Origin of the sequence: Companilactobacillus heilongjiangensis (assembly GCF_000831645.3) — a bacterium.
GTDB classification, from domain to species: Bacteria; Bacillota; Bacilli; order Lactobacillales; family Lactobacillaceae; genus Companilactobacillus; species Companilactobacillus heilongjiangensis.
The window spans coordinates 1845489-1903159 of record NZ_CP012559.1 but is presented as its reverse complement, the minus strand read 5'-3'; the positions used below and the strand labels follow the sequence as shown (position 1 = coordinate 1903159).

Genomic DNA, 57671 nt, shown 5'->3' with positions numbered 1-57671 from the left:
CCTTGGTCGATCATTGACATGTCAGTTTGGAAATCAGCAGCAGGAACTACTTTAGCACCAAATTTTTCAGCATGGTTGTAGTTGTCAGTACCAGTACCGGCAGAAATTTTCTTACCTTTAATATCGTTAACTGAGTTGATGCCTGTACCATCTTTTGTGATGATAACTGATTTTGAGTAAATGTAAGGTGTTGAGAAGATGTAGTGTTTCTCACGTGATGGGTTGATAGCCACGTTGTTCAAAACAACATCAAATGTACTTGAGTTCAAACCAGCAATTAATGAATCCCACTTTGTAGGAACAAATTTAGCTTTTAAGTCAAGCTTCTTAGCAACAGCTTTACCGAGATCAACTTCGAATCCTTTAAGTTGACCATCGTCACGGTATGAGTATGGAGCGTAAGTTCCTTCTAGTCCAATAGTTAATGTGCCGTCTGTTTTAGTGTCACTGGCAGCCTTGTTACTTGAGCAACCTGTTAGTACCAATACTAAGGCCACAATTGTAGTTAAAATTAAAGCGAGTCGCTTTTTCATTATAATAAATCCCCCTATTAAAAAATCATCACTGTCTATTTTCGCATAAAATAAGTTTGGTTAAAAAGAATATGTCTCCTAAAACTTAAATAAATCGGTTGAAAGATATCTTTCACCATTATCTGGTGCAACGGTTACGACAGATTTGCCTTTTCCAAGTTGCTTAGCAATCTCAATCGCACCAAAGATGTTAGCGCCAGCAGAAATACCTGGTAAGAAGCCTTCCTTGTGACTAACTTCTTGTGCCATATTGATGGCTTGATCACTCGTAACTTCTATAATATCTGAATAAGCTTGTTTGTCTAGCGTATCTGGAATGAAACCGGCACTAATTCCTTGAATTTTGTGAGCTCCAGTTTTTCCTTCCTTTAATAAAGGAGACTCAGCAGCTTCCAAAGCATAAACTTTCACATCTGGATAAGCTTTAGTCAACGCGTGACTGACACCAGAAAGAGTACCACCAGTACCAACGCCGGCTACGAAAGCATCAACATTTTCATCGCCAAAGGCATCGACAATTTCTTTACCAGTAGTAGCTTCGTGGATCGCTGGATTAGCTGGATTTTGGAATTGCATTGGCATGAAGTAACCATTTTCTTTGGCTAAATCAGTTGCCTTTTGAATGGCAGCTTTCATACCGCCTTTAGCAGGTGTCAAAATTAATTCTGTGCCATAGCCCTGCATCAGCTTACGACGTTCAATACTCATTGTCTCAGGCATAGTGATAATTAAATGATAACCTTTAGCAGCAGCAACGAGTGAAAGTCCGATACCTGTGTTACCAGATGTTGGTTCAACTAGTGTATCGCCAGGCTTAATCTTGCCAGCTTTTTCAGCAGCTTCAATCATTGAAAGGGCGATACGATCCTTGATGGAACTGCCGGGATTGAAGAATTCAAGTTTAACGTAAACGTCCGCAGCATCTTCTGGAACAACGTTGTTCAACTTAACGATAGGTGTGTTGCCAATCAATTCTGTAATATTTTGTGCAATTTTTGTCATAATAAATCTCTCCTTAACATGTAGTTAATTTATGTGCGGTAACGGTTTTTAACCAGTTATTGTAAAATTGTGATTGTGTTTCTTGCCAAGCAAAAGTTGGCTGATGGTCGAGTAGGGAATAATAGTTGATAGCGGGCAATGGTTTAATCACCTTTTTACTATTGAGCTCACGGTGATACTCTTTGTCCAAACTGTCGCGTTGATATTCCAAATGCGAAAAGAGAAATGTTTGATGCTTCTCAGTTGATTCAACTAATGTCAACAGACCATTTTCACTGACGGCTGAGATTTGTAAACTTGGTTCATCGTTCAACTGTTCGTGATTCATCTCGGCATAACGAGCGTGAGGTGATGGGAAGTTGTCAGAAACATTTTCTAATAGTGGCGTATCGGCCAAGATTTGATTTTGAAAAATACCGAAAGCCTTGTGTGGCAGAATTTTTTTGTCGATGTCATATAAACGATTAAGGGCAGCCATGGCGCCCCAACAGACGTAGAGCTGGGGGATGTTTAATTGGTCGAGTAGATCAATTAACTCATTGATTTCATCAAAGTATGAAACTTGAGGAAAATCTAACTTTTCAACGGGACTGCCCGTAATGATAAAGCCATCCAGGTCAGGTACATCATGTAAATCTAATGGTGACATGTTTGAAACGATTTCTTGATCAAGCGTCCGATTGGTGTAACGTGTTGCGGAGTAGTAAAACTTTAATTCCACTTGGTCACCTAAAGCTGTTTGAAAATTGTTCATCGTTTCGATTTTGTTCTGCATTAAATTAAGAATTCCAATTTTGATATGTTCCACAAGTAACTCCCTTCTAAGTAGTGTCTTCTTTGCCGTCTCCAGAGCTGAGAAGTATTTCGCCTGCGTTGTGCGGACCGGTCCGAGCCGAAGTGCGGTCTCGAACCTCGGTTTGAAGCCTTACCAAAGTTCGGTAAGGCTCCAAACTCGCCCGGTGGTGTAATGGTAAAGTCCTAACGCCACTTCCACTGCTGGTGAATACTTCTCAGCTCTTCCGACTAATTTATTTGTTTTATGAATAATCAAATTGATTAGTCGAAATACTTGAACAAATTAAGCTAAGTGGCTTTTGCCACGCGTTATCTAATTAAATTCATCCTCGTTTATGTAAAGAATTATAGTTTGTGAACGTTGAAAGAAAAATTACTACTTGAGCAAGGTAGTATACGTTACAAGCAAGGTGAACGTTATTAGGTCTGAATCGCATTTAATTAGCGCGTGTGCTGAATAATTTGTTTTGGAAACTGGCATATTAAGTAGCTAAGAACACAAAAAAGCGGGGCTGACTAATGTCAACTCCGCTTGATAGTTTTTAGTTTTCACTACTTGATTATCAATTGAGTGGTATTAGGCATGTTGAAAAAGTATAGTAATGTTCATTCATTACTACACAACAACATGATTCAACTGATGATGTTTGGTTAAATTTCAACATGTCCGATTCCTCCTGCAATTAAGTTGTTTCAAACTTACAATGATTAATTAAATAAGTCAAGTTTTATTTTTTCTTCTCTGTGTAAATCGAGAGTGATTCGAATTCGAGGTATGATGCCAAAGTCAGTGATATTACTAGAATTAACACTAACCAACCCAAAGTTCTACCAAGGATAATTGTTAGTGGCATAAATTTAGCGACTAAGTAAATGCTGGCAATCGAAAAGAAGAAATCAACAACCAAATTAGCGCCGATGACGAATTTACTTCTTTCCAAAATAAAGAAATTAAGCAATTCTTTTAGCAATTTACGTGTTGAGCTACGATACATAATCAACACTGGACGTTGGGCAATAACCTTTACCGCAAACATACCAAAGGCTCCAACGATACCACCAACCACGATTCTCCATGTTAAAGCGTGCAAAACCAAAGAGTTGTATGAAACTCCGATGATTGAGAGGCAGAGAACGTAAGGGATGATGAAGAAAAACAGGTAGATCACAGCAATTTTTTTGTTAGACATTTTAAGATACTCCCTATATACTGATAGGTCTATTCTATCATTAATGGGTCCTAGATTCGATATTGTTGTGCCGCCTCCGGGTGACAGAGATTGAGTCTGCTGTGAGACCGGTGCGAGTCAAGGTCTCGCACCTCGATTTTGAACTTCGAGAAGACCGCTCGAATTTCAAAATACGTCTGTGGAGTAAGAGCTAAAGCTCTAACTCCACTGTCACTGCGGTCTCAATCTCTGTCACCCGAAGGCTAGTGTTTTGAAGGAGTTAATTTGTTAGTTTCTGAATATGAAATTTTATATTGTGTCGTAATTTAGTATTAGTGGGGATGAATGGATGGAATCTGAGAAGTAAATCTATTAAGACAGATTGTTAACAGAATGAAAATAAAATAGTTAAATAACTTTTTCATAGAAAAAACTGAAAATTATTTATTTACATTTTTTTATCCATTGTAACCAGGTATCTTCTATATAAAGTATTGAAGAAAATTACTACAGCATATTAAAGAGTCGGAAGAGATGAGAGTATTCACCAGCTGTGGGTGTGGCGTTATGGCTTTAGCCATTACACCACCGGGCGAGTTTGGAGACTTACCGAACTTTGGTAAGACTTCGAACCGTTCCGCATAGCAGGTGAATACTCTCATCTCTGGAGATGGCAAATAAAAATCCAACCTTTATTGTTGAATGTTTGAACACCTGTTATAATTGTTTTGTTTATACTTAACTCAAGAACTGTTAGTTTTGAAGTTATTGTGGTAAAGATAACTGAATCTGAGGTAACGAGTATTTCCACGTGCAATGAATTAATTTCAGTGTAGGTGGAAATACTTGTTTCTGGAGGCAACAAAGGTGAAGTATTTAAGTTTACATATGAAAGAGAGTGCGAGTTAAATGAGTGGTGACTCTTCTGGAGCGTCGCTTTCCGGGCAGCTGATTTTAATAATTGTTTTGACATTATTAAATGCTTTTTTTGCAGCAGGCGAGATGGCGATTGTTTCTGTTAATAAGACGTCCGTTGAGGAAAAGGCTAAGAATAGCCGTGGAGCTAAGAAAATTCTCCAAATGATCAATGAACCCAACAAATTTCTGTCGACGATTCAAGTGGCAATTACTTTAGCAGGATTTTTATCATCTGCCAGCGCCGCTACGACATTGAGTGTTTGGATGGAAGGATTGATTGGAGATTTTCCTGGTAGCCGGGAAGTTTCAATAGTAATCATAACGGTGATTTTATCGTTTATTACTTTAGTTTTAGGGGAATTGTATCCGAAAAGGATAGCGTTACAACGCCCGTATGAAGTGGCAAGTTTCACGCAACCAATAATTAGTTTATTCGGTTGGATCTTGAAACCATTTGTCTGGTTGTTAGATTCAACTATTAATTTTTTAATGAAAATCACACCGATTGATTTCAGTAAAAAAGATGAACCGATTACTAGAAATGAAATGATTGCAACGCTGAAAAAGTCTCGTAATACCGGGACTATCAATTCTGATGAGTATCAGATGTTACAAGGAATTATCCGTTTTGGCGACAAGACTGCTCGAGAGATTATGGTTCCAAGAACCGATACATTCATGGTGGATATCAATGATTCAGTCGATGAAAATATTGATGCCATTTTGAATCAGCCATATTCAAGAATTCCTGTTTATGGTGGCGACAAAGATAACGTTATCGGCATTATCCATATAAAGGATTTGTTGAAACGTTCCCGTGAAGTCGGTTTTGACAACATTAATTTGAAGTCAATTATGAAAGATCCATTGTTTGTACCTGAAGCCACGAACATTGATAGCTTGCTCTTGAAAATGCGTAGCACCCAGACACAGATTGCCATGGTCGTTGATGAGTATGGTGGTATCGTTGGTCTAGCAACAATTGAAGATATCCTAGAAGAAATTGTTGGTGAAATCGATGATGAATATGATCCAGTAACCAAGAATTTCCAAAGACTAGGAGCTAACAAATTTTCAGTTGTCGGATTAATGACAATTGAAGATTTCGATGAACTCTTTGAAGAAGATATTCACGTTGAAGATGTGGATACAATTGCTGGATATTTAATTATGAATCTTGGAGAAATTCCAGATGCTAAACATCCTCAATCATTTGAATTAAGCGATGGAACAGTAATTACATCAGGCGAGTTGAATGGTTCGAGAATTGAAAATGTTATCGTGACAGTTCCTGATGCTAAACTCAAGAACGTTACAACTAACATGTATAAGGAGAAATACTAACAGTATTTCTTTTTTTTATGAGGCGGAGCCGCCGGAGGTGGCAAGTGATGGAGCCCACTATGTGACCGGTTCGAGCCAAGGTACGGTCTCGAACCTCGAATTTGAGCTTTGCAAAGACCGCAAATCTCGAATTCGTCGGTGGAGTAAGGGATAAATCCCTAACTCCACTTGCACAGCAGGTCTCTATCACTCACCACCTCCGGCTAATGTATTTATCCGCTGCAGCGGATTATAAATATTAGTAACCTCTAAAAATGATTTCTATAATATAATAGTTAAATGAATTATGTATTAAGATTAATTTGTAGTTATCTATTTAATTAATGAATTTAAAAAATGGATATGTCCAAAACATGGGTTAAATTAGTTATGTCAGTCGCATACAAGAAGTCTTCGACTGACGTGTATAATTAGAAAGAAACAAAAAACCTAGCCGGAGGGAGCCAGAAATTAAGCCAGCAGTGCAGGTGGCGTTATGGCTTTAGCCATTACACCACAGGACGAGTTTTGAGACGTGGTTTTCGGCTCAAAATCGAGGTTCGAGACCGCACTATGGCTCGAACCGGTCCGCACAGCAGGCTTAATTTTCTGGCTCCCGTAGGCGGCATATATCCCAATAATCCTTAAAATTTTAATTATTCAAAATAAAGGAAGGAACTCCAATAAATTAATATGGATCAAAAACAATTAGAACAAGAAGTTAACAAACGAAGAACCTTTGCCATCATCTCTCATCCGGATGCCGGTAAAACAACAATCACAGAACAAATGCTCTACTTCGGTGGGGTAATTCGTTCTGCTGGTACTGTTAAAGCTAAGAAGTCTGGTCAATTTGCTACCAGTGACTGGATGGAAATCGAAAAGAAACGTGGTATTTCTGTTACCAGTTCTGTAATGCAATTCCACTATCGTGATAAGGATATCAACATTTTGGATACCCCTGGACACGAAGATTTCTCTGAAGATACCTACCGTACTTTGATGGCTGTTGATGCGGCTGTCATGGTTATTGATTCTGCTAAAGGTATCGAGCCACAAACTAAGAAATTATTTAAAGTTGTTAAAAAACGTGGTATTCCTATTTTTACATTCATGAATAAGTTGGACCGTGATGGTCGTGATCCTTTGGACTTGATTGCTGAACTTGAAGACTTACTTAACATCGAAGGTTGTGCAATGAACTGGCCTATCGGTATGGGTAAGGAATTGAAGGGTCTCTATGACATCAGCAACAACCGTTTGGAACTTTATCGTAAAGATGGCGACGACCGTTTCTTGCCATTAAATGATGAAGGCCAATTAGCTGAACACAATCCAATCGAAGAAGAGGGTGTTTACGAACAAGCTCTTGGTGAAGTTGATTTGATCAAAGAAGCTGGTAATAAATTTGACTTGGCAAAAGTTCAAGCTGGTAACCAAACTCCAGTTTTCTTCGGTTCAGCTTTGACAAACTTCGGTGTGGAAACATTCTTGAACACATTCTTGGATATGGCTCCAGCACCTGCTGAACATACTGAAAAAGACAGTGATGAAGTTGTTAAACCAGATGACCCTGAATTTTCAGCATTCGTCTTCAAGATTCAAGCTAATATGAACCCTAATCACCGTGATAGAATTGCTTTCGTCAGAATTTGTTCTGGTGAATTCGTTCGAGGCATGGACGTTACCTTGCAAAGAACTGGTAAAGTTATGCGTTTGAACAATGCGACTGAATTCATGTCTGACCAAAGAGAAACAGTTAAAACTGCCGTTGCCGGTGATATTGTTGGTTTGTACGATACAGGTAATTTCCAAATTGGCGATACGATTTATGAAGGTAAAAAGTCAGTTCAATTTGAAGATTTGCCACAATTTACACCTGAAATGTTTATGGAAGTTCAAGCTAAGAACGTTATGAAGCAAAAATCATTCCATAAAGGTATGCAACAACTTGTTCAAGAAGGTGCTGTGCAACTATACAAGAAGTACACAACTAACGACTATATCTTAGGTGCCGTTGGTCAACTTCAATTTGAAGTTTTCCAATTTAGAATGAAGAACGAATATAACTGTGATGTTGTTATGAAGCCAATCGGTTCCAGAATTGCCCGTTGGGTCGACCCTGAACAATTGGATCAATCAATGTCTTCAACTAGAAATATGTTAGTGAAAGATTTGGATGACAAACCATTATTCTTATTTGAAAACAGATTTGCGGAAAACTGGTTTGCTAACAAATATCCAGATGTTAAGTTAACTTCAAAATTATAGGAAATCGCTGAATGGCGGTTTTTTTTATTGTAAAATTTTAGTGGTAGTGTAAAAACTCACAAAATAAAAGGAGGCGACAAATACGTTCAATAAGGCCTAGATGGCGTGCTATAAGGGGAGTTTTCTCAAATAATATAACAATATAATTCCAACTACCGATTATTTTATTTGTAAGCATTAAAAAATTTTTGTGATTATTGCTGGAAAATTGGCTAAATCTCGCTAAATTTTCGTAACTCACTATAAGAAATCTTTAGATTCTTAAGGAATTCTTAAAGTCAAGTGGCAAAAAATTACAATTTATTTTCGAATGTTTAATTCTTGTTACAAAATCCAGGTTTTGTTGAAACTACTTTTTTTAAATAGTAGTCTATAACTAGATTATTTATTAAGGGGAAACCATTCTATGTCTAAAAAAAATCTACTAACTAGTGCATTAGTACTTGGCACATTAGCTGCAACTGCGACACCTTCAATCGTGTCAGCTGCAACAACAGATACTGCAGACTCTTCTGCAGCACAAACAAGTACCGAACAAGTAAATAATAAATCACAAGATAATAGTTCAAATGTCATTGCCGGTTCAGAAAAGAAAGCAGATACAACAGTCGCTACTTCTGCTACTGTTCAAGCTGCCAGTGAATCACTTAATAACGCACTAAATACCACAGCAGTTATCCAAGCTGCTACAGGTGCAACAACTGCACAACAACAAGCATTCTTGAGCTCAGCTGTTCCTATGGCTCAAAAGGCTGCCTCACAATACGGCCTTTATACTTCAGTAATGTTGGCACAAGCTATCCTTGAAAGTGGCTGGGGTACTTCAACTTTAGCTACACAAGGTCATAACTTATTTGGTATCAAGGGTGACTATAACGGCGCCTTTGTAACAATGCCAACTTCTGAATGGAGCGCATCACAAGGTTGGTATACAATTAACGCCAACTTTAGAAAGTACCCAAGTTACTATGAATCATTCGCTGACAACGGAAACAAGTTGCGCAACGGTGTTGCATGGAACTCAAGTTATTACAGTGGTACATGGAAAGAAAATACTAAGTCATATAAGGATGCTACTGCCTGGTTACAAGGTAGATATGCTACAGCACCTAACTATGCTTCATCATTGAACAACTTGATTCAAACATACAACTTGACTCAATATGATGGCAACGCTGAAACAAACGGTAGTGCTCAAAGTAGTGTTATCACTGTTAACAATCCAAACGGCAATTTCGTAAAGCTTTTTGCATTTGATAGCAATGGCACACCAACAACTGTTACAAACCGTGGTTTAGCAAACAGAACACCTTGGTATACTGATCAAACAAAGACATATAACGGTCACACATATTACCGTGTTGCTACAAATGAATGGGTTGAAGATACATACAAAGCCTAAATATATTTTGGCAATACTAGGGCATTCTCTTCTTGAGGATGTCTTTTTTGTTTGCCGCCGGAGGGGACGAGTGATGAAGCCCGCTATGCGACCGGTTCGAGCCAAGGTCTCGCGCCTCGATTCTGAACTTCGAGAAAACCACTCGAATTTCAGAATACGTCGGTGTTGTAATGGCTAAAGCCATAACAACACTTGCACAGCAGGTCTTCATCACTCGTCCCCTCCGGCTAAGTTTTTAGTTGATTGGTTGGTATTGGATATATTTAGCAGATTGAATCTGTGTTCGTGGCTTGGCTGATATTGTGGATACTTCAGCAGTCAGAAAATCCAATGAAGAATCAAATATATTAAAAATAAGTGAACAATTGTGTATTAAAATAACCTAGCCTCAGGTCGTCAGTAATGCAGACCGCTGTGAAAGTGGAGTTAGCGCTTCAGCGCTTACTCCACAGGACGACTTTTGAGACTTGCCGAACTTGCAAGGCTCAAAAGCGAGGCTCGAGACCGCACTATGGCTCGAACCGGTCCTCATAGCGGGACTGCATTACTGACGGCCTGAGGCGGCATTAAAGGTTATATTTTGATAAAACAGTTGTCCTAACGGCCAGACTCGATTATTATATTTAGATGGACTTTTATGTAAGAGAGTGAAATTAATGAATGAAAAATTAACTTGGAGAAATCTATTTTTTATCGGATCTATGTTATTCGGCTTGTTTTTTGGCGCAGGGAACTTAATTTTCCCGGTCTTTCTAGGACAACAGGCTGGTAGCAATGTTATTTATGCCATTATTGGGTTGTTGATAACTGGTGTCGGATTGCCTTTGCTTGGAGTTGCAAGTATGGGTATGACTGGCAGTAACAGTGTCTTTGATCTCGCGGGTAAAGTGAATCGGCCGTTTGCTTACATTTTTACAATTCTGCTGTATTTGACCATGGGACCATTATTTGCGATTCCACGGTTGGCAACAATATCTTTTCAACTGGGATTAGCACCGTTTGTGGATAAGTCTAAACAAGGTGTCAGTTTGCTGATATTCTCGGCTGTCTTTTTCATCGTTACACTGTGGTTGGCGAGAAAGCCAAGTAAATTGATGGTCTATGTTGGTAAATGGCTGACACCGATATTTCTAGTTTTATTGGGGATATTGGTTGTGACTGCCGTTATTAAACCTATGGGTGGCTTGAACGCTATCCCTCAAGGGCAATATGCCAAGAGTCCGGTTTTAGCTGGATTTACTGAAGGTTATAATACGATGGATGCGTTGGCATCATTGGCATTTGGGGTGGTCGTCATTGATACGATTAAGTCATTGGGTGTAACGCATCCGGGTCAGATTGCCAAAGATACCATTCGTTCTGGGTTTATTTGCGTAATTTTAATGGGAATCATTTATGCTTTCTTGGCTTTGATTGGAACGATGAGTGTTAATAAACTTCCACTGGCAACTAATGGTGGGGTGACTTTAGCACAGGTTTTCAACTATTACTTCGGATCATTTGGAAGTATTCTGTTGGCGTTGATTGCAATTATCGCTTGCTTGAAAACTTCCATCGGTTTGACGTCGTCTGTCGGTGAAACTGCTAAAGAAATGTTTCCTAAGTTTAACTACCAAGTTGTTTTGATAGTGGCCGGGACAGTGTCATTTTTAGTGGCAAATATTGGTTTGACGCGTCTGATCAACTATTCAACACCAGTTTTGATGTTCCTTTATCCACTGGCCATGGTTTTGATTATCGTTGCTGTTTTGACACCATTATTAGGTGATTCAAAGTGGATTTTCGGGATTACAACGTTGTTCACAATTATTCCAGCATTGTTTGCCGGAATCGAAGCATTGCCAAAAGCTTTAAGAGCCAATGGATTTGTCCATCAAATTTTAGTTTGGAATAGTTACTTGCCGTTGGCTGAAATGAGTCTCGGTTGGGTGGTTCCTGCTTTAATTGGCTTAGTTGTTGGTTATATAGTTAGTCGAGTTTATCGAAATAGAAATTTAGAGACTGAATAAAATAAAGAGAGTCAGTAATCTTGGATAGATTATTGACTCTCTTTTTGGTTTATAATTCAGCTAATAATTTATTGGCAGTTGGTTCATTCAAGATAACGTCAGTGAAATAATTACCTCTCAACGTTGCGCATAATGCCGATGATTTGAATTTGTCATTGACGATTGTTACACGCACAGGAACTTTCAAAATCTGCTTGAGACTGAGACCAAAGACTTTATCATCTTTCTCGTTAACTAATAATTTGCCCGATTTGTCGATTGGGCGGCCATATATCATTGCAGCGACTTTCTCAGGATTAACGTTTGGAAAGAGAATCTCGCGGCTCTTCTTCCATGATCCGATACTATTGACGGAATCCAAGGTACCAACACTGGTGAAAATCAGATTTAACCCTTCGGCGGTGGTCAGCGTTGGTTGAATGGCAGGTTCTTGAGCTAACAAGTTTCTGACGTTTGGATTGAGGATGTAGAGTGGGGCATCGATAGTGTAGTACTTGCCGTTGTAACTTGTGGCAGCTTTTTGAACCATTGGCATTGCTCCAGCTAAGGAGTTTTGTTTGCCATTTTCGCCAATGAATTGTGTGAAAACAGCATTATCCCGCGCAGTAGTTTGAAACGAATCAATCACGTGATAAATTGTGTCGCCCCAAGTCAAACCGATAGTTTTTTTGCCATCAATCAAATCTTGTAGATACTTAGCAGCGAAGGAATAAAATCGATCATTTTGGTGTGCAATATCTTCAGTATTCTTCAAGATGTAGAAATTATGATGTGGAAAATTCATCCGGAGTTTACTTTCTAAGTCAGAACTTCGGGAAAAGGGCGAACTAATATTTATAGTAACTATTTTTTTGTCGATTGCTTCGGACAAATATTTTGATATTTTATAACGACTAATGTCGTATTTTTTCGAAATGTCACCCAAGTTTAAATGGTTTAAATAATAGTCTTGAGCCAAATCTACTAGTAATGAAGTGCTTTCTTCTTGAGACATTATGAATCTCCTTTGGTATATAAGTTACCCTATTTAGTAACCGATTTCAATTTCAAAAGCCGATAGATATAAATAGTCATTTATTATTAAATTAATTTAAATATTTAGTGTTGGTTAAGTATGCCGTCTCCAGAGCTGGGAAATATTCTCAAGCTGTGCGGAACGGTCCGAGCCAGAGTGCGGTCTCGAACCTCGGTTTGAAGCCTTGACATAGTTCGTCAAGTCTCCAAACACGCCCGGTGGTATAAGTACGGGAGGTTCCTCCCGTACTTATACCACTACCACGGCACACAAATATTTCCCAGCTCTTCCGACTAATTAATTGGTGTTAATTGAATGTGGAAGTATACAAAAGTATTAACATTCGGATTATTTAAACGATGTAATGTTTGCATCAGATTCTCAACTGGTACCTTGTGTTCAATATGGTTATTGGATTAGATGTCCTTAGGTATTTTAAAATATTAAAAAATACTTGGGTATGACTATTGCCATAATTCATTAGATTACTTATTAAAGAAATAAATTAATTGGAAGAGCTGAGAGTATTCATCAGCAGCGAAAGTGGCGTTATGGCTTTAGCCATTACACCACCGGGCGTGTTGGAGACTCGCCGGTTTTGCGAGGCTTCAACCGAGGTTCGAGACCGTACTTTGGCTCGGACCGTTCCCCGCAGCAGATGAATACTCTCAGCTCTGGAAACGGCAGCATACATAATGGCTACACAACATACACGACTTTAGAATTCTAATAAGTTATGATATTTTTTGATAACAGGATATTAATAAATTCTAGTTATCAGAAAATAAAATCATTTACTGACACAGACATCTAAGGAGATAATACACACATGAAATTACTTCAAAAGAGTCTTTTGTTCGCATCATTAGTAGCATTAGGTTCGGGTGTCGCAAGTATTCCTGCTCTTACCACCGGTAATGGTATTGCTCAAGCAGCCACGACCACAACGACAAAGAATCTAAAAGCCGATGGATTCTATTATCGTGTATCTAAAGATCGATTAGTTAAAGCTAGCGATGTTCAAATTTTGAACAAAGATGATCAAACTGATTCAAGCATGATTGAGACAGACACTCCCAACGATTTTCGCCTAGAAGTTACAGTTAAAAAGGCAGATTTATACAATCTCAAAGGTGAAAAAGTTTCCGAACATTTAACACAAGGAACGGTCTGCACAATCGGCAATGAAGACGCATTTACTCAAAGCACGTATTATAAAGCATCTTCAAAAGCTAAGTTGGTTCAGTTAAACGATAGCAGCTGGCTTTAAAACAGTATGGTAATCCGCAAATGGTTACCATGCTTTTTTATTTGTCCATTTTTTGGTTAAATATGCCGTCGGAAGAGCTGGAAAATATTCTCAAGCTGTGCGGACCGGTCCGAGCCAAAGTTCGGTCTCGAACCTCGGTTTGAAGCCTTACCATAGACCGGTAAGGCTCCAAACTCGCCCGGTGATATAAGTACGAGAGTACCTCTCGTACTTATATCACTACCACGGCACACAAATATTTTCCAGCTCTTCCGACTAGATAAGCGTTATTAATTGAATATAAAAGTATTCAGATTGGCTTGAGATAAGTCATCTTGAATGAAGAAAGAATATTTGTAATAGATTTTTGCTTAGGAGGACCTTGCGTGATATATAGCTAGTTACCTATGCTGCTTTTCCCGATATAGTTATTCAATATAAAATGAATGGAACTGGTATTGTCGATTTGAGCGATATTTTATTCAAATAATCAGGATACCCAAACGTCAGAAAAAAAATTAGTCGGAAGAGCTGAGCATTATTCATCTGCAATGAAAGTGGCGTTACGGCTTTAGCCGTTACACCACCGGGCGAGTTGAAGCCTTTCCGAACTTTGGAAAGGCTTCAACCGAGGTTCGAGACCGCACTTTGGCTCGGGCCGTTCCGCATTGCAGTATGAATAATGCTCAGCTCTGGAGACGGCAAGAAACAAAAAATCCCCTGATAATTAAAATTTATCAGAGGATTTTCCTAATTCAATTTCTTAATCAGATGCTTTAGTAGAACAAACAAAGCGATAAAGAAGCCAGCCATAATCATTAATAGACTATTTTCATTACCAGTCTGTGGGAACTTGTTCTTGCCATAGCCTGATCCGGTATTGCTACCGGTTGAAGGATAGGTGACGCTTGGACTTGGTGCAGGAGTTGTACCTGGTGTACCAGGAAGAGTTACCTGACCTTCGTCATTTTCGTTGCCGGGAACTTCAGGTGTAACAGGTACTTCTGGATAAACAGGAGGTGTTGTTACGCCAGGGATTTCTGGAACTTCTGGTTTACCGGGCTCTTCGGGAGTGGTAACAGGAGGTTTAGGTTCTCCAGGTTTACCAGGTTCTTCAGGGTTGGTAATAGGAGGCTTTGGTTCTCCAGGCTTACCGGGCTCTTCAGGGTTAGTAACAGGAGGCTTTGGTTCTCCAGGTTTACCAGGCTCTTCAGGGTTGGTAGTAGGAGGTTCAGGTTCACTAGGATTGCCAGGTTCTTCGGGGTTAACGACAGGGGGTTCAGGTTCTTCAGGATTCTCGGGTTCTCCTGGATGATCGATATCAGGACTTTCGATTTCCTTATCTTTAGCTTCCAAAGTATTGGTCATGTCTTTTGTAACGGTGAATGCAATAGGTGTCTCATTGAGTTCATAACCATCTGGAGCAGCGGTTTCAACGAATGAATAGTCGCCGGCTTCAAGGTTAGAAATAACAATTTGACCTTCAGCGTTAGTAGTTAGACCGCTTTGGAGAACTTGACCATTGCTATCTAATAGATCGAAGACTGCACCGGGCAAGAGTTTGTCTAATGTAGCGTCAACTTTTGTTAAAACAACGGTACCTGTGTTAGAAACGACGGTTGTTGAAACATTGAATTTCTCCAATTCGACTGGAGTTGTTTGACCGGCAACAACAGTAAATTCGATTGGAGTTGTGTTTAGTTCATATCCAGCCGCAGGTTGAGTTTCAACGAATGAATATTCACCAGCGGGTAGGTCATCGACGGCAATTTCACCATTACCATCAGTTACCATACCTTGTTTGATTATATTGCCATTCTTGTCGAGCAAATCAAAAACTGCTCCGGCAATCGTGTCTTTGGAATCAGGGTCGAGTTTCTTTAAAATTACGCCACCGGGTAAAGCATCATCTTTGTCATTAGCCATCAAATTGATGGAGTCGTTGGTTGGAATGGTAAAGGTATGTGTTTTAGCATTCAACTTGTAACCATCAGGAGCTTTGACTTCTAGCAAAGTGTAAGTACCGTAAGGTAAATTACTGATAACAACTTTACCATCTGGGCCAGTTGTCGCATCAGAAACGATAACTCGACCACGGGCATCTTTTAACTCATATGATGCGCCGGCTAGAGCTTGGTTAGTTTGGGCATCGGTTTTAGTGATTGTGATAGAACCATCTTTTTGTTCACCACCACCGGTACCAGAACCACCCCAAGAAGTTGATGAGTCAACGGAGTAATTGCCTTCGCTGGAACCCATGGTAGCGTGGTTAGTCCAAGTTGTTGGACCATTAGGATTGGTGTTAGTTACTTTTGTACGATAGTAAATATCGACGGCAGAACTTACTTCACCAGGGAATGTAATAATAACTTGATTCCCTTCGACTTTTACATCTGGGTAAAGTTGGAATCCACCACTGACGAAGCCGTTAGGACCAAATGATCCACCGACAGCTGATAGTGAACCGGGGATATATTCTTGTCCGGGACCAAGTGTGTCGGTAATGACGACGTTTGTCAGTTTGTGTTCGTTTGGATTGAAAGCAATGTTCCAAGTCAATTCGTTAGGATTTGTTTTGGCACCATAACCTGCAATCCAACCGTTTTTGTTAAACATCCAGTTAGTACCTTCATTATCATCACCAGTATTAGTACCTTTGGCGACTAGTGATAAAGTACCGTTACGGTTAGCAGTAGTTTCTTCAAGAGCACTGTTGAAAGTTATCGTACCAGATGTGGCGCCAGCCTTGAGTGTGGCAGTACCAATTTCAACGCCATTAGAGTCGTAAATAGGAAATGTCAGATCACCAGGTGTAGCGATGCCATCAGGTAATTCAAATGTAACTGTATCACCAGCATCAATTGGAACACCGTCTGGAATACTCCAATTATATTTAATGTTGAAATTTGACCAGGCGTATAAATGATCGTTTGGTTTAATAGGATTGCCTGCCATATCAGTAATCACTGCATCCGCACTGGTTAGCCCATTTACGGTTAATTCAGCTTTGGGAGTGGGTGTAATAGTTGCTGCTTGGGTTACTGTCTTTGGCGGCGAAGAAGTTGTTGTAGTTGTAGTTGGCGGTGAGGTCGTAGCAGCTTGAACAGTTTGCGTACCGGGGGATAGTAGAAGCATTAGGGCAATGAATAAACCAAGAATAGAGATAGCTACTAATGTCACAGCTAAAAATTCTCTCTTAATTAATTTCATCTTTCAGACCTCCAGTTAATAATGGAGTAAATTTACTAAATGTTGAAAGCCGCCTCCAAGTGGCAATGATGTAGTCAACTATATTATTGCCAGTCAGAGGTTATTGTATTTGTCGCCTAATAATTGGTTGAAATTTAACCTCCAACATTTAGGGTGTAATATGTTTATTCATTATTACGATTAGAGTATATGACTCCATATTAAGGTAAGTAAAATAAATAGCCCAATTAAATTTTAATACTGACTTAATAGTATTTTTAATATGTACCAATTTTAATTATGCAATCAAAAAGGCTCAAAATCAGCAGACAAATCATCTGTTAATCTTGAGCCTTTTGGGTTAACCGGTTCCGTTGCCAGAGAGAATTTCATACACTTTGTAGGTTATACGAGTGAGTGTTCAGCTGCTTCTTGGGTAAAGTCGATTTCATTGATGCTGGACTTTCTGCGAATAAAGAACGCAATGCTTAATAGTGAGAAGACGACTGTGATTGCAAGCAATACCAATATATCGCTTTTAGCTGAATCGCCAATCATCAACGTTTGTCTCAAGGCGTTGACGCTGTAACTCATTGGCAAGTAGGGATGAATTTCTTGGAAAAAGCCGTTGGATAGCTGGATTGGATATGTACCTGCAGAGCCACCGAGCTGGAATACTAGTAGGATCATGCTGAGAAATGAACCAACTTTTCCTAAAACTAAGTTTAGCCAGTAGACGATGGACATGAACATTAAGCCAGTTAAAAGTAGGACGATGAACGTTGCACCCGCTTGGACTGGTCTCAAGTCGTCGATTAAATTCAAGAGGATGAAGACTGCTGCAGCTTCGCCAAGAACGAATATGCCGGTAACAGTTGATTTGCTGGCCCACCATGCGACCCCAGTTCTGGGGAATTTTCTTGGTGTATAAATATCAAACATTAAGTTGAAAGCTAAAGCACCGACGAAAAGCGAGACAGACAACATGTAGGGTGCCATGCCGGTTCCGTTGTTAGGTGCTTTGTCGCGTTCTTTGTGCTTAGTTGTGACAGGCTGGGCTAGTTGATTGTAAGTTAGATTAGTTGGCTTGAAATTGGATTTTTTAGCCCCAGTGGCAAGTTGCTTAGCAATAGTTTGATTACCAGTGGTTATTTGGGTGATACCTGAGCCCATCTGTGCAGAACCAGTGGATAAAGTTTTTGAACCGTTAGATATTTGGTTAGCACCATTAGCAAGTTGACTAGAACCACTCGTCAGTTGATTTCCATTAGCGGTGAGTTTAGTGATACCTGTGGTTAAAGTGTTGGCGCCGTTGTCGAGCTGATTGATTCCAGAAGTTAAGGTTGGTGTCTGTGAGCTGATTTCATTCAGACCGTTATTTAGAGTGTTGGTTCCAGTTAGTAAAGCTGAGTTTTTTACCGCAAGTTGGTTAGTGCCAGTGTTTAAGGCTGTGGTCCCTTGGACTAATTTAGTCGTGTTATTGTCAATATGACCGATGCCACTGCTTAGTTGTGCCATACCATTTGTCGTGTCGCCTAGTTTATTTGTCAGTTCATTTGAGCTGGCAGCTAACTGTGCAATAACGGTGGATAAGTTATCTTGTGTGGATGTTAAGGAATTTTGTGTGTCGTTGAGTTGCTCGGTAGCGGCTGCTTGCGTTGTCATTAACTGGTTGACATCAGAAGTCAAATTGACAGCGGCTTTGTTTAAATTATCAGTATTGGAGTCAGTAACGGCAGCTAAAATAGCATTCTTTTGTGCGGTGGTTAAACCTTGTTGATCTGCCACTTGAGAAATTTTAGTTGTGACGTCTGTGCTAGATTGGTTGTTGATAGCTTGTTGTAAACTGGTTAAATCACTTTTTAATTTGTTTGCTTGATCGAAGTTAGTTGTCGTCAGCTGATTTTTCATAGTATCAATCGAGCTGTTGAGTTGTGAGGTGTTATCAGTTAAACCAGAGCTGACTTTTTGAAGATTAGCCGTTAAGTTTTGGCTGGCAGAATGTAATTGTGATAATCCAGAATTCAAATCATTGGAACTGTTTGATAATTTATCAGTACCGAAACTGAGCGCTTTAGCACCCGAATTTAAAGTTCCAACTGACGAATTAATCGAACTGACGCCGTTGGTGTAGTTTTGCAAACCAGCTGATAGAGCATTACTACCAGTTGACAATTGTCCAAGACCATTTACAAGAGTGACTGATTTATTATCAAGTTGATTCAGACCATTACTCAAAGTCTTGGAACCAGATTCAGCTTGATTAACACCGGTGATATATTGGTTCAAACCTTGATTCAGAGTATCAGCGCCATTAGAGAAGGTCAGAGAGCTCTTTGCCAGAGTATTCAAGCCAGTAGTTATCTGTTGATCGGCACTTTCAACTTTTACGCCACCAGTAGTTAACTTTTGACTACCAATTGCGGCGTTCTTCATACCGGCAGATAGTTGCTTGATGGAGTTAAACATAGTTTTCGAATACGTCTTCGTCACTTGTTCAGAGACTGATTGAGCGGTTTTTTGAGCAGCGGAAGCAGTCATTTTAGAAGCGGTGAAGTTGTGACCGGCGCTCGTTTCATAATGCAAAATCATTTTCTGAGGGTGCTTATTAAGTAGTGTTGTCGCATTTTTGGAAAAATCTTTGGGGATGGTAATGACCATGTAATACTTACCGCTGGCTAATCCTTTGTCAGCCGTGGAACTGGAATTTAGAATGTGAAAATCCATAGCCTTGGATTGTTCGAGATTCTTGGTCAAATCTTTACCAACTGCCAAATTTTTACCTTGATAAGTAGTACTTTGGTCGTCGTTAACTACTGCGACAGGCAGGTCCTGCAGCTCTCCATAGGGGTCCCACATTGATTTCAGGAACGTGACCGAATAGATGGATGGGATAAAAATCATAACGGCAAAAACGATAATCATAAATTTATGTTTTATCAAATATTTCCATTCTGCTTTAATCATATTAATCTCCTTTATAAAATTAGATATGTTATAGTTGTCTCGAAAATTAATACTCAACTGTGGCTTAAATAATAAACTGAAAAAATTCCAAGTCCACAACAAAAATACCCAATGTGTGTAATAAAGTTTAAAGGAGAAAAGATGAATAAAGTTGATCTTCGTGTTCAAAAAACAAATGATTCCTTGCAGACGGCTTTCCGACAACTGGCAAGCACGACAAGTTACCGCAATATTACGGTGAAGGCACTGACTGAAAAAGCTCATATTAATCGCAAGACATTTTATCTACATTACGATTCGATTGAGGATTTCTCGAATACAGTGGTCGATGAAATTGCCGGAAAACTCTTAGGAATAATGATTGAAAAGCCGTTGAATCAAGGTTTATCCGAACCTGGTTATCTTTTTGATCAAGTTCTCGATTTCTTCAAGGAGTCACGAGAGTTTTACACTTTGATGATGACATCGGATGAGTACAGCTCTTTGGCTAGAAAAGTTGAAAAGAAAGTTGCCCAAGGTTTATCTGCCGCAATTTTTAAAACATTCGATATTTCGAAATTAGACGCAACAGTTTGTGCCAATTTCTTGATTCGTAATACTTTGATGCTGTTTCGGATTTATAAGGAAGATAAGATGAATTTGGATCGAAGCGAATTTCGAGACCGCTTGATTAGACTGGATTCGAGTGGTTTGAGTTCATTTATCGATGTTAAAAGAAATATTCGAAAATAAAATTTTTTTGAGAGTAAACACAAATCAATAAAAAAGCGCTATCATTATAGTAGTTACAAAATGGAAACGCTTTTAGGTATCACCTCCGGCTAGAATATTACTTTATAGATTTTAGTAGTTTGGTCGTTGCGCGTGATGTGATGATTTTAAATTATATGCTTTGGATTATAGAAAAAAGTGGTTTTTATCAATATAGAGGCTTTGTTGATAAAGATGAACTAGCTGGAGGTTTTGAGGGAAAAAGTTAACCTTTCTCCCTCAAAACCGGAAGTGGAATTTAAAAATTATGATTCTTATTTATTAATTAATAGAGGGGAGGGAACCTGATGGAACTTAAACAGAATGTGAATCAAAAACAAGTTCAAGGGTTGTCTTTAACGCAAGGAATGCGACAATCAATTTTAATTTTGCAATCAGATGCCATTGATTTGGCCGATTATTTGAGTGAACAGAGTCTGGAAAATCCACTCTTCGATGTTCACGTTAATTTGGATATGCCATTTGTTGATAATGAAGGTGGCAATGGCTATCAAATAAAGGATGAGCAGCAGTCATTATTTGAATATTTATTGGATCAAGTCCAGTTGACTATGAGAAAGACTCCGTTACGAGACTTAGTTGTTTATTTGATTGAACAGCTTGATCCCAACGGTTATCTAACTTTATCGGACGATGAGATTTTTGAGGAAGTCGACGATATTACACCAATTATGTTGCTTGATGCGAAAACACTTTTGCATCAGCTTGATCCTCCCGGGATTGGGGCCCGTGATTTACAAGAATGCTTGTATCTTCAAGCAGAAGCTGATAACGCTAATAAAGCTGTCATGTCTATGTTGAGTGATAATTTTGAATTGTTCACCAAACATGAATGGAAGAAATTAAAACGTGCTTTGAAACTTTCTAACGCTGACTTGCAGGATGACGTTAACTTTATCCAGTCCTTGTCAGCAAATCCTGGCCAACGTTATACTTCACAAAACGAGCAATATGTTGTGCCAGAACTAGCCGTTAAGAAGAATGGTGACAAATTGAGCTTAGCTGTTACAAAATATGGTCAACCACAATTGATTTTCGCCGAGGAAACATACGATCGACTAGCCAAGTCAACCGACGAAGATGTAAAGAAGTACATTCATGATAAATACAATCAATACAAGACTTTGGAATATAATTTGCAAAGACGGATTGAGACTGTATCAATTATCGGTAAATGTATCGTCAAGGCACAGTATAAATTCTTCATGCAAGAGACTGATTCGTTGGCACCACTGTTGATTCGTGATGTTGCCCAGAAACTACAAATGAGCGAGTCAACTGTAAGTCGAACAATTAATGGAAAATATATCCAAACTGATTTTGGTATCTTTGAATTGAAACAGTTCTTCTCACGTAGAAGTAAAGTTACTGTCGGTGAGGAACAATCAGTTGATCAAGTTAAGAACAAGATTAAAGGTATCTTAGATGACGAAGATAAAACTAAGCCATTGAGCGACCAAAAGATTTCTGAAATGTTAAAAGATGATGGATTGAAGATTGCTAGAAGAACCGTTGCTAAGTATCGTGAGCAATTAGGATATCCTGCAACCAGCCGTCGTCGAGTATAAAAAAGTTCTGAGTTTTTTACTCAGGGCTTTTTTAATGCCGCCGGATGGGACGAATGATGGGGACCGCTATGCGACCGGTTCGAGCCAAGGTCTCGAACCTCGATTTTGAACTTCGAGAAAAACGTTCGAATTTCAAAATACGTCGGTGGAGTAAGGGATAAATCCCTAACTCCACTTGCACAGCAGGTCCTCATCATTCGTCCTATCCGGCTAAGTTAACTGTTGATTTGGTTGGTATTAATTTATGAAAAAGTTTATATTCAATTGAACTTAGAATAAAAATCTATCCATTACATTTCTTCACATTTCTTCGTAATTTATTCTGAATGTCCAAAATGATTTTGATTCCTGAATTATTTTAGTGAGTTATCAATTATATGCTGAAGTTAAAGAATAACTCAAAACAAAGTAATAACTTAGACGGAGGTTGGCAGAGATTTCACGTGCAGTGAAAGTGGCGTTACGGCTTTAGCCGTTACACCACAGGGCGACTTTGAAGACTTACCGGGTTTTGGTAAGGCTTCAAAGCGAGACTTGAGACCTTAGCTCAAGTCGTACCTCACAGCAGGCGAAAATCTCTGCCAACCGGAGTCGGCATCCTTTAATTAATTTCAAAGAAGCTGTCTTTTTGGCATGAAATATTTGTATAATGGATTAACTAAGGGGAGTACATATATGAATATTGGACAATTGATAAATCAAATCGTCTTGATGTTTTGCTTAATGCTGGTGGGGGTTCTAATCAACAAATTGGAATTCATGCATTCGCAGACTTCAAGTGATTTGACCAACGTTTTACTCTATATTGTTTCGCCATGTTTGATTATTAATGCATTTGAACAGCCGTATTCTGGCAGTCGAATCAAGCAATTCTTGTTGGCGATTGCTGGCGTATTTTTACTTTATATTATTGAAATTATTGTGGCTAAATTAGTCTTCGGTCGCTTGAAAAATCAGAATTTGCGACGGATTGCACAGTATGGCAGTATTTATTCCAATGCTGGTTTCATGGGGATTCCATTGATTAGTGCGTTGTTTGGTTCCGAGGGTGTATTCTTTGCGGTTGTGTCTTTGGCAGCGTTCAATATTTTCAGTTGGACTCAAGGGGTGTCACTATTTAATGATAATGAGCATGGATCGGTTGAGAAAACTGATTGGCGACAGGTGTTGCTGAATCCGAATATTATCGCAATTTTTCTAGGAATTTTAATATTCATCTTTTCATTCAAAATGCCAAGTATCACTAATCAAGTTATCAAATATGTCGGTTCCATTAATACGCCACTATCGATGATTGTGATTGGTAATAGTTTGGCCAATATTAAGTTCAGCCGTGATATGTTGAATAAAGAAATTGGTTTGACGATTTTATTACGTAATTTACTGTTTCCAATTATTGGCATAGTGCTGTTGAAAGTTATCGGTGTAACTGGCATTGCGTTTTATACAACTATTGTGATGGCGGCCTGTCCGGCAGCTGGATTGGTTGTGTTATTCACGTTGCAAGCTGATGGTGATACCGCACCTGCTATTTCGTTGATGAGTTTGTCGACTATTTTAAGTTTAATTACGATTCCAGTAGTTTTTGCATTGGGAAGTTTGTAAAAAAATCCTCTACTATTAGATTCAAAATCTAAATAGTAGAGGATTTTTAATATTTTAAGAAAATATGTTTTAGAGCAGTCATTTTTGGAAAGCAAATAAATCTTCTGGTTGCCAGATGAAGTCGTCGTCACAAATGTAACCTCTTAACCATAAACGATTGTTAACGTGTCGTAGATAAAATCCTTTAGGCTGGTTAACATCAGTTGAAGTTATGGGTGAAGCAATGGTAACGGCCGAGTCAGGAGCTTTGTGTCGGTGCATGGCGTGATCATCGCTGACAGGTTGATTTTGCCAGAATAAACGGCAGTAAATAGCTGTTTCTAACGGACAAAGTTTGTAGCCTTGCTCTTTAGCAGCCAGAAGAATGTTTGGCAAAGTAGCAGTAGTTGTTAATTTTAGTTCAGCAATCGTCAAAATGTTTAAAGTTACTAAATGTGGCTCTTGAGAAAGAACCAGCCGAGGATCAGTGAACAGTTTTTCAGCACTTGGATTGAGACCAATCTGGCTTTTTTGAAGTTGGTCTTTTATTTGATTAAGAGAAAAGCCACCAACATTGAAAGTTAATGAGAACATATTTTTAGCTCCTTTGAAAAAACACTATCAAATTAATTAAAGCATTAATATAACTTTAATTGTACTGCACTGCAGAATTGAGTTTACGACGATTAAATAAATAGATAATTGCCGTTAATGGAACAATAAGTAACATCACTGGGTAAAAGAACTTTAGTGGAAAAATAGTCGGCAGGATTCCACCAATGATTGGTCCAAGGGACATACCAATATCGCTTCCCAAATAATAAGTGGCGTTAGCAAGTCCTTGTTCTTCTAAGGGCGCCAGTAAAAGGGAGGTTGATTGGGAGACAGAAACCATAACCCCAAAACCAATTGCCATTAAGATAGCTGCCAAGATCATTTCAAAGTTATTTTGCATTATTGTTAATAGGATGATATAACCAATGGTCGCAATTATGCAGATAGAAAACCAAATTCCAAATGGGATAGTATCAAAATAATTTTTCAATAGAATCCGAATAATAATCAGAGCGATTGAGTAACATAAAAAGAATAGGCTTACGGTGATGCTCAAATGACGTTCTTGAACGTACATGACGATATCAGCTTGAGTTACAAAGTAGGGGATAGATAATAGTGAAAAGATTATTGCCACTGGTAATGCATCTCGCTGAATAAGCTTAAAGTGTTGGCCTTCTAACTTAACCGAAGGTTTGGCGTGGTTATCGATTAGTTGTATGACGACCACCATGGCTACAGCACTCAAGGCTGCCAGAATAATGATGAATTTATAACCTAGACGCTGGTAGATACTGATTGCTAGGGCAGGGGCAATTGCCATTGCAAGAGCGTTCAATAATCCGTAATATCCCATTGCTGCTCCAAGATGTTGTCGTGGGACTAGAAATGCCATCCAGGTTGCTAAACAAACAGTACATAGGACGAAACCTACACCGTTGATAATTCTAAAAAATAGTAGCCAAGTTACATTGGAAGCAAAAAGGTATCCAAAGTCACTGATAGCACATAAGCTTCCACCGATTAATGCTAAACGATATTTAGAAATTCGATCAGTCAAATTTCCAGCAAAAGGTCTTAATAACATTGAGGTAATACTCATAACTCCCACAATGATGCCGGCAAAAGCACTATTAATCCCTAAATTACGAGCATACCCATTCATCAGTGGGTTAATTGCCTGAATACTAAATTGATAAAAGAATGTTGCTAACATGACGTAAACAATATCTTTTGAAAAAAATGAGGATTTATTTGTCAAAATTTATTCTTCTCCTTTGAAACCTAATTTGGCCAAATAAAAAAAGGTGTTTATGAACACCTTTCTTATTAGTTATAAAGATGAAAGCTCAATATGTACTGTAAAAAATATTAATTATGGACGAGCAATGCCTTTAAATAGCTGTAGCACAGTTTTAGCATGTTCGGTTCCTTTATAGGGTCTTTGACCAATATCCTTAATATTTAATTGATCTGCCTTCACAGGTGACCATAACTTTTCATATTTATTAGTAGCAAAATTAAGTAATGTTTGACTAATAAATTTATCACGATTGATTTGCTCTTTACTAGCATTAGGCGCAGTTTGACCAACAATACCGTACATATCGGTACCGTGATAAGCAGGGGAACCTTCCACTGGTCCAACACTTAGTTGATAAACGCGTCCGCCAGCTTGAGCGTGATCGCGTGCTTCTCTAATAGCAGGTAAGGTGAAATTATAGTCTGTGAAGAATTTAGTTCTGACATTGAGAGGTGAATCTTTGCCAGCTCCACAATGTAAAGCAATAGCCTCAGCTTGTTTGCGTGGAATATGGCAATCATAAACCATTTCATCGATTACATTTTCGATTGTTTTTGGATCAACATTGTCTGGAATATTAGCAGCGTACCAGCTTGCTTCGGCCGTTGTTGAAGTTATTATTAGGTCGACATTTTTGTGTGTTCCACTTTTAATAACGTCTGCGGGATGAGCCTTTAAAATTCCGTTTGGTAAAAACTCATCGTCGACGATACCAATGGAAATTGTATTTAGATTACCGCGTTTCAAAACGTCAGTTGGTAAAACTTTGTTGACTGCATCGATTAGTGATTTGTTGTCAACCGTTAATAATTGCTCTGGTGAAGTTAGCTCGAGTGTTTTTAAAACTTTGTCTGCTAATTCTTCTGCCCACCAAGCTGGGATGTAACGTGCAGCATATCCTGAGAATGGTGCCAATCTTTTATATAATCCGTCAGCTTCAGGTATAGCTAAAAGTGTTAGTAATGAAAATGAACCAGCACTATGGCCTGTAATAGTAACTTGGCTGGGGTCGCCACCAAATGATCCAATGTATTGTTGAATCCACTTTAGGGCTAGGATGATGTCTTGTAGACCTAGGTTACTGGCATCTTTAAATTTTCCACCATATTGAGATAATTCGAGCCAACCAAGTGGTCCTAAGCGGTAGTTAAGGGAAACGCCAATAACTTTGCCACTAGCGACTAAGCCAGATAAATCTGACGTATCTTGAGAATTAGCGCCATAAGTCCAACCACCACCGTGGATATAAACAACGACTGGTAGTTTTTCTGTAACATTATCTGGAGCCCAGATATTAAGATTTAAGCAATCCTCACTTTCACCTTTGTCAGAATTTAAAAAGGCAGGATCTGTTAGTTGCACCGATGCCGGGCCACTTTGACTATATTCGTGGTTAGATTCGAATGGAACGATTTTAGCCTTTTGAAACCGATTGGAAGTGCCGTAAGGTACCCCGAGCCATTCTTGAACGTTATTAAATTTTTTATTTGGATGTGACATTTTAAATTTTTTCCTCTACATTTTTTGTATTGTCTAAGTTTCGTATTTCTTTATTCTAAACTGTACCCAAACGTTACAGTCAAGTAGAATGTTAATTTAAATTAAATATGTAAGAAAAAGACGTTGATTCTCTTTTGATTAGTAAACAAGAGGATCAACGCCTTTTTGGCTATCTTTTAATAAAAATTTCAAATGAGTTAATATCGCCACGATATTTAGCGATTGAATATTCAGCGGGTACGTCATTCTTGGTTGTACCGGTTGTGTGGAAGTAGAAGATTGGATCATTTTCGTCAATGTTCAATAAATCGGCAGTCGTTTCATCAGCGGATAATACTTCCAATTTACGGCGAACTTGTAGGATTGGGCAGTCGTGAGAATCCAAAGTGGCATACAACGAAACATCGTTAAAGTCGAATTTATCCAAATCAGGGAAGACTTTGTATGGAATGTAACTCGTTACCAAAACGACTGGTTGATCGTCAGCGTAACGTAATCTGACCAGTTTAAAAACATAATCATTTTTGCCAATTTCCAGATGTTCGCAGACTTCGTTATTAGGCAATTCCTTCTGCAATAAAATTACGTGAGTTTTGGGAGTTAAGCCTTTATTTTTCACGTCATCATCGTAACTTTCAATCGTGTGAGTGAATTCTTGAGAAATCTTATTTTGCTTAACGATAGTGCCACGTTTTTTTCGTTTGGCTAATAATCCCTTATCGACCAGTGCCTGAATTGCTTGACGAACGGTGGGACGACTAACGCCATAGATTTCCATTAGTTCAGTTTCCTTGGGAATCAAAGTATTAGGCTTGTATGTACTGTCTTTGATTTTTGAAAGCAAATCATTTTCGATTAATGTATGTTTTGGTAAATTCCCACCATTCATAAGGTAAATCTCCTGTTATTTCATATTTTTTTGATATTTTCTATCAATTTTAATTGAATCCACGTGATCAAATTCCATCCGTTGCTTGATGGCATCGATGATTTTGATACCGCTACTTGTACCGATTCTGTCAGCTCCAGCCGCAATCATAGCCAAGAAATCGTCAGAATTTCTGATACCGCCAGCAGCTTTAACAGAAACGTCGTCACCAACAACTTCCTTCATCAATTTAACATCTTCAATTTTAGCACCGCTAGGTCCGAAACCAGTTGAAGTCTTAATAAAGTCAGGCTTAACTTCTTTAGCAATTTCCGCAACGTGCTTGATTTCATCTTTAGTTAGGTAAGTATTTTCAAAGATAACTTTAATCAAGACTGAATTGTCGTGGCAAAGTTTGACGATACGTTCCATCTCATCCTTGATATATGCGAAGTTTCCATTCTTAACTTCCGTAATGTTAATTACATAATCAATTTCATTAGCACCATTTTCAAGAGCATTCTTAATATCGAATAACTTAGATTCAATAGTCGTTTGACCGAGTGGGAAGCTGATTGCAGCACCGATATCAATGTCAGTATCTTTCAATTCATTATAACAAACCTTGGATTGTACTTGATTAATAGCAACCATTCTAAAGTGATATTCCTTTGCCTCATCACAAAGTTTTACCATATCTGCATCCGAAGCGTAAGCGTGCAAGTTAGTGTGATCAACCAATCTCTCAAGTTCGTTTAAAGTATATTCAAGCATAATTAAGTCCTCCAAATAATTTAATAAGTAATTACATATTGAATGATATGCTTGCGCTTACAAAAAGTCAACAAGTGACTTACTAATCAGTGATGTATCAGTGCGCTTACGAATAATACATGATTGATATCATAATGCTACTATGCATTTTACTTTTTAATATGTAATTACCTAAAAGAAAAAGCCGTCAATTCATTTAAGAATTGATAGCTTTCATTTTTATTCACCGTGCTTTTTGCCACGCACAACGTGGTCAGCGTGTTCCAACATTTCATTAATAATATCCAAGATATGTGGATCATCTAAGCGGTAGTAGTTGAATTTACCTTCTTTTTCGGAACTAACCAGTTGGTGCTTTTTTAAAATTGCTAATTGATGGGAAACAACGGACTGTTCAATATCCAAAGTTTGACCAATTTCATTGACGTTTAATTCGTTATCTTCCAAAAGTTTTAGCATCTGTAATCGATTGGGATTGCTTAATAATTTAAAAATTCGTTCGGATTCAATTAAATCTTTAGAATTAATCAATTTCACTTGCTCTTTTTTAGCCATTATTGTAAGTCCTTTGCCAGTAGTTAATTCTAGTATACAGCATTAGAACAGAGCAATTAAGTGACTGATTAAACCGCTGTCCCAAAAGACATATAGCCCAATCAGCACGTAACATATTTTCATCAATTTCTCGCCATGGGCCTCCATGATGTTGGAAACTGCCGGAATATTGGCTATGAGTTTAATCAGTAAAACAACTAGGACAGTCAGGCTACCGATAAATAATAACGTGATGACAAAGTTAGGTATCGTTTCACCGACTAAAACGGGGAGAAAAATTGAGAGATTACAACCGGCGCAAACTGATAAGTAGGTAACTAAAGTACTCCAAGTTTCTGATTTATGACTTGTCTGTTGATTGTCATCGTCGTCATCATCATGGAAGGCTAAGTAAATCGGCAGAATACCCAAAACTCCTAAAATCCACTCCGGTAGAAAAGCTGCTAGAGTTTTGCCAATAATAAAACTGGCTGCCAACAAAATAATATTTCCCAAAAGGTAACCGAATAGGACATGCGATAATTTATATTTCTTTAATAAAAAGATAAGCATGAAGAAGAAATCTAAATTTACACTTAAAAAAGTTAAAGCTAAAATCCAATAGTTCATTTTAATCCTCCAGTACATATGTACTTAATAACATATGTTAATGATAACATATATGAACTGAAAAAATACCAGACAATTCTGATGTTGTAAGAATTGTCTGGTACCATCATTAAATATATTTTAGTTTTTCATCATATCTCTAAAGAAATCAACTGTAATATCAAAAAGAGGCTTGAGAATTGCCAAGATCATCAAGGCCAAGTCAACGAACAGCAGCTTAACCATCCAAGCAACAGACATAGTTGTTGTAAAGTGGAAGTAGAGGGCAAACAAGCCCAAGAATACCGCGACGAACGCGAAAATATAAATAATAACAAGTCCAATCAATTCTTCTGTTCTGTTTTCTGTGTGATCCATAATAATCTCTCCTTTGAAGCCGAGCGCAAATCCTTTCATTAACACCCCACGTTTTGTATACGCTTACATTATATCATTTTTGATACTAAAGAACTCATTAAAATTGGTCTAAACGTTGATAAATAGCGAATATTGGGTTATTTGTTAGCACCTTTGATCATATGCGAGTTGAGGTTCTTTAAAATTGCTTGAATAGTTTAAATGAGGCAGAAATAATCTGATAAGTAAGCTAACTATTGAGTTTATAGATACATTAGTTGGCGGCATTAAAAGGGTACAAAAAATGTGACTGTGATAAAACAATTTTTGCCTTAAACATTTCAGCGTAAACGTGCAACAAAACATAGCTTTTTCCGCTTAAAACAAACAAAAGAGACTAGCAATCCAAAATCGGATTACTAGTCTCTTTGCCCTAATGCTCGAAAGCTGACCATGTTTTGTCACACTTTCTTTTTTCTATAGATTTAAATATTTACTTTCGATATAGTAGCCGTCACTCAACTCAGCCCAAACGCTGTAGTTATCGAGTTGAACGATTTTCTTAACGAAAACATCCTGACCGCCACGGAAACGCTTGTTATCCATGTCGCCATAAGGTGTCTTCCAAGCGGTAATATATTGGTCTTTGTAATACATAACTCTAACCGAACGCTTGATTTCCATCGAATCAATGATTGAATAAGTGTAGCTGATATTGCTTGCAGTCTCGGATAAGGGACTGTTCAACATTTCTTGACGAGGCGTTGTCTGCTTGATGATTCGTGTCTTGATGCTTTCAGTACTAGGAATCCAAGTGTTACCGCCAAGGTTATACCAGACAGTTTTATTGTAAGTTTCTTGAACAGCACGATAAGCTTTCCAAGTTGTTCCGTAAGGCAATGTCTTTTCTAGTGGAACTTTGTTAAGAGGTTCGCTGAAGACACGAACATTATTAGTTGTTTCGATGAAAAGATTCTTGTTGATCTTGATGTCTTTCACTGGCAAAACATTGTAGACATATTCTTGTTCTTGAACGCGTGAAGTAAATTGGCCGCTAGCACTTCTAGGTGAGTGAACTAAGAAATGATTAGCTTCTTCAAGCGGTTGTGTGTCGAATTTACGATTCAAGTCGCCTTCAAGATATTGTGGATCAGAGATTAATTTTCCGTCAGTATTGCGGTGATAAACGATGACCGGAGCTGACAATTGGTTAGCGTAAACTAAATAGATTCCGTCAGAATTAGGGATAAATGTTTGTTGAAAGTTTGTGACTGATGACAGAACAAATCCAGGTATCTCTTTCCAAGGAATATCTAATTTATCTAGATAATGGCCCTTGATCGTAGTAGAGTCGGAGATTTCTTTGCCAAGAGAATCAACATAGTGAACTTCAATTTCAACATCATCGCGAGCTAATTTTTTAACTTTAGGTGAGAGTACATTATTTTCCATAGTTCTTTCCCCGTTATGGGAAAAGTCTTGTGTATTTTTCTTTCCCATAATAATTCCCTTCTAACATTAAATTAGTGTAATTCTAACATGAAAAATTTCCCCTAATTGCCTTTATATAGGTATCTTAAGGATATTTAAAGGAAACCTAATAAAGAGTAAAGAAAATTTTAAACTTTGGTGGGTTGCTTTGAAATATGCCGCCTCCGGGTGCCAGTTTTTTTTCACCTGCTGTGAGGACCGGTGCGAGCCAGAGTGCGGTCTCGCACCTCGCTTTTGAGCCGAAAATCGCGTCTCAAAAGTCGTCCGGTGGCGTAATGGCTTTAGCCATTACGCCACCTTCACTGCTGGTGAAAAAACTGGCACCCAGAGGCTGGAATATTTTAAAGATTTAGTTTGTTGGAATGTGACCGATGTTTTAGCATCCACAGCAATAATTTATATAAGATATCAGAGATATTGCCCATATATCTACTCATAAAAAATTAGTTGGAATACTCTCAGCTCTGGAAATGATAGACAAACCAAGGTCCAAATTCAATTAAAAGTCAAATAATCTTTCTTATAATTTGAATCATTTTAGCTAAAATTAAATTATCTAAACTGATTATATAGACAATTTGTAAGATGATATACTTTTTATACATAAATAATGTAAGGGGTTTAATGATGCGGAAATCACAAAAACGTTGGTTAATAATATTAATATTTATTTCCATACTTTCTGCCTCTTCGTTTAATCGTAGATATAAAAAAGTGAGTGCTGAAGAAGCGGAAGTCACTGAAGTAACGCCATATAAAAAGCCCAGTGGTAATGCAAGGTCCTTTCTAGGTTTGCGTACTAGAAGCGGATATATTTTACAACCGGCTGAAGAAACTTATATTCAAGTTGATCAGACAAAGACAGTTTATGCAGATGCCAGACGTTCAATGGCAGCACAAATAATTGGTGTCGCTTTTTTGGTGCGTCATTATCAGTGGTATCAGTCGACTGATGGGAAAAATTGGTCAAAAGTATCACCAAAAAAAGACGGAACTGATAAGAAATTAAAACTTACTCCAACAACGACGGGAACCACCTATTATCAACTTGAAACTTACTGGTCAACGGTATTAGGTATAGTTAAATCAAAGCAACTTTATTCTAATGTAGCAACGGTACATGCCGTGCCAGAACCAGTGGATGCGACAAGCGTGAAAGTAACAACGGATGATGATTATTTATACAATTCAGTTAATGATATTGTTAATATTGAAACTTATGCTCATGCTACTCCGACACCTGCAAACTTTACTGGTACTGTTTCATGGAGTATTGATAATCCTAATTTAGCAACAATCGATGAAGAAGATGGACTGATTACAGCTAATACGAATCGTCTCGGTGGTGTCGTTACAGTTACTGCAACGATGCATAATCCAAGTGGTAAAGATATTACTGGATCGACCGAAGTATTGATTGGTGGAGGACTGGAAGATCAGACGGTTCATGCTGGAAGCACTGCTACTTTTGATCTCCGAGGAAATATTGGAGATTTAGATGATGAAGATGAAGATGACAGTGATGGGGACAATGACTACACAGTTAAATGGTACAAAGAAGACCCAATCACGCACTCAAGAACGCAGATTTTGAAAGATGATCCGCAAGCACTTTCTTACACAACACCGGCGACTACTTTGGATGACGATGGAACGATTTTCCTAGCTATTATTCAAGTTAAATATAATGGGAAAATGTATTCCTACACGACAGAAGATGCATACCTACACGTGCTGCCAGAGGGTGGTCCTGATTTGGAATTGCATGATACATTGAGTAATGAAACTTTCCACGACAACAACGATACTGACACGGTGATTTTTGGTGTTAATAACGGTGATTTAGTCAGATACAAGGATACAGTTACCAATGAGAGTACCTCAGGAACGTTGAAGGAGGCAGATTACACATTGCCTTTGCGTAAGGGAACTCAAGTTGCCAGTGTTAAGCTGGATGGCAAAGATACGACAAATTATAAATTAGTTGATAATGATGATACTAACAGTACGGATTTAATTATTTCTGGGTTAAATTTCAAAATCAATGAAAGTCATGCCATCGAAGTCGATACAACTGTTGCTGGGATTGATTCGAAGACAAGCTACACATCTGTACCATATATTACTGGTAAAAATGACGACAATAATACTTATCAAAAATTTGGTAATGACGAGACGTTGAATTATACAACTAATTCAGTAGTTGTTAATAAGGTAAATGATATTGACTATGGAACCATCAATTCCATTAGTGCCTCAAAAACACTAGCACGGCCAGATGAGTTAAATTTACCGAATAATATGATGGAAGTTGAAGATATGCGCCGTTATAAGAACCCTTTGGTAGTGTCAGTCTCACAGGATTCACCATTACAAACTGATGCAGGCGATATTTTCGCAGGTCAATTACGTTTCTACAACAATGGTAAATATACTAATCTTCTGGAAGAACCCGCAGTAGTTGCGAATACAGTCAAAGATGAAGAATTAGTTTCACTAGGATGGGATAAGGACAACGGGATCTTGCTATATCTCGAGTCTAAATGGAACGTCGCAGGAGTTTATAAAACTCGAGTTAATTGGACGATTTCAGACAGTGTTTAATTTGATTGCCGCCTCCGGTCGATAATGACGATGCTAGCCTGCTATGCGACCGGTGAAAGCCTTGCGTCTCGCGCCTCGATTTTGAACTTCGCAGAGTACACGAATTTCAAAATACGTCGGTGGAGTAAGGGATAAATCCCTAACTCCACTTGCACAGCTGGCTACATCATCATTATCGACCTCCGGCTAAGTTGAGTGTTAGCTTTATCTATTTCGGGTCGTCAGTCAAGTAGACTAGTTTTATTGGTACGGGCAGTGGATTAGTTTTACTGATTTTGAATTGTTTATTTAAAAGAAACAAAAAAGCGAGTTATCTATAAAAATATGTAGATAGCTCACTTTTTCAATAGTCTTTTAGAAAATTAAGTGTTATTTGTAAAACACGATTGACGAAGGTCAAACCTTTATTTGCTATAATACGTTTGTACAAAAAAAGAGGGATATTGAACATCCTTCCTGTAGCTCGGTGGTCTTGTTAAAGACAAATGGCTACGTTAATTTAAAAAACAGCCGTTAACTCGCCAAAGTTAGAGCGGTTATTTTTTTTGATGAAAATCGAGTATTAGAACCACCAAACTTAAATGATCAATTATCTATCAAGTATGTAGATAATTGGTCATTTTTTTTCGTAATGTAATTAAAGAAGAGGATGAAAGTAATAAGTTGAACAATGGCAATTTAAAACTGAATCATAAAATCCAATAAATAAGTCGGAAGAGATGTGAGCATTCACCAGCTGTGGGTGTGGCGTTATGGCTTTAGCCATTACACCACCGGGCGAGTTTGGAGACTTACCGGTCTTTGGTAAGGCTTCAAACCGAGATTCGAGACCGTACTGTGGCTCGAATCGGTCCGCATAGCAGGTGAATGCTCGCATCTCTGGAGACGGCAAAACAACAAAAAAGCTCGACCAGAAATCCCTCAGGACTTGATCGAGCTTTTATCTTCAGCACCACTAAATTTGGTAGATTAACTACTCTTCAGTATCAGGTGCACTATACTTAGAAATTTTAATTTCATCTTTATCAAGATGTGCTTCTAGTTGCTTATCCTTGGCATGATCCAAGTAATAGTCAGCAACTTTATCTTCAATTTGTTCTTCAATCACACGACGGAGTGGACGAGCACCCATCTTGGGATTGTAGCCCAAATCTACTAATTTATTCTTAGCATCCTTTGTTACATGAATGCTTAGACCTTGATCGGCAATCATCTTGTTAGTATCAGCCAACATGAGATCGACAATCTTTAATAGGTTATCTTTTGTTAGTGAATTGAATTCAACGATACCATCGAATCTGTTCAAGAACTCTGGTTTAAAGAATTCTGACAAACGGTTCATAACTGAGTTAGTTGTACCAGCTGATTCAGCGCCGAATCCGACATTTGCTTCTTGCATGCCTTGTCCGGCGTTAGAAGTCATGATGATGATAGTATCTTTGAAACTAACAGTTCTACCTTGAGAGTCCGTCAAACGGCCATCATCGAGAATCTGCAAGAACATATGCATAACATCTGGGTGAGCCTTTTCGATTTCGTCTAGCAAAATCAAACTATATGGATTACGACGAACTTTTTCAGTCAATTGACCGGCTTCTTCGTAACCAACATACCCTGGAGGCGAACCGATTAACTTAGAAACTGAATGTTTCTCCATGTACTCAGACATGTCGAAACGAATCATTGAATCTTCGGAACCGAATAGTTCACGGGCAAGTTGTTTAGCAAGCTCAGTTTTACCAACACCAGTAGGTCCTACGAATAGGAAGGAACCGATTGGACGACCTGACTTGTTAAAGCCGACTCTGTTACGACGAATAGCTTTGGCAACGTCAGCAACGGCCTTGTCTTGACCAATAATGTGACTCTTCAAATCTGGTTCCAAATTCTTCAATTGAGATTGTTCATTAGATTGAAGTTCACCAACTGGAATGTTAGTTTTTTCTTCAATAATATTTTCGATTTCTTTATCAGTTACGATATTTTGACCAGCAGGTTCATCTTTGTTGCTGTTCTTCATATCTTGGAACTTAGAAACTTGATCACGATAGTAGGCAGCTTTTTCGTAATCTTCATTACGAAGGGCAGCTTGCTTTTGGACTTCAGCGTCTGAAATCTTGTTATCTAAGTCTTCCATATCGACGTGGTTGATTTGCAAGTTCTTCTTTGAACCAGCTTCATCAATCAAATCAATGGCCTTATCAGGCAAGAATCTGTCTTGAATGTAACGAGCTGATAATTCAGCTGCTGCTGTGATAGCTTCATTAGAATATTTTACATGGTGATAATCTTCATATTTAGGTTGAAGACCCTTTAGGATTTGAACAGTTTCGTCAACCGTAGGCTCGTTAACTTGAACGGGTTGGAGACGACGCTCCAAAGCTGAATCCTTTTCAATTGTACGATATTCATTTAAAGTAGTTGCACCGACAAGTTGAAGTTCGCCACGGGCTAGGGCAGGTTTCAAAACGTTACCCGCATCCATGCCGCCTTCAGCATTACCAGCACCAACAATTTCATGAATTTCATCAATAAATAGGATGATATCAGTTTGTTTTTGTAATTCGTTGATCAATTGTTGCATTCTTTGTTCGAATTGACCACGGACACCAGTGCCTTGAACAAGTGAGACAACATCAAGTCTTACGACTCGTTTGTGTTGCAACTTTTCAGGGACATCGCCGTCGACAATCTTTTGTGCAAGACCTTCGACAACGGCTGTTTTACCAACACCTGCTTCACCAATTAAGACAGGGTTGTTTTTAGTTCTTCTATTTAAAATTTCAATTACTCGACTGATTTCCTTGTCACGACCAATTACAGGGTCGATTTGTCCTTTTTTAGCAAGGGCAGTAAGATCGACACCATATTGATCTAAGACTCCATTCCCACGAGGTTTACGGCCATTATTACCGCCGCCATTGCCTGTTTGAGTTTGAGGACCTTGTTGCTCGAAAGCATCAGGTTGTTGTGCGCCATTCAAAGCGTTGAACAAGTCTTCGAAACTAGAAAATCCACCGTTTGGATTTTGTGCCATATTATTCATACCTTCGTTAGCTTGATTTCTTAACTTTTGATAACAGTCTTGGCAGAGATTGATTTCCGTCCGTTGACCATTAACACTCGTATATAGATGAATTGTTGCTTCATTTTTATGACAATTCTGACATAACATTCGCACCCCACCTTTCCTTTATCAAAGGATACAACGGTAGTATATAATTAGCACTCGAGTAATGCAAGTGCTAAGTCTTGGATTTTTTTAAAAATTATTAAGTTAATAGTAGAAAATAAATTTTTTTCAAATTTATGTGAAAAAGGATGATAATATAAACGCTTTCAGGCTCTAGTGTTGTAAGCGTTAAACGTCTTATCACACTTGACTTATCTCAAGGTTTTTTATGCAAAGCCCTTGTGAAAATTTGAAGATAATGGTAAATTAATTAGTGAATATTTGTAGTACAGCTACAGAATTTTATAATTATATGGTGAGGTATTTATTATGGAAAAGAAAGAATTTCACATTATTGCAGAAACAGGAATCCACGCACGTCCAGCTACTATGTTGGTACAAGCCGCAAGTAAATTTAGCTCAGATATCAATATCGAATTCTCAGGTAAATCAGTAAACTTGAAGTCAATCATGGGTGTTATGTCACTCGGTGTTGGCCAAGGTGCTGACGTTACAATTACAGCTGATGGTGACGATGCTGCTGATGCAGTTGCTGCTATTGCTGATACTATGACAAAAGAAGGTTTGGCAGAATAATGGTTAAAACTATTAAGGGAATTGCAGCCAGTGATGGTATCGCTACTGCTGAAGCATACCTTTTAGTTCAACCAGATTTGTCTTTCACAAAGAAAAGTATTTCAGATGCTGATGCAGAAGTCAGTCGTCTTAAGGATGCTATTTCAACATCAGATGATGAACTAACTAAGATCAGAGATATCGCTAAGGAATCTCTAGGTGAAGAAGAAGCTCAAGTCTTTGATGCTCACAAGATGATTTTGGCTGATCCAGAATTTACAGGTGCAGTTGAACAAGAAGTTAAAGATAAGAATGTTAATGCTGAACAAGCATTGCACGACATCTCAGAAAACTTCATTGCCATTTTTGAAGGAATGACAGACAACCCATACATGCAAGAGAGAGCAGCCGATGTACGTGATGTTACAAAACGTGTTATGGCCCACTTGCTTGGCGTATCACTTCCAAACCCAGCATTAATCGACCACGATGTCGTTATTGTTGCGCACGATTTGACACCAAGTGACACAGCTCAATTGAACAGTTATGTTAAGGGATTTGTTACTGATATCGGTGGTCGTACAGCCCACTCAGCTATTATGGCACGTTCTCTAGAACTACCAGCTGTTGTTGGTACTGATACAATTACAACCGATGTTAAAGAAGGACAAAAGGTTATCGTTGATGGTTTAAACGGTGCTGCTATTGTTGATCCTTCTGAAGATGACATCAAACATTACAGCGAATTAGCTAAGAATTTTGCTGACGAAAAAGCAGAATGGGAAAAATTAAAGAACGAACCTTCAGTTACTGCTGATGGCAAGCACTTTGATATTGCAGCTAATATCGGTACACCTGATGATCTCCAAGGTGTTCTTGATAATGGTGCCGAAGGTGTTGGTTTGTACCGTACAGAATTCTTGTACATGCAATCAGAAAGCCTTCCAACCGAAGAAGATCAATTCAAGGCCTACAAGAAGGTTCTTGAAGGCATGAAAGGTAAGTCAGTCGTTGTCCGTACTATGGATATCGGTGGTGACAAGCATTTGCCATACTTACCACTTCCTGAAGAAATGAACCCATTCTTGGGCTACCGTGCTATCCGTATCAGTTTGGATAGACAAGAAATCTTCAGAACTCAACTAAGAGCTTTGCTACGTGCATCAGCTTTTGGTAACTTACGTATCATGTTCCCAATGATCGGTACTTTGCAAGAATTTAGAGATGCTAAGAAGGTCTTTGAAGAAGAAAAGGCTAAGTTAGTTAAAGACGGTGTTAAGGTTTCTGACGACATTCAATTAGGAATGATGATGGAAGTTCCAGCCGCTGCTGTTCTTGCAGACCAATTCGCTAAAGAAGTTGACTTCTTCAGTATTGGTACTAACGATTTGATTCAATACACTATGGCTGCTGACCGTGGTAATGAACACGTTTCATACCTATACCAACCATATAACCCTTCAATCTTGAGATTGATCAAGCACGTTATTGAATCAGCTCATAAAGAAGGCAAATGGGCCGGCATGTGTGGTGAAGCCGCAGGTGACAACACTATGCTTCCATTGCTATTGAGCATGGGTCTAGATGAATACTCAATGAGTGCTACATCAGTACTTCGTGTAAGAAGTTTGATGAAGAAGTTGAGTACTAAGGATCTAGCTACATTGGCTGATCGTGCTGTTAACGAATCAATTACTAATGAAGATAACAAGAAGCTTGTTGAAGAATACTTGAACAAGTAATCTTTTTTAAAGAGACTTTGCAGAGATGTAGGTCTCTTTTTTTTATTCCGCCAGAGAGTTCAAGTGTCAATTGGGTATAATGTATACTTCTGATTGTTTAGTCTGTGTTATATTTAAAATTCGGAAAAGACCCGCAACTTTTTTGCAGGCCTTTTTGAGACGTTTAATTTTAAAATGATTATTTAATTGCTTTTAATGCCAACTAAAATTTTTAGTTTGCTGTACAGTAAATTAAGAGCAACTTTGATATAGATTGAGGACTGAATTTTGAAAAAAATGACACTTATTATGGCAATTATGAGCTTATCATTTCTATTTATCATTACTCCCACGAGGACATTTGCTCGAGCTGGCGGAAGTATGGGTGGCAGCTCTACAGGAAGCAGCAGTACTAGTAGCAATTCAAGTGACAACTATGATAATTATCGCGGATACCGTGGTTACGGCGGCTTTGGGAGAAATCGTTTCTCATTAGTGGATGCTGCTTTAATTGGATTTTCAGGACTTTCTTTTTTTCATTTTTACAGGCGTAATCGTCGAGAAAATTATAAAATCCCTGAAACATATGATGCACTTACTCCAGAATTGAATACTCACTTTGAACCTTTTTTCTATAAGGTGGAGGATGCTTGGACTAAAAATGATTTGGAAACTTTGAAAACACTGATGTCACCGTACTATTACGCGAAACAAAAGAGAATTATCAATGGGTATATTCGTGGTCATAAAATAGATCACCTTGATGGATTGGTAATAATTGATTTGGAGCAAGTCGTTACATCATCGGATGAAAAAGTTCAGGTTATTGTGACAGCCCAAGCGCGGGACTATTTTCAGTATGATAATAAGCCCGAGAGTTATAATCAGCAGATTCAGGAAGATACAAATATCGAACGTTTTAAAGAAATTTGGACGTTAGTGTGGAAAGATGAAACTAACTTACAACTTTGCAATATTAAGACAATAGGTTGATTAAATAAGAAGTTAAGTGGGGGAAAATATGACTCTTTTTAAGATTATCCTTGGCAGTTTATTAGTGATTATTGCTATTCCGATGTATATTATCGGATTTAGGAGTAATCGTAAGTCTAACAAGTTGCGTAAAAATATTGGTGATATTGAAATTTGGAAAATGTCGATTATTTTAGCTCAGGAATATCCTAAAGAGTATAAACGAAATAAGCAGAACAGTCGGGTATTTTTGTTCGGATATATTATTTTAATTATCAGTCTGACAGGTTTGCTCGTTAGTCTATATACTCTTATTTCCTATATGGATAGTACAATTACGGTTATTGCCGCGCTTGTTGGAATAGTGGCAGATATCTTGATAATGATTTTTTATCGTCGTGTTTTGGAAACAAAGTTAGAAACTCAAAATTCTTTGAAGAAGGTTTCTGATCCAGAAGTTCAGGAAAAGCTTTCAAAGTTTATAAATGCTAATCAACTTGCATTGAAAGGCGGTAAATATTTATTACCATCATTTTTATTTTTGTTTATAGCTTTACTGGTATTTTTGACGTTGTAGCAATTAATTATTGTTCACGAAATAAAGAGACTTGCAATTTTGCAAGTCTCTTTTTAAATCCCAAATTATAATCCACCATGCAACAGCGTAGTTAAGTACTGGTCAGCCTCAACTTTACTAATATCAGGCTGTTCGAACAAGCACCATTCCAACATCACAACAATCAAATCACTATAAAATCGAGCTAACAATTTAGCAGGCACACGTTCAGATGTACTGGGCAAGGCGTTTTCCACAATAATTCTATTAGCCTCATGTTTCAAATAATGCGAGGTATTATGCCAAAGATGCGAATCAACGCCATTGTTTAGTTTGATTTTTTCCAATAGTGGAATATGTTCATGGAAGAAATCCAGTAACAAATTAAATGTTTCAATCAAACCATCTTCATTTTTAGCGACACTTGGAAGTTGTTTCAAGATATCACGACCGATGTATGACCAGAGATATTCCAATAGATCCAGTTTATCATCGAAATAATTATAGAAAGTGGCCCGAGGGTATTCACTCTTTTGGCAAATATCGTTAACAGTTATCTTATCAAATTCTTGTTCTGCCAAGGATTCAAACATAGCAACTCGAAAGGCTTTGAGCGTACGTTTAGCACCAAGTGTCAGGTGGTTAGTGACATCAATCTTCATTTTATAATTCTCCCCAAAAACATATATATAGTTAGAAAATACTTTCTGACTACCGGAAACCTTAACAATATTCTAGCATAGTGTAACCGCTTTACTTAAAATATTATGTGTCCAATATTTTGCATATTCAAATATATGTCTAAATATAGGCTGATATACAGAAATTGTCTCTTGTATAAATAATTCATTAAATTTATGATTGTCACAGTATTTTCAGAAAGTAATTATGTGATATTCATGTAAGGAGATAGAGTTATGCAAAAGAAGCTGAGCAGATATATTGCAGCTTTGATTGGTTGGATCATTGTGGTCGTCGTTGCACTTGTGGCTATGCCTAATGTATCGCAGCTGGTCAGAAATAAGGGAAATTTCACTTTACCTAGTTATGCCGAAAGTCAGAAGGCTTCCAATATTGAAAAGAAAGCCAATGGTAATAAGGCAGTTCGAACTTATACAGTCGTTTTCAAGAATGACAGTGGTGGCAAACTTTCGTCATCGCAGTCAGACAGAATAGATGACAAATTAAATGAATTGGATAATAAGAAATTACTCAAGATTAAGAATGTCATGGGTCCCAGCGATAATGCTGAAACTAAAAAGCAGCTGATTGCTAAGGATAAGACGACGCAACTAGCTCAGGTAACTGTTAAGAAGAACAATTACGTTGGGCAGCAGGTCAAAGAATTGCAGAAACAATTGGATGTTTCTGGGATTCATACTTATGTGACTGGTGTCGATGCGTTAAATGATGCCTTTTCAACTGTAACTGAAAAGGGGATTCAAAAGACTGAAGTTATTGCGGTGATTTTCATTTTCATCGTTTTGATCATTGTCTTCCGTTCGCCAATCGTGCCACTGATTTCCTTACTTAACGTTGGGGTAGCGTTTGTTACTTCATTGAGTATCGTTATGAATCTTGCACAAAAAGTTAACTTTCCAATTTCCAACTTTACTCAAGTTTTCTTGGTCGTAGTGTTGTTTGGTATTGGTACGGATTACAATATTTTACTTTATAACTACTTCAAAGGAGCGTTGGCGCGGGGACTTTCGGCTAAAGAGGCTTCACATGATGCCCAAATTCACGGTGGACGGACGATTCTTTACAGTGGCTTGTCAGTCTTCATCGGATTCTCAGTCCTTGCTTTAGCTAAGTTTTCGTTCTATCAAAGTGCCGTTGGTGTCGCCATTGGTATTTTGGTGCTACTCGCAGTTTTGTTGACGCTCAACATGTTCTTTATGCAAACGTTAGGTGAGAAAATGTTTTGGCCTAGCAAAGTCAGTGCTGGTGGTGGCAAGAGTCGGATTTGGTATGGCTTATCAAGATCAGCCTTAGCATATCCGGTTGTCATGCTTGGTATCATTGCTGTCTGTGCAGTGCCATTTTTCATCAACCAGAATTCAACTTTGAATTTTAATAACGCTGACGAAGTGCCAGATAGTTATCAAGCAAAAGCCGGTTATCAGATTATTCAAAAGCACTTCAGTAAAGGTATGTCAGCTCCAGCAACGGTCGAAATTGAGGATAATTCCAAGATGACTTCCCAAGCTAAATTGGCTGCCATTGATGACTTGACAACTTATTTACAAAAAGAACCAGGTGTTAAGACGGTCACTTCCGCGACTGAACCTGGTGGCAATAAAATTAAGAGTATGTATCTCAAGAATCAATTACTAACTATTACCAACGGTTTGACGACTTCGACTAAGGGACTAGGGAAAATCAAATCAGGTTTGAGTTCTGCTAGTTCCCAATTGCAGAGTGCCAATATTAGTGGCAGTACTGCTCAAGTTCAACAGTTAGCCAATGGTACGAGTGAGTTACAAAGTGGTGCTCAACAATTATCCAGCGGTATTAATGAATATACTTCTGGTGTCTCGAGTATCAACAGTGGCGTTCAGAGTGCCAATAGCCAATTGCCAACTTTGACAAGTGGTGTTTCCACATTGAATAGCAGTTCCACACAACTTGCATCTGGTATGTCACAGTTGCAGTCGCAAGTTAGTGCTTTGTCAGGTCAAGCTACACAATTATTAACTTTGATGCAGGCTTCTGGACAAAATACGACAGCAGCAGCTGGTGAGATTTCTCAATTACAAAGTTCAATCAGTCAATTGAGTGCTGGATCAACGGCGCTTTCATCAGGTATTTCTCAATTATCAGGTTCTATGCCTAGTTTGACTTCAGGCATGTCAACATTAGCCAGTGGAACTAATAGATTAGCTTCAACCAGTTCAACCTTAACTTCTGGTGGTCAAAGTGTTGCCAGTGGAACAGCGACAGTCAATAGTGGCGTTCAACAAATGAATACACAATTGAAACAAATGTCAGCTCAAGTTACTGAACTCGAATCTGGCTTAACTTCAGCTAATGATGGTTTAGATACTTTGGCAAAAGGTAACACGACAATGAAGACTTACTTGGATGGATTGCGGACATCATACGTTGGCGATACGTTCTATCTACCAAAAGATACGATTAAGAGTAAAGCCTTTAAGCCAGCACTTGATGCATACATGAATGATAATCGAAAGATTGCTTCATTAACTATTGTGTTCAAGGGTGATCCTAATAGTGATACCACTTCGAAAGAATTGAAGACGATTCAATCTGATATGAAAGCCAAATTAAAGCATGGTCCACTCAAGCATGCAAAGGTAGCAGTCGGTGGACAAACTTCTCAGAATAATGATTTGAGAACACTTGCTAACGGTGACTTTGGTCGGACAGCTACAATTATGACTATTGGTATCGGAATTGCATTAATAGTTGTAACTGAATCAATTTTGCAACCATTGACGATTATCGGGACTTTGTTGTTAGCATATGAAGTTTCACTCGGTATCACCAGAATCTTCTCAAGACTAGTGCTTGGCGACAATATGTTGAGTTGGAATACGCCGTTCTTTACATTTATCATGTTGATGGCGTTAGGTGTTGATTACAGTATCTTCTTGATGATCAGGTTTAAAGATGAACCAATGCCGGATTTGAAAGACAAGATGCTAAATGCGGCAACATCAATCGGAACAGTTGTCATTTCGGCGGCAATCATTTTGAGTGGTACGTTCGCAGCTTTGATGCCATCAGGCGTTACAACTTTGATTCAAGTTGCATTAGGCGTTATCTTTGGTTTAATAATCTTGGTTATTATCTTGCCATTGACCTTGTCAGCTTTGATAAGTTTGACGACTTGGCATAATAAACGGATGGTTAAAGTTAAAAAACCTAAAGAAAATAAAGAAGCAGCTGAGGCTGATTCTAAAGAATAAAAAAATAATAGCTTGTTTCATCTTTTGAGGGATGAAGCAAGCTATTTTTGCTTTTGGGTTTGCCGCCTCCGGTTGCCGGGGAAAAACAGTTCTGCTATGGGGACCGGTCCGAGCCAGAGAGCGGTCTCGAACCTCGATTTTGAACTTCGCAAAGTACGCGAATTTCAAAACTCGTCCCGTGGTGTAATGGCTAAAGCCATAACGCCACCTTCATTGCAGACTGTTTTTCCCCGTCAGCCGGAGGCTAGTTTTTGTGATGGACTGTTTTATTTTAAAGTTTAGGTATTTATTATGGGAAGATACTTAAAAAGACGCAAAAAAATAAGCCATCTTAGACTTACCCGGTCAATTGGCTTACTTTTTGGTTGACTAACTTGCTACCACTTTCGTGGAGTTGTGGCGGCAGGCCCTCTGTATGGGTCTGTCGTCCTTTTAATACAAAGATATTGTATCAGGTGAGTTTGAGAACAGCAATAAAATAGGAACATATTTTGGCAGTAAATTTATGATTAAAAGTACTGCATAATAATGAAATATATCAGCCATATTTTGTTGCTAGGAAATGTAATAACCAGCATACTGTGGTTGCAACTTGTCGAAGGTGGTAGCTAATTCCAAGTAAAGCGAGGTGAAAGCTATGGAAACATAGTTAATAACTTATGGAAGAAAGGATTAGCTGTTGTATTATTTGATAGCGCTCATCGTTTTGCTAGGTGTTCTGAGAACAGTCGTTAAACAGTCCAATGGACTGCTGTCTGATCTCACGCACTTAGTCAGGGCATGGAAAAGATTTAAAAAGACGCTAAAAAAATAAGCCATCTTAGACTTACCAGGGTCGTTGGCTTATTTTTTAGTTGACTAACTTGCTACCACTTTCGTGGAGTTGTGGCGGCAGGCCCCCTGTATGGGTCTGTCGTCTTTTTTAATACAAAGATATTGTATCAGGTTAGTCTGGTAACGGCAATAAAATAGAAAGGTTATTTTATACTAACCAATCGAGATTATTGTCTGATCTTATGCACTTAGTCAGGGCATGGAAAAGATTCAAAAAGACGCTAAAAAAATAAGCCATCATAGACTTAGCAGGTCGTTGGCTTACTTTTTTGGTTGACTAACTTGCTACCACTTTCGTGGAGCTGTGGCGACAGGCCCTCTGTATGGGTCTGTCGTCTTTTTTAATACAAAGATATTGTATCAGGTTAGTTTTAGAACAGCAATAAAATAGAAGTGAAATTTGAAGTAAATTGTGGTTAATGGCACTGCTGTCTGATCTCGCACACTTAGTCAGGGTATAGAAAAGATTCAAAAAGACGCTAAAAAAATAAGCCATCCTAGACTTAGCGGTCGATTGGCTTATCCTTTTGGTTGATTAACTTGCTACCACTTTCGTGGAGTTGTGACGGCAGGCCTTCTGCAGTGGTCTGTCGTCTTTTTTAATACAAAGATATTGTATCAGGTTAGTTTGGTAACAGCAATAAAATAGATAACAAATTTTCAACGTTTAAAGAAGCACGAAAACATCTAGTCAAAGTAACCAATCTTGACCCCAATCATGGCAGTGATTTCATAATTTATGTTAACCTAGAATAAGAAATTTTCTTGAGAGGGGATTTATGAAAAACAAAGTTGTCCGTAATTTCTTAATATTCGTCGTTTTTTGGTTGGCAATCATGATGGGAATGAACGCCATGCATAAGCAACCACTATTTTACAATTTTCCATGGGAAGTGTTGCTGATTTTCCTATTAGCACTGATCCAAATCACGACTAATTATCAACGTAAAATTGTTTGGGGTATTTATTTCGTGGTTTTCTTTATCTATATGTTACTAGTTGGCAGTTACGCAAATTGGACGTCACTAATAATTTTTGCCATAATGTCAGTTTTCATGACCGCAATTACGTATTATATTGGTAACCAATTCAAAAAAGGCGAACAGAAAAAATGAAAAAATTATCCTGGCTGATTGTGACCTTGAGTTTACTGTTGATAGCAGGTTGTAGTGCCAAAAATAATGACGCTAAGCAACAGGAACAAAAGCTTCAACAGACGATTCGAAAAAATCAAAAGGTTTGGAATAAGCAGAAAAAATCGGCCGTCAATATTGATCACAAAGGTTACGCACCATTCATTTCGCAGGTTCCGACGGGTTACAACGATGAGGATATGACACTGTCGCATTTTAAGAATGGCAGCAAGCTAGTTGTCAAAGCTCAAGTCGTCAATTTGGAACAGGAACATCCGTCTTTAGTAACTGAAACTAAGGCGACTATTTATATTGAAAAAGTTATCTCTGGTGATAAGGCCTATCAGGGGAGAACCATTAAAACTGAATTTTCCGGTGGCTTGAGTACAGCCAAATATCAATTGACTTCGATTGAGGGTAATTATGTTGGAGCAAAATTTGGCATTGAAAATCCGAAGACGTCAGTTTATCTCAGTAACCCCGATATTCCGATGTCCAATATTGGTCAAAGAATAATTGTTGGTCTCAATAAGTTTCATCCTGAAAGTGAAGCCGAGAAGAAGACGTATCAAAAGAATGGTTTAACGACTAAGAATTTCTTCGTCATAAGTAATCCTGAAGTTACTTATTGGGTTCAAAAAAATGGAAAGTTTAAGTTGAATAATCCGGCGTTTTATAAAGATGAGAATAAGCATCGCTATCCTAATTTAAATAAGATAACTAAATCTTTTAATAAGTAATAATATGCATTTATACCTATTTTGTAGCTATTTGAATGAAACAAGTGCAATTTTCTTCAAGCTTTACCTAGCATTTTAAAATCAGCTCATAAGGCAATAGAAGACAATGCAGAACTAATGAAAAGGCTAGAAAGTCTATGATTTTTTTATCAAAAGCCGAAGAGTTTTTAGTGATGATCAATTTGAAATCAACATTCATTTAAGTAAAGGTACTAAAAAGAAACTGAACAGTTGTTAGTTCGGTTTCTTTTTTTATTATTAAATTTAAACTAATTTACATTTTGCAAAATTAAAAAATACTGTGGCGTAAAGATGTCATTAAATTAAATAGCAGTTGAAACTACAGGACAAAAAGGATATTGATAAATATTTATCCAAAGAGTAATATTAGAACAATTATAATAATATTCTAATTTAAGAAGGCGACACATGGATAAATTTAAAAGACAAATCTATTTGGCAACTTCGGCATCATTCGTTTCTGGTTTTGGAAATGGGATGTTTTCGTTTGCTATTGACCTGTATGTTTTGCGAGAATCATCATCTCCATTGTGGTTTGCTGGGACACAAATAATATCACCATTGATTGCCTTCTTTCTTTCACGCAAGATAGGTACCTTGATTGATCAAAGGTCACACAAAACCATTCTCAAATGGTCGTATCTATTTGAGTTCGTAGTGACTATGTGTTACTTCCTTTTACTACGACTAAAAATTGCGATGTCGATGAAATTTCTAATAACGCTTGTCGTGCTCGTGTTTATAAACATCTTTAATTTGATTGAGCAGACAGCGTATCAATCGTCCGTTATTAATCTGGTCCCTGAAGAAAAGATTCAACGATTAAATTCACTGCAACGATTAGCAGCTTCATGTTCACAGATATTTTCACCAGCGCTAGGTGCAGCCATATATTCTTTGCTCGGAATTTACAACATGGTATCAATTAGGTTGGTAACAGTGGTCGTTTCGTTATTGCTAATATTAGGAATAGATTTTCATGCATCGGTTGGTACTACGGAAACTAATGAACCTGAAGTTTGTGAAAATCATAATATTAAAATATGGGAAATCTTACAAAAAAATCGGGTTTTGCTATATGCCATTGTTATGTCGGTTGGGGTAAATATTTTCCTAGCTATTTCGAATATTGCACTGCCATTCATGATGGTGCATGTGTTGAAATTTACAAATGGACAATATGGTTTACAGCAGACGATGGTGGGAGTTGGATCCATATTGGCGGGACTCATTCTCTCAGTAGTGAAAAATATTAAGAATCCGATTCGAATGAGTATGCTTGCAATGTTGAGTATATCGTTTTCATTAATGATCTTTGGAAGTACCGGAATTATAAAGACACCTCATTTAATGAATTTATTAATATTTTTCATCGTGTCAGTCATCATGGGGGCGTCATTGGTCTCAATGGAAATTCCAATGAGTACTTACATGCAGTCATCCATTCCAAAGAATATCCAAGGTAGAATTTTTTCATTTGTCTTTGGAGCTTCTCAAATAGCTATGCCAATTGGAACGGTTATTGGAACTGCCTTAGTATACAAACCATTCGTTCTGCTAATAATTAGTGGAATTTTAATGATGGTATTTGTAATAGTCAATTATTTAAGGAATGGCAGAGTTAATATGAAAGATGTTTTATAATTACGGTTACTCAAGAAACTTTTGTAATATTTTAAATTAGTGTTAAACCTCATCTGAATATCCGAAATAATCAATTTATAGTTATACAATTATTATGATTATATTTAGATGGAGGGGTTTTTATGAAAAAAAGTACATCATTATTGTTCAGTGGACTATTAGTTTCAGGTATGGTCCTTGGTGCTGTCGCAACAACACCAACAACAGTTCACGCTGATGGTACTGCTACCACACAAGCTGCTGCAAATGTAACTAATAATGTTAGATTTGTTGACCAAGATAACAATTACGTTGCTAATAAGAGTTTGCAAGGTGTTAAAGGAGCAGCTATTAATTATGCTCCAGATGGCTATGCAGTTCCTACTAATAACAAGAATGTTTTCGGTGACGATAACACTACTGTTACAGCAACTGTTACTAAGATGATTTCAGTTAACGTTAACTATGTTGACCAAAATGGTAAACTTGTTAACTCCGAAGTTATCAACGGTGGTGTTGGTAATACAGTTAAATTGACTGATCTACCAGCTGGCTGTAACTGGGTCAACGATGCTGAACAAACTATCACATTAGTTGATGGCAAGGAATACAACGTTCCTGTTACAAAGAAAGTTTTCAATACAGTTATTTTCAAGACTTCAGATAATACTGAAGTTGGCCGTACAGAAATTTTCAGTGACAAAGTTGGCGATGCAGTTAACTTAACATCAAGCCAAGTCCCAACAGGCTACACAGCAAGCACAACAAGTTTGACACTACAAACTGATAACAACACACAATTTGTTACAGTTTCAAAGAGTGCTGACGCAGCTACTGGCGAAGTTACTGTTAATGATAAAGCAGCTCAACTTTACACTAGTTTAGGCAATGCTATTACTGGTCGTACTTTGAAAGCTAACTCATCATGGAAGACTTTCGAAACAAAAGTTATCAAAGGAAAGACATACTACCGAGTTGCTACAAATGAATGGGTTGAAGCAAGTGCAGTTACCGTTAATGACGATACAACAAATGCTGTAACACCATTTACAAGTAACGTTACAACAGGTGGAGTAGTTTCAACATTGTACGATAAGACTGGTAAAGCATTATCAGGCCGTGCCTTGGGTCCAAACACATCTTGGAAGACAGCTGGTAAGATGGTTTTGAATGGTAAAACTTATTATCAAGTTGCTACAAATGAGTGGGTTGACGCAAGTACAGTTACTGTTGCTGGAGAAACAACAGCTAACTCAAATATCACACCTTCAAAGGGTGTCGTAACAATTGGTTCAAGCGTTGCTATTCTTTATACAAAAGACGGAGTAGCAATTACAGATCGTGCTTTAGGACCTGCTACAAGATGGCAAACAGCTAATAAGATGACTCTTAATGGAGAAACTTATTATCAAGTTGCTACAAATGAATGGGTTAAGGCAAGTAATTTAAAGTAGAGAGTGGAGCGAGCAGAAGAAAATGGCTTGCGGAACTCATTTTAGAGTCACTGACTATATAAAGAATCCAAAACAAAAAGGGTTCTTTCTCAAGTTTGGTTATAAGAAAAGGAAGATATTTCTAACTTGATTGTTAAAGTAGGAAGCATCGTAAGCGCCGGATTATGAGGTACCATTCAATTGAACGGCAAATAGGCAACCATCACTGGTTGCCTATTTATTTGCGCTTTAATTGAACCGTAGGTGACCACGGCATGTAATTCATCAACGTTTGTTGATCTACGATCGCCAAGTTGGGTATTTCTATAAAAGGGTAATTAAGATATTTTCGAGTACCCCAATTTATTAACTCGACAAAGCATTAATGTTGTATTCCTGAAATTGGCAATTCATAATTAAAGATGTAAGGATAAAGGTGTGCTAACTTTATTCTAAAGTAGTGGATTAAAAATTATAGATATGAATTCTACGTTACGCCATGTTGTGGTATTGAATCAAGTTTATAGTTAGTTTGCAACAGGAATCAATGGGAATACGGTCCTTGCTTGTGGTCTTTCTGATTACGGAACGTTCTGAATTATATTTTGATAAAGATAGTTCCAAGTGGAATTAATTTATGTACGATGATATTCCATAAAAACTATATAGGCCACAGAAAATTTAAAATACGAAAAAATATAAAAAACCATCCAAAATTTGTTGTTAGTTATTTGGAATTTTGCTAATCTTTAACAGAACTATATAACTGGCGGATGTAGAATAAACTACAAGGGAATATAGTTCTTAATAGTCGACCGCCTGGGCATCTCTTTTTAGAGGTGCCCTATTTGTGTCTCAAATATTAAGAAAGGATAAAGATAATTGGATATTGTATTTTCAAATATTTCAAAAGAGTATCAGGTAAAAAAGAGACAAAATAATTCTTTTCTTAATTTTTTTAATAGGGATTATGAAATAAAGTCAGCATTAAAAAATGTTAGTTTTCAAATAAAAAAAGGGGAGATTATTGGATACATTGGACCAAATGGAGCGGGGAAGTCCACCACCATTAAGATTATGACCGGTATTTTAAAGCCAAGTAGTGGAGAATGCTACGTATTGGGTGTTAACCCAATGGAAAATCGTATGCAATTTGTAAAAAGGATTGGTGTGGTTTTCGGTAATAGGTCCAATTTGATGTGGGATTTACCGGTAATTGACACAGTCTATATGATGAAAAAATTATATTCAATTCCAGAGGAGGTGTTTTTAACTAATTTAGCAGAGTTGACTGAGATGATGGATGTTGAAGATTTATTGCAGATACCAGTGAGGCTACTTAGTTTAGGACAACGAATGCGCTGTGAAATTATCGTTTCACTTTTACATAATCCTGAAATTCTCTTTCTTGATGAACCGACATTAGGACTTGACGCTCGTTCCAAAATAGCTGTCCATCAGTTCATAAAAAAAGTTAATGAGAAACGAAATACTACCGTCATTCTAACAACTCATGATATGAATGATATTCAAGCCTTAACAAGTAGAGTGATTATCATTGGGAAAGGAAGTAAGTTGTTCGATGGAGAGTTTAGGGCTATAAAAAATAAGTACAAAAGCACAAAAAAAATCCGACTTGAAATTAACCAAGTGGATCAAATTAATTCCGTGGCTACTCAAATTAAACAGCAATTTCGTCCGAATAATATGACGGTAATTGCAAACGAGATAGGAGTTGAGATAAGCAAGGAAATGGGGAGTCTTGATGATTTTATTCAGTTTATATCTAAGAAAAAAATAATAGACAATTATCAAATTCGGTCTCTTAATATTGATGAGATTATTGCCCGTTATTATTCTGAATTAGACATTTGAATACATCGTTTCAAAAGTTGAAAAATGCTTAATCTTTAGTAAACTGACGAATTACTAACTAGTGTTACAAACTATTTAATATACAAGGATGTTAGGTGGATTTATGTACAGTAGTATTTTTATCTACAGAATCAAACAGATGTGGCAATACAAAATCTCATTAATATCTTCTTTGCCACTATATCTGATTAGAGGATTTTTGACTATTTCAATTATGATGACTTTCAATGGCTTTTCTTCTCAGATTAATCAAGTAAGTAAATTAATAAACTATATTTGGATACAAACCTGTTTTGCACCTTTTATTTATGCCTGGATTATTGACAGTGAGTTGAATAACATAATCAAGACCGGGAATATCGCATGTGAATATATGAAACCAGTGGATTTGTATTGGTCATGGTTTATGCGATTAATAGCACAACGTATATTCACTGCTACTGCTTCAAGTATTCCCCTATTACCACTTGTAATCTTTCTTCCTAAACCTTACGCCTTGGAACTACAGATGTCACAGGAAAAAATAATGGCTTTTATTGTGGCCATTGGATTGGCACTAATATTAAATACTGTTTTATCTCTACTTGTTTATATTTCTGTTTTTCATACTTTCTCTATTACAGGTTCCTTACTTATTTTTGGATCAATTATGGAATTTTTAAGTGGACTAGTTATACCATTCTCATTATTTCCGGAAAGCGCAAGGAAAGTGCTGGGGATATTGCCTTTTAAATATGGAGCAGCGTTCCCCCTTCAATTACTAACGGAGAAAACAAATTACATAGAAAATTTATTGGGGATTATAAATCAATTAATTTGGATAGTATTTATTATAGTTCTTGGAAAAGTATGGCTTAAAAGGAATATCCAACACATCATTGTACAGGGGGGATAAACTTTGAGTGTTTATTTAATGTTAGTCAGAAAAAGTATTAAATCCCAATTGGAATATAATATTTCTACTTATTTACTCATCGTGGGACAATTTATTGCACAAATGACTTTTATTTTAGGTTTCTTTTTACTATTTAAATCCCTTGGATCCATCAGAGGTTACAGTTTTTCACAAGAATTATTAGTATATGCACTAGTAAATATTTCCTACACTTGTGCGGAAATTGTTGGCAAAGGGATTAATAACTTGTCAGATTTGATTAGACAAGGAAACTTGGATATTTATCTAATACGACCACAACCATTACTAGTGCAAATATTTGGGAGCGGTGTGGAAATTTCTCGGATAGGTCGGTTAATTACATCAATTATATTATTAGTCTTGGCAATCCGCAAAAGCTCTATTCAATGGGACTTTTTTAGAATAGTTGCACTGTTTATGATTCCATTTGGTGGAATTACTCTATTTTTAAGTTTATATATTCTATTCGGATCTTTAACATTCTTTACCGTCAATGCAATCAATATTTCAATATTACTGATGGGTAGTGGGTCAGACTGTCTTCATTATCCTGTGGATGTTATGAATAAGGGAGTGAAAACTATTTTAACTTATATCTTTCCGTTTGCTTTAATCAATTATTATCCATTTCTATATGTATTTGGTAAATCAAAAGACTCAGAGCTTGTTTTTGTCCCATTCCTATCCATTATATTTTTGTTAATTATTTTAAAATTTTGGCAATATAGCGCGACCCATTATTCAGCTACTGGGTCTTAGGAGAAAAATATGTACTGTATAAAAATTAATAACATGAAATTTCATTCTCATATAGGTAAATATGCAGAAGAAAAGAAAATGGGTCAAAATTTAGAAATTGATTTGAGGGTTGAAATGAATAAGTTTGTTGTTACAGACAAGATTGAAGATACTATCAGCTATTCTCAATTTTATGAAATAATTTCGGAAATAGTTTCTAATAGTAGAGTTGATTTAATTGAAACATTAGCTCAAAAAATCATTTTCGAAATAAAGAAAGTTGACGAGAAAAAAATTATTGATGTAATTGTAAATGTAAGAAAATTGTCAGTTCCTATTGATGGGATTTTTGACAATGTGGAAGTTGAAATGAGAGGGCGTTGATCATATGAATCAAGTTTACTTAAGTCTAGGAAGTAACATTGACAATCGAGAACAATATCTAAAATCTGCGATACGCTATCTTAGAAATGACAATAATATTTTTGTTGAAAAAATTTCATCAGTTTATGAAACTTCACCAGTTAGCAAAGTAAAACAATCAGATTTCTTAAATTTGGTTTTAAAAGTTTCAACAAAATATGATTCTATGGAATTACTTGATCAGATTCACATAATTGAAAAAAGATTGAATAGAAAACGGGTTTTAAGATGGGGTCCGAGAACTATTGACATGGATATCTTATACTTTAATGTTGATTGCCTTGTATCTGATGTTTTACAAATCCCACACAAAGAAATAGAAAACCGATTATTTGTAATGGTTCCTCTTTTAGAAATTTGTGAAAATGATTTTTATAAAAAAAAGCAATTGGTAGAATGTGTTTCAAAATTGAAAGATACTAAACAAAAAATAAAAAAATGGAGTTGATATTATGTCCGTAAATAGAACAACCAACATCGAAGAATCCGTAAGAAACATTATCAAATTGACTGGCGATAATCCAGAAAGGGAGGGATTACTAGAGACTCCAAAGCGTGTTGCTAGGATGTATCAAGAAATATTATCTTCACAAGGAAAAAAGAAGTTTGAGGAATATAAAATTTTTACAGCAAATACCACAAATAATTCTCAAATGATTTTGATTAATGATATTCCATTCTATTCAATGTGTGAACACCATATGTTACCATTTTTTGGAACAGCACATGTAGCCTATATTCCCAACAATGGTAAAATAATTGGATTGAGTAAAATCCCCCGTTTAGTAGACTTTGTTTCGAGAAAATTAAATGTTCAAGAGAATATCACTAGAGATGTAGCTTTAATTTTAGATGAAATATTGAATCCTAAAGGAGTTGCCGTTGTATTAGATGCTCGTCACATGTGTGTAGAGATGAGAGGAATAAAAAAAGGTAATTGTGTTACTAGAACATCATTTTATAGTGGTAAGTTTGACAAATATCCTCAAATGAGATACGAATTCTTACAAAATTTGAATAATAAATAGGATGGCATTGAAAATGGATGAGATTCTCTTCACAAGTCAATTGCCTCTATTTCTGTATGATAAGGGTGATAGAATCAGTTTACTAAAAAACATTTTGAATTTGTTGGGTAACCCAGACCAACAATATAAAATTATCCATGTTTGTGGGACAAATGGTAAAGGTTCAACAAGTACAATGATTGCAACATTACTCTCTGCATCAAAATATAAAACAGGATTATTTACTAGTCCGCATATTGAAAGTATTAATGAAAGAATCAAGATTGATGGTAAAAATATTAATACAAGCACTTTCAAAAATTACGAAAAAAAGATTATCCAATGTCTACAGAAATTAAATATAACCGAAGATATTTCATATTTTGAGATGTTGTTTTTAATTGGTGTCCTTTATTTTGCGGAGCAAGAGTGTAGTTATGTTGTTTTAGAATGTGGACTGGGTGGAGAGCTGGACGCCACTAATGCCATTACTAAAAGTGAATTCACGATTTTTACTAAAATTGGTATGGATCACATGAACGTGCTAGGAAGTACACTAGAAGAAATTATCGATACAAAAATCAAAATAATTAGAAAGAATTCTGTTGTTATAATAGCTCCTAACCAGCAGAAACTTTCAATATTAAAGATTCAAGAAGAATGCAATTTAAAAAAGGCAAGAGTACTAAACTCTGAAACAAAAATAAAATATTTAAATTTTTGTGATGGTAAGGTAACATTTCAAGGAAATGATGAAAAAAAAGCTTTTTTATTCCCACTAAACGTTAATTATCAAAAGGAAAATTTAAGGACGGTCCTTACCTGGTATCAAAATTTTTGTAATCAAAATAATTTGAAATTTGATTCTAACTTTTTGAATATTGCTTTCCAAAATTTATCAATTAAAGGTAGATTTGAAATTGTAAAAAAGAGCCCACTTGTTATAGTAGATGTTGCTCATAATGTAGATGGAATTCAAATGTTTGAAGAATATGTTAATGACAAATATATAGACTTTAAAAAAACTATTATAGTTGGATTCTTGAAGGATAAGGACGTTAGTGGATGCTGTCGAATTCTATCAAAAATCGAAGCAAAATTTATTTTAACTGAGCCCATAAATAAAGTAAGAACAATGCACACTGCCGAACTTGCAACCATTTTTGATAAAAGTAGTCTAATCCCTCAATATAAAACAACCAGTGATCCTGTTGAAGCAATTGATATAGCTATGGCAAACAATATTGGTGACAAGCAAGTTATATTTGTTATTGGATCATTTTATCTTGTAAATAAAGTAAGAAATTATATAAGGAGTGTTAGGTGAATGCTTATTAGTGAGGTTGAAAAAGGCAATTCTGAAAAAATTCTTTTGCAATTTTCTCGTATGAATAAAGAGGAGATTGAAACCCTGTTTTATATTGTAAATAAGTTATTTTGCCGAATGAATAGAATTAATGATAGTTGGTTCCTACAATTAAATATCCATCAATTAAGATGTTTTTTGATTGAATGTCATAAAAAAAAATTCTCAAAAAATGAAATGGATACTTTATACTCTATTTTGAATAACAAGAAAGTTATTTGGTCTGGGAGAAGTTTCAACTTTGATTTAACATATAAGCCTATTATTTGTTCA

42 protein-coding genes, 1 pseudogene and 1 riboswitch (2 of these 44 cut by a window edge) are annotated in these 57671 nt (G+C 37.2%); of the genes and pseudogenes, 25 read left to right on the top strand and 18 right to left on the bottom strand.

Annotation, left to right across the window (positions count from 1 at the left end; all coding sequences use genetic code 11):
* From JP39_RS08605 to JP39_RS08590, 4 genes are all read right to left on the bottom strand, one after another.
* A protein-coding gene (locus JP39_RS08605) for a transporter substrate-binding domain-containing protein (RefSeq protein ID WP_041500449.1) crosses the window boundary here: on the bottom strand, positions 1–533 show its 5' portion. It extends 250 nt beyond the left edge of the window; the window shows 533 of its 783 coding nt (coding positions 1–533); the start codon lies at positions 531–533; the stop codon falls past the left edge of the window.
* Between the two features lie 78 nt (positions 534–611).
* The gene (gene cysK, locus JP39_RS08600; protein ID WP_041500451.1) at positions 612–1535 is read right to left on the bottom strand and encodes a cysteine synthase A; all 924 of its coding nucleotides are present in this window, start codon (positions 1533–1535) and stop codon (positions 612–614) included.
* Positions 1536–1548: 13 nt separating this feature from the next.
* A complete protein-coding gene (locus tag JP39_RS08595) occupies positions 1549–2343 on the bottom strand; it encodes a homoserine O-acetyltransferase/O-succinyltransferase family protein (protein ID WP_041500453.1) in 795 nt (264 codons plus the stop codon).
* 715 nt (positions 2344–3058) lie between these two features.
* On the bottom strand, positions 3059–3520 hold the full coding sequence (locus JP39_RS08590) for a hypothetical protein (RefSeq protein ID WP_041500454.1): 462 nt from the start codon (positions 3518–3520) through the stop codon (positions 3059–3061).
* A gap of 888 nt (positions 3521–4408) precedes the next feature.
* Between JP39_RS08590 and JP39_RS08585 the strand changes: the two genes are divergently transcribed.
* From JP39_RS08585 to brnQ, 4 genes are all read left to right on the top strand, one after another.
* Positions 4409–5761 carry a hemolysin family protein gene (locus JP39_RS08585; RefSeq protein WP_041500456.1) on the top strand — a complete coding sequence of 451 codons (1353 nt, stop codon included), beginning with the start codon at positions 4409–4411 and terminating at the stop codon, positions 5759–5761.
* A 672-nt stretch (positions 5762–6433) separates the two neighbouring features.
* Positions 6434–8011 carry a peptide chain release factor 3 gene (locus JP39_RS08580; RefSeq protein WP_041500457.1) on the top strand — a complete coding sequence of 526 codons (1578 nt, stop codon included), beginning with the start codon at positions 6434–6436 and terminating at the stop codon, positions 8009–8011.
* Positions 8012–8417: 406 nt separating this feature from the next.
* Complete coding sequence (locus tag JP39_RS08575; protein WP_041500458.1) at positions 8418–9413, top strand: glycoside hydrolase family 73 protein; 996 nt, start codon at positions 8418–8420, stop codon at positions 9411–9413.
* 656 nt (positions 9414–10069) lie between these two features.
* Positions 10070–11422, top strand: a complete 1353-nt coding sequence (gene brnQ, locus JP39_RS08570; RefSeq protein ID WP_041500462.1) for a branched-chain amino acid transport system II carrier protein — start codon at positions 10070–10072, stop codon at positions 11420–11422.
* Positions 11423–11471: 49 nt separating this feature from the next.
* On the opposite strand, the gene JP39_RS08565 is transcribed toward brnQ, so the two are convergent.
* Positions 11472–12416 (bottom strand): sugar-binding transcriptional regulator, encoded by a 945-nt coding sequence (locus JP39_RS08565; RefSeq protein WP_048698700.1) that lies wholly within the window; start codon positions 12414–12416, stop codon positions 11472–11474.
* Positions 12417–13266: 850 nt separating this feature from the next.
* Between JP39_RS08565 and JP39_RS08560 the strand changes: the two genes are divergently transcribed.
* Positions 13267–13707 carry a hypothetical protein gene (locus JP39_RS08560; RefSeq protein WP_041500464.1) on the top strand — a complete coding sequence of 147 codons (441 nt, stop codon included), beginning with the start codon at positions 13267–13269 and terminating at the stop codon, positions 13705–13707.
* Between the two features lie 729 nt (positions 13708–14436).
* Here the strand turns inward: JP39_RS08560 and JP39_RS08555 are convergent.
* Together JP39_RS08555 and JP39_RS08550 are read right to left on the bottom strand one after the other, a co-directional pair.
* Positions 14437–16896: a SpaA isopeptide-forming pilin-related protein gene (locus JP39_RS08555; RefSeq protein WP_041500465.1), complete on the bottom strand. Its 2460-nt coding sequence runs from the start codon at positions 16894–16896 to the stop codon at positions 14437–14439.
* A gap of 384 nt (positions 16897–17280) precedes the next feature.
* On the bottom strand, positions 17281–19842 hold the full coding sequence (locus JP39_RS08550; protein WP_041500467.1) for a YhgE/Pip domain-containing protein: 2562 nt from the start codon (positions 19840–19842) through the stop codon (positions 17281–17283).
* A 141-nt stretch (positions 19843–19983) separates the two neighbouring features.
* Between JP39_RS08550 and JP39_RS08545 the strand changes: the two genes are divergently transcribed.
* The 3 genes from JP39_RS08545 to JP39_RS08535 all read left to right on the top strand — a co-directional run bounded on the left by JP39_RS08545 (position 19984) and on the right by JP39_RS08535 (position 23786).
* A complete protein-coding gene (locus tag JP39_RS08545; RefSeq protein WP_041500469.1) occupies positions 19984–20574 on the top strand; it encodes a TetR/AcrR family transcriptional regulator in 591 nt (196 codons plus the stop codon).
* Positions 20575–20900: 326 nt separating this feature from the next.
* Positions 20901–22181 carry an RNA polymerase factor sigma-54 gene (gene rpoN, locus JP39_RS08540; protein ID WP_041500471.1) on the top strand — a complete coding sequence of 427 codons (1281 nt, stop codon included), beginning with the start codon at positions 20901–20903 and terminating at the stop codon, positions 22179–22181.
* 675 nt (positions 22182–22856) lie between these two features.
* Entirely contained in the window at positions 22857–23786 is a 930-nt protein-coding gene (locus tag JP39_RS08535; protein ID WP_041500473.1) for an AEC family transporter, read from the top strand.
* A gap of 78 nt (positions 23787–23864) precedes the next feature.
* On the opposite strand, the gene JP39_RS12765 is transcribed toward JP39_RS08535, so the two are convergent.
* From JP39_RS12765 to JP39_RS08490, 9 genes are all read right to left on the bottom strand, one after another.
* Positions 23865–24359 (bottom strand): helicase, encoded by a 495-nt coding sequence (locus tag JP39_RS12765; RefSeq protein WP_245626323.1) that lies wholly within the window; start codon positions 24357–24359, stop codon positions 23865–23867.
* Between the two features lie 55 nt (positions 24360–24414).
* Positions 24415–25581: an MFS transporter gene (locus tag JP39_RS08525; protein ID WP_041500474.1), complete on the bottom strand. Its 1167-nt coding sequence runs from the start codon at positions 25579–25581 to the stop codon at positions 24415–24417.
* Positions 25582–25695: 114 nt separating this feature from the next.
* Positions 25696–27123, bottom strand: a complete 1428-nt coding sequence (locus JP39_RS08520; RefSeq protein ID WP_041500476.1) for a carboxylesterase family protein — start codon at positions 27121–27123, stop codon at positions 25696–25698.
* A gap of 169 nt (positions 27124–27292) precedes the next feature.
* Complete coding sequence (locus tag JP39_RS08515; protein WP_041500477.1) at positions 27293–28012, bottom strand: GntR family transcriptional regulator; 720 nt, start codon at positions 28010–28012, stop codon at positions 27293–27295.
* 15 nt (positions 28013–28027) lie between these two features.
* Complete coding sequence (gene deoC / locus JP39_RS08510) at positions 28028–28765, bottom strand: deoxyribose-phosphate aldolase (protein ID WP_041500478.1); 738 nt, start codon at positions 28763–28765, stop codon at positions 28028–28030.
* A 219-nt stretch (positions 28766–28984) separates the two neighbouring features.
* A complete protein-coding gene (locus JP39_RS08505; protein ID WP_041500479.1) occupies positions 28985–29320 on the bottom strand; it encodes an ArsR/SmtB family transcription factor in 336 nt (111 codons plus the stop codon).
* 42 nt (positions 29321–29362) lie between these two features.
* Complete coding sequence (locus tag JP39_RS08500) at positions 29363–29929, bottom strand: cadmium resistance transporter (protein ID WP_041500481.1); 567 nt, start codon at positions 29927–29929, stop codon at positions 29363–29365.
* A gap of 120 nt (positions 29930–30049) precedes the next feature.
* Complete coding sequence (locus JP39_RS08495) at positions 30050–30286, bottom strand: hypothetical protein (protein ID WP_041500483.1); 237 nt, start codon at positions 30284–30286, stop codon at positions 30050–30052.
* A gap of 456 nt (positions 30287–30742) precedes the next feature.
* Positions 30743–31765 carry a MucBP domain-containing protein gene (locus JP39_RS08490; protein ID WP_041500484.1) on the bottom strand — a complete coding sequence of 341 codons (1023 nt, stop codon included), beginning with the start codon at positions 31763–31765 and terminating at the stop codon, positions 30743–30745.
* A gap of 615 nt (positions 31766–32380) precedes the next feature.
* Between JP39_RS08490 and JP39_RS08480 the strand changes: the two genes are divergently transcribed.
* Complete coding sequence (locus JP39_RS08480; RefSeq protein ID WP_137619718.1) at positions 32381–34360, top strand: Ig-like domain-containing protein; 1980 nt, start codon at positions 32381–32383, stop codon at positions 34358–34360.
* A 973-nt stretch (positions 34361–35333) separates the two neighbouring features.
* Here JP39_RS08480 and JP39_RS08475 read toward each other — a convergent pair.
* On the bottom strand, positions 35334–37535 hold the full coding sequence (locus JP39_RS08475; RefSeq protein ID WP_048698703.1) for an ATP-dependent Clp protease ATP-binding subunit: 2202 nt from the start codon (positions 37533–37535) through the stop codon (positions 35334–35336).
* Positions 37536–37862: 327 nt separating this feature from the next.
* On the opposite strand from JP39_RS08475, the gene JP39_RS08470 reads away from it, so the two are divergent.
* The 4 genes from JP39_RS08470 (at position 37863) to JP39_RS08455 (ending at position 41378) form a co-directional block, all read left to right on the top strand.
* Positions 37863–38129, top strand: a complete 267-nt coding sequence (locus JP39_RS08470) for a phosphocarrier protein HPr (protein WP_041500491.1) — start codon at positions 37863–37865, stop codon at positions 38127–38129.
* The gene (ptsP, locus tag JP39_RS08465) at positions 38129–39850 is read left to right on the top strand and encodes a phosphoenolpyruvate--protein phosphotransferase (protein ID WP_041500493.1); all 1722 of its coding nucleotides are present in this window, start codon (positions 38129–38131) and stop codon (positions 39848–39850) included. Before JP39_RS08470 ends, ptsP begins: the two co-directional genes overlap by 1 nt.
* A gap of 267 nt (positions 39851–40117) precedes the next feature.
* The gene (locus tag JP39_RS08460; protein ID WP_041500495.1) at positions 40118–40822 is read left to right on the top strand and encodes a Tim44 domain-containing protein; all 705 of its coding nucleotides are present in this window, start codon (positions 40118–40120) and stop codon (positions 40820–40822) included.
* Between the two features lie 28 nt (positions 40823–40850).
* A complete protein-coding gene (locus JP39_RS08455; protein ID WP_041500496.1) occupies positions 40851–41378 on the top strand; it encodes a hypothetical protein in 528 nt (175 codons plus the stop codon).
* A gap of 65 nt (positions 41379–41443) precedes the next feature.
* Here the strand turns inward: JP39_RS08455 and JP39_RS08450 are convergent, their stop codons facing one another.
* Complete coding sequence (locus JP39_RS08450; protein ID WP_041500497.1) at positions 41444–42019, bottom strand: TetR/AcrR family transcriptional regulator; 576 nt, start codon at positions 42017–42019, stop codon at positions 41444–41446.
* Between the two features lie 255 nt (positions 42020–42274).
* On the opposite strand from JP39_RS08450, the gene JP39_RS08445 reads away from it, so the two are divergent.
* From JP39_RS08445 to folP, 12 genes and pseudogenes are all read left to right on the top strand, one after another.
* Positions 42275–45289 carry an MMPL family transporter gene (locus JP39_RS08445; RefSeq protein ID WP_041500498.1) on the top strand — a complete coding sequence of 1005 codons (3015 nt, stop codon included), beginning with the start codon at positions 42275–42277 and terminating at the stop codon, positions 45287–45289.
* Positions 45290–46902: 1613 nt separating this feature from the next.
* A complete protein-coding gene (locus JP39_RS08440) occupies positions 46903–47238 on the top strand; it encodes a hypothetical protein (protein WP_041500499.1) in 336 nt (111 codons plus the stop codon).
* On the top strand, positions 47235–47996 hold the full coding sequence (locus JP39_RS08435; protein ID WP_041500500.1) for a hypothetical protein: 762 nt from the start codon (positions 47235–47237) through the stop codon (positions 47994–47996). Before JP39_RS08440 ends, JP39_RS08435 begins: the two co-directional genes overlap by 4 nt.
* Positions 47997–48425: 429 nt before the next feature.
* The gene (locus JP39_RS08430) at positions 48426–49661 is read left to right on the top strand and encodes an MFS transporter (RefSeq protein ID WP_041500501.1); all 1236 of its coding nucleotides are present in this window, start codon (positions 48426–48428) and stop codon (positions 49659–49661) included.
* A gap of 122 nt (positions 49662–49783) precedes the next feature.
* The gene (locus JP39_RS08425; RefSeq protein WP_041500502.1) at positions 49784–51094 is read left to right on the top strand and encodes an SLAP domain-containing protein; all 1311 of its coding nucleotides are present in this window, start codon (positions 49784–49786) and stop codon (positions 51092–51094) included.
* 731 nt (positions 51095–51825) lie between these two features.
* Positions 51826–51905: riboswitch (ZMP/ZTP riboswitch) on the top strand.
* Positions 51906–51955: 50 nt separating this feature from the next.
* Positions 51956–52948: an ABC transporter ATP-binding protein gene (locus JP39_RS08420; RefSeq protein WP_053085031.1), complete on the top strand. Its 993-nt coding sequence runs from the start codon at positions 51956–51958 to the stop codon at positions 52946–52948.
* Between the two features lie 103 nt (positions 52949–53051).
* Entirely contained in the window at positions 53052–53843 is a 792-nt protein-coding gene (locus JP39_RS08415; RefSeq protein ID WP_041500503.1) for an ABC transporter permease, read from the top strand.
* A 3-nt stretch (positions 53844–53846) separates the two neighbouring features.
* Positions 53847–54623 carry an ABC transporter permease gene (locus tag JP39_RS08410; protein ID WP_041500504.1) on the top strand — a complete coding sequence of 259 codons (777 nt, stop codon included), beginning with the start codon at positions 53847–53849 and terminating at the stop codon, positions 54621–54623.
* 9 nt (positions 54624–54632) lie between these two features.
* Positions 54633–54986 (top strand): dihydroneopterin aldolase, encoded by a 354-nt coding sequence (gene folB / locus JP39_RS08405; RefSeq protein WP_041500506.1) that lies wholly within the window; start codon positions 54633–54635, stop codon positions 54984–54986.
* Between the two features lie 4 nt (positions 54987–54990).
* Positions 54991–56053: pseudogene (gene folE / locus JP39_RS12870) on the top strand (GTP cyclohydrolase I FolE).
* Positions 56054–56066: 13 nt separating this feature from the next.
* Positions 56067–57359, top strand: a complete 1293-nt coding sequence (locus JP39_RS08395; protein WP_041500507.1) for a bifunctional folylpolyglutamate synthase/dihydrofolate synthase — start codon at positions 56067–56069, stop codon at positions 57357–57359.
* Positions 57360–57671, top strand: partial view of a dihydropteroate synthase gene (gene folP, locus JP39_RS08390; RefSeq protein WP_053856741.1) — the 5' end (the start) only. The gene runs 714 nt beyond the window's last position; only the first 312 of its 1026 coding nucleotides appear in the window; it begins with the start codon at positions 57360–57362; its stop codon lies beyond the right edge, outside the window.

Excerpts from the sequence above, each read along its gene's own strand:
- cysK (WP_041500451.1), bottom strand. The coding sequence starts at position 1,535 with ATGACAAAAATTGCACAAAATATTACAGAATTGATTGGCAACACACCT.
- JP39_RS08590 (WP_041500454.1), bottom strand. The coding sequence starts at position 3,520 with ATGTCTAACAAAAAAATTGCTGTGATCTACCTGTTTTTCTTCATCATC.
- JP39_RS08585 (WP_041500456.1), top strand. The coding sequence starts at position 4,409 with ATGAGTGGTGACTCTTCTGGAGCGTCGCTTTCCGGGCAGCTGATTTTA.
- JP39_RS08580 (WP_041500457.1), top strand. The coding sequence starts at position 6,434 with ATGGATCAAAAACAATTAGAACAAGAAGTTAACAAACGAAGAACCTTT.
- JP39_RS08575 (WP_041500458.1), top strand. The coding sequence starts at position 8,418 with ATGTCTAAAAAAAATCTACTAACTAGTGCATTAGTACTTGGCACATTA.
- brnQ (WP_041500462.1), top strand. The coding sequence starts at position 10,070 with ATGAATGAAAAATTAACTTGGAGAAATCTATTTTTTATCGGATCTATG.
- JP39_RS08565 (WP_048698700.1), bottom strand. The coding sequence starts at position 12,416 with ATGTCTCAAGAAGAAAGCACTTCATTACTAGTAGATTTGGCTCAAGAC.
- JP39_RS08560 (WP_041500464.1), top strand. The coding sequence starts at position 13,267 with ATGAAATTACTTCAAAAGAGTCTTTTGTTCGCATCATTAGTAGCATTA.
- JP39_RS08555 (WP_041500465.1), bottom strand. The coding sequence starts at position 16,896 with ATGAAATTAATTAAGAGAGAATTTTTAGCTGTGACATTAGTAGCTATC.
- JP39_RS08550 (WP_041500467.1), bottom strand. The coding sequence starts at position 19,842 with ATGATTAAAGCAGAATGGAAATATTTGATAAAACATAAATTTATGATT.
- JP39_RS08545 (WP_041500469.1), top strand. The coding sequence starts at position 19,984 with ATGAATAAAGTTGATCTTCGTGTTCAAAAAACAAATGATTCCTTGCAG.
- rpoN (WP_041500471.1), top strand. The coding sequence starts at position 20,901 with ATGGAACTTAAACAGAATGTGAATCAAAAACAAGTTCAAGGGTTGTCT.
- JP39_RS08535 (WP_041500473.1), top strand. The coding sequence starts at position 22,857 with ATGAATATTGGACAATTGATAAATCAAATCGTCTTGATGTTTTGCTTA.
- JP39_RS12765 (WP_245626323.1), bottom strand. The coding sequence starts at position 24,359 with ATGTTCTCATTAACTTTCAATGTTGGTGGCTTTTCTCTTAATCAAATA.
- JP39_RS08520 (WP_041500476.1), bottom strand. The coding sequence starts at position 27,123 with ATGTCACATCCAAATAAAAAATTTAATAACGTTCAAGAATGGCTCGGG.
- JP39_RS08515 (WP_041500477.1), bottom strand. The coding sequence starts at position 28,012 with ATGAATGGTGGGAATTTACCAAAACATACATTAATCGAAAATGATTTG.
- deoC (WP_041500478.1), bottom strand. The coding sequence starts at position 28,765 with ATGCTTGAATATACTTTAAACGAACTTGAGAGATTGGTTGATCACACT.
- JP39_RS08505 (WP_041500479.1), bottom strand. The coding sequence starts at position 29,320 with ATGGCTAAAAAAGAGCAAGTGAAATTGATTAATTCTAAAGATTTAATT.
- JP39_RS08500 (WP_041500481.1), bottom strand. The coding sequence starts at position 29,929 with ATGAACTATTGGATTTTAGCTTTAACTTTTTTAAGTGTAAATTTAGAT.
- JP39_RS08495 (WP_041500483.1), bottom strand. The coding sequence starts at position 30,286 with ATGGATCACACAGAAAACAGAACAGAAGAATTGATTGGACTTGTTATT.
- JP39_RS08490 (WP_041500484.1), bottom strand. The coding sequence starts at position 31,765 with ATGGGAAAGAAAAATACACAAGACTTTTCCCATAACGGGGAAAGAACT.
- JP39_RS08480 (WP_137619718.1), top strand. The coding sequence starts at position 32,381 with ATGATGCGGAAATCACAAAAACGTTGGTTAATAATATTAATATTTATT.
- JP39_RS08475 (WP_048698703.1), bottom strand. The coding sequence starts at position 37,535 with ATGTTATGTCAGAATTGTCATAAAAATGAAGCAACAATTCATCTATAT.
- JP39_RS08470 (WP_041500491.1), top strand. The coding sequence starts at position 37,863 with ATGGAAAAGAAAGAATTTCACATTATTGCAGAAACAGGAATCCACGCA.
- ptsP (WP_041500493.1), top strand. The coding sequence starts at position 38,129 with ATGGTTAAAACTATTAAGGGAATTGCAGCCAGTGATGGTATCGCTACT.
- JP39_RS08455 (WP_041500496.1), top strand. The coding sequence starts at position 40,851 with ATGACTCTTTTTAAGATTATCCTTGGCAGTTTATTAGTGATTATTGCT.
- JP39_RS08450 (WP_041500497.1), bottom strand. The coding sequence starts at position 42,019 with ATGAAGATTGATGTCACTAACCACCTGACACTTGGTGCTAAACGTACG.
- JP39_RS08445 (WP_041500498.1), top strand. The coding sequence starts at position 42,275 with ATGCAAAAGAAGCTGAGCAGATATATTGCAGCTTTGATTGGTTGGATC.
- JP39_RS08440 (WP_041500499.1), top strand. The coding sequence starts at position 46,903 with ATGAAAAACAAAGTTGTCCGTAATTTCTTAATATTCGTCGTTTTTTGG.
- JP39_RS08435 (WP_041500500.1), top strand. The coding sequence starts at position 47,235 with ATGAAAAAATTATCCTGGCTGATTGTGACCTTGAGTTTACTGTTGATA.
- JP39_RS08430 (WP_041500501.1), top strand. The coding sequence starts at position 48,426 with ATGGATAAATTTAAAAGACAAATCTATTTGGCAACTTCGGCATCATTC.
- JP39_RS08425 (WP_041500502.1), top strand. The coding sequence starts at position 49,784 with ATGAAAAAAAGTACATCATTATTGTTCAGTGGACTATTAGTTTCAGGT.
- JP39_RS08415 (WP_041500503.1), top strand. The coding sequence starts at position 53,052 with ATGTACAGTAGTATTTTTATCTACAGAATCAAACAGATGTGGCAATAC.
- folB (WP_041500506.1), top strand. The coding sequence starts at position 54,633 with ATGTACTGTATAAAAATTAATAACATGAAATTTCATTCTCATATAGGT.
- JP39_RS08395 (WP_041500507.1), top strand. The coding sequence starts at position 56,067 with ATGGATGAGATTCTCTTCACAAGTCAATTGCCTCTATTTCTGTATGAT.